At 71.6% G+C, this 53,353-nt stretch carries 60 protein-coding genes and 1 pseudogene; 21 read left to right on the top strand and 40 right to left on the bottom strand.

The features are described from left to right. Nucleotides 1–53: 53 nt before the first annotated feature. Genes fabG through C2865_RS16850 form a run of 3 tightly spaced genes read right to left on the bottom strand, consistent with a single transcriptional unit; the run spans nt 54 to nt 3,114 of the window. Entirely contained in the window at nt 54–773 is a 720-nt protein-coding gene (gene fabG / locus C2865_RS16860) for a 3-oxoacyl-ACP reductase FabG (protein ID WP_106399452.1), read from the bottom strand. Nucleotides 774–784: 11 nt separating this feature from the next. Continuing rightward, entirely contained in the window at nt 785–1,942 is a 1,158-nt protein-coding gene (locus tag C2865_RS16855) for an acyl-CoA dehydrogenase family protein (RefSeq protein ID WP_106399451.1), read from the bottom strand. 23 nt (nt 1,943–1,965) lie between these two features. Next, nucleotides 1,966–3,114, bottom strand: coding sequence for an acyl-CoA dehydrogenase family protein (locus C2865_RS16850; RefSeq protein WP_106400014.1), 1,149 nt, complete (start codon nt 3,112–3,114; stop codon nt 1,966–1,968). Between the two features lie 182 nt (nt 3,115–3,296). On the opposite strand from C2865_RS16850, the gene C2865_RS16845 reads away from it, so the two are divergent. Further along, complete coding sequence (locus C2865_RS16845) at nt 3,297–4,511, top strand: ammonium transporter (protein WP_106399450.1); 1,215 nt, start codon at nt 3,297–3,299, stop codon at nt 4,509–4,511. Next, on the top strand, nt 4,508–5,194 hold the full coding sequence (locus C2865_RS16840; protein ID WP_106399449.1) for a YoaK family protein: 687 nt from the start codon (nt 4,508–4,510) through the stop codon (nt 5,192–5,194). The genes C2865_RS16845 and C2865_RS16840 overlap by 4 nt, the downstream gene beginning before the upstream one ends. A 27-nt stretch (nt 5,195–5,221) precedes the next feature. Here C2865_RS16840 and C2865_RS16835 read toward each other — a convergent pair whose 3' ends face one another. Genes C2865_RS16835 through C2865_RS16785 form a run of 11 tightly spaced genes read right to left on the bottom strand, consistent with a single transcriptional unit; the run spans nt 5,222 to nt 14,647 of the window. Then, nucleotides 5,222–7,144: an FUSC family protein gene (locus tag C2865_RS16835; protein ID WP_106399448.1), complete on the bottom strand. Its 1,923-nt coding sequence runs from the start codon at nt 7,142–7,144 to the stop codon at nt 5,222–5,224. A gap of 17 nt (nt 7,145–7,161) precedes the next feature. Further along, nucleotides 7,162–7,518 (bottom strand): fluoride efflux transporter CrcB, encoded by a 357-nt coding sequence (crcB, locus tag C2865_RS16830; RefSeq protein ID WP_106399447.1) that lies wholly within the window; start codon nt 7,516–7,518, stop codon nt 7,162–7,164. After that, nucleotides 7,515–8,030, bottom strand: coding sequence for a fluoride efflux transporter CrcB (gene crcB, locus C2865_RS16825; RefSeq protein WP_198653385.1), 516 nt, complete (start codon nt 8,028–8,030; stop codon nt 7,515–7,517). Before crcB (C2865_RS16825) ends, crcB (C2865_RS16830) begins: the two co-directional genes overlap by 4 nt. Before the next feature lie 40 nt (nt 8,031–8,070). Beyond that, on the bottom strand, nt 8,071–9,039 hold the full coding sequence (locus tag C2865_RS16820; protein WP_198653384.1) for an urease accessory protein UreD: 969 nt from the start codon (nt 9,037–9,039) through the stop codon (nt 8,071–8,073). Further along, the gene (gene ureG, locus C2865_RS16815) at nt 9,021–9,656 is read right to left on the bottom strand and encodes an urease accessory protein UreG (protein WP_106399446.1); all 636 of its coding nucleotides are present in this window, start codon (nt 9,654–9,656) and stop codon (nt 9,021–9,023) included. Before ureG ends, C2865_RS16820 begins: the two co-directional genes overlap by 19 nt. A 10-nt stretch (nt 9,657–9,666) precedes the next feature. After that, nucleotides 9,667–10,386 carry an urease accessory protein UreF gene (locus C2865_RS16810; RefSeq protein ID WP_106399445.1) on the bottom strand — a complete coding sequence of 240 codons (720 nt, stop codon included), beginning with the start codon at nt 10,384–10,386 and terminating at the stop codon, nt 9,667–9,669. Next, a complete protein-coding gene (gene ureC / locus C2865_RS16805; RefSeq protein ID WP_106399444.1) occupies nt 10,383–12,104 on the bottom strand; it encodes an urease subunit alpha in 1,722 nt (573 codons plus the stop codon). Before ureC ends, C2865_RS16810 begins: the two co-directional genes overlap by 4 nt. Nucleotides 12,105–12,109: 5 nt before the next feature. Beyond that, nucleotides 12,110–12,532 carry an urease subunit beta gene (ureB, locus tag C2865_RS16800; protein WP_106399443.1) on the bottom strand — a complete coding sequence of 141 codons (423 nt, stop codon included), beginning with the start codon at nt 12,530–12,532 and terminating at the stop codon, nt 12,110–12,112. Further along, the gene (locus C2865_RS16795) at nt 12,525–13,322 is read right to left on the bottom strand and encodes a sirohydrochlorin chelatase (RefSeq protein ID WP_106399442.1); all 798 of its coding nucleotides are present in this window, start codon (nt 13,320–13,322) and stop codon (nt 12,525–12,527) included. The genes ureB and C2865_RS16795 overlap by 8 nt, the downstream gene beginning before the upstream one ends. Beyond that, nucleotides 13,322–13,630, bottom strand: a complete 309-nt coding sequence (locus C2865_RS16790) for an urease subunit gamma (RefSeq protein ID WP_106399441.1) — start codon at nt 13,628–13,630, stop codon at nt 13,322–13,324. Before C2865_RS16790 ends, C2865_RS16795 begins: the two co-directional genes overlap by 1 nt. A 33-nt stretch (nt 13,631–13,663) precedes the next feature. Then, complete coding sequence (locus C2865_RS16785) at nt 13,664–14,647, bottom strand: urea transporter (protein WP_232835656.1); 984 nt, start codon at nt 14,645–14,647, stop codon at nt 13,664–13,666. A gap of 253 nt (nt 14,648–14,900) precedes the next feature. Here C2865_RS16785 and C2865_RS16780 point away from each other — a divergent pair, with 253 nt between their 5' ends. After that, entirely contained in the window at nt 14,901–16,043 is a 1,143-nt protein-coding gene (locus tag C2865_RS16780; protein ID WP_106399440.1) for a phosphatidylinositol-specific phospholipase C1-like protein, read from the top strand. Nucleotides 16,044–16,190: 147 nt separating this feature from the next. Continuing rightward, entirely contained in the window at nt 16,191–16,724 is a 534-nt protein-coding gene (locus tag C2865_RS16775) for a copper chaperone PCu(A)C domain-containing protein (RefSeq protein WP_106399439.1), read from the top strand. A 25-nt stretch (nt 16,725–16,749) separates the two neighbouring features. On the opposite strand, the gene C2865_RS16770 is transcribed toward C2865_RS16775, so the two are convergent. Together C2865_RS16770 and C2865_RS16765 are read right to left on the bottom strand one after the other, a co-directional pair. Beyond that, nucleotides 16,750–17,484 carry an ABC transporter permease gene (locus C2865_RS16770; protein WP_106399438.1) on the bottom strand — a complete coding sequence of 245 codons (735 nt, stop codon included), beginning with the start codon at nt 17,482–17,484 and terminating at the stop codon, nt 16,750–16,752. After that, nucleotides 17,481–18,386, bottom strand: coding sequence for an ABC transporter ATP-binding protein (locus tag C2865_RS16765; protein ID WP_106399437.1), 906 nt, complete (start codon nt 18,384–18,386; stop codon nt 17,481–17,483). Before C2865_RS16765 ends, C2865_RS16770 begins: the two co-directional genes overlap by 4 nt. 109 nt (nt 18,387–18,495) lie before the next feature. Between C2865_RS16765 and C2865_RS16760 the strand changes: the two genes are divergently transcribed. Both C2865_RS16760 and C2865_RS16755 read left to right on the top strand, forming a co-directional pair. After that, nucleotides 18,496–19,926: a sensor histidine kinase gene (locus C2865_RS16760; protein ID WP_157963825.1), complete on the top strand. Its 1,431-nt coding sequence runs from the start codon at nt 18,496–18,498 to the stop codon at nt 19,924–19,926. Continuing rightward, a complete protein-coding gene (locus tag C2865_RS16755) occupies nt 19,926–20,585 on the top strand; it encodes a LuxR C-terminal-related transcriptional regulator (protein ID WP_106399435.1) in 660 nt (219 codons plus the stop codon). Before C2865_RS16760 ends, C2865_RS16755 begins: the two co-directional genes overlap by 1 nt. Before the next feature lie 15 nt (nt 20,586–20,600). On the opposite strand, the gene C2865_RS16750 is transcribed toward C2865_RS16755, so the two are convergent. Together C2865_RS16750 and C2865_RS16745 are read right to left on the bottom strand one after the other, a co-directional pair. Beyond that, entirely contained in the window at nt 20,601–20,987 is a 387-nt protein-coding gene (locus C2865_RS16750) for a PPOX class F420-dependent oxidoreductase (protein ID WP_269802733.1), read from the bottom strand. Between the two features lie 163 nt (nt 20,988–21,150). Further along, complete coding sequence (locus C2865_RS16745; RefSeq protein WP_232835655.1) at nt 21,151–22,497, bottom strand: MFS transporter; 1,347 nt, start codon at nt 22,495–22,497, stop codon at nt 21,151–21,153. Nucleotides 22,498–22,625: 128 nt separating this feature from the next. On the opposite strand from C2865_RS16745, the gene C2865_RS16740 reads away from it, so the two are divergent. Together C2865_RS16740 and C2865_RS16735 are read left to right on the top strand one after the other, a co-directional pair. Then, nucleotides 22,626–23,273 (top strand): TetR/AcrR family transcriptional regulator, encoded by a 648-nt coding sequence (locus tag C2865_RS16740; RefSeq protein WP_106399432.1) that lies wholly within the window; start codon nt 22,626–22,628, stop codon nt 23,271–23,273. Nucleotides 23,274–23,354: 81 nt separating this feature from the next. Further along, the gene (locus tag C2865_RS16735; protein WP_106399431.1) at nt 23,355–24,545 is read left to right on the top strand and encodes an MFS transporter; all 1,191 of its coding nucleotides are present in this window, start codon (nt 23,355–23,357) and stop codon (nt 24,543–24,545) included. Here C2865_RS16735 and C2865_RS16730 read toward each other — a convergent pair. Further along, a complete protein-coding gene (locus tag C2865_RS16730) occupies nt 24,432–25,319 on the bottom strand; it encodes a helix-turn-helix transcriptional regulator (protein WP_157963759.1) in 888 nt (295 codons plus the stop codon). The genes C2865_RS16735 and C2865_RS16730 overlap by 114 nt on opposite strands. A gap of 105 nt (nt 25,320–25,424) precedes the next feature. Further along, on the bottom strand, nt 25,425–27,320 hold the full coding sequence (locus tag C2865_RS16725) for a protein-arginine deiminase family protein (RefSeq protein ID WP_157963758.1): 1,896 nt from the start codon (nt 27,318–27,320) through the stop codon (nt 25,425–25,427). Nucleotides 27,321–28,600: 1,280 nt separating this feature from the next. On the opposite strand from C2865_RS16725, the gene C2865_RS16720 reads away from it, so the two are divergent. After that, nucleotides 28,601–30,040 carry an MFS transporter gene (locus tag C2865_RS16720; protein ID WP_106399428.1) on the top strand — a complete coding sequence of 480 codons (1,440 nt, stop codon included), beginning with the start codon at nt 28,601–28,603 and terminating at the stop codon, nt 30,038–30,040. A gap of 307 nt (nt 30,041–30,347) precedes the next feature. Continuing rightward, entirely contained in the window at nt 30,348–31,229 is an 882-nt protein-coding gene (locus tag C2865_RS16715) for a hypothetical protein (RefSeq protein ID WP_106399427.1), read from the top strand. 11 nt (nt 31,230–31,240) lie between these two features. On the opposite strand, the gene C2865_RS41440 is transcribed toward C2865_RS16715, so the two are convergent. Then, the gene (locus C2865_RS41440; protein WP_269802722.1) at nt 31,241–31,366 is read right to left on the bottom strand and encodes a hypothetical protein; all 126 of its coding nucleotides are present in this window, start codon (nt 31,364–31,366) and stop codon (nt 31,241–31,243) included. On the opposite strand from C2865_RS41440, the gene C2865_RS16710 reads away from it, so the two are divergent. Together C2865_RS16710 and C2865_RS16705 are read left to right on the top strand one after the other, a co-directional pair. Next, on the top strand, nt 31,365–31,895 hold the full coding sequence (locus C2865_RS16710; RefSeq protein ID WP_106399426.1) for a carboxymuconolactone decarboxylase family protein: 531 nt from the start codon (nt 31,365–31,367) through the stop codon (nt 31,893–31,895). The genes C2865_RS41440 and C2865_RS16710 overlap by 2 nt on opposite strands. 81 nt (nt 31,896–31,976) lie before the next feature. After that, nucleotides 31,977–33,248, top strand: a complete 1,272-nt coding sequence (locus tag C2865_RS16705; RefSeq protein WP_106399425.1) for an MFS transporter — start codon at nt 31,977–31,979, stop codon at nt 33,246–33,248. A gap of 371 nt (nt 33,249–33,619) precedes the next feature. On the opposite strand, the gene C2865_RS16700 is transcribed toward C2865_RS16705, so the two are convergent. From C2865_RS16700 to C2865_RS16690, 3 genes and pseudogenes are all read right to left on the bottom strand, one after another. Further along, nucleotides 33,620–34,432 (bottom strand): mycofactocin-coupled SDR family oxidoreductase, encoded by an 813-nt coding sequence (locus C2865_RS16700; RefSeq protein ID WP_106399424.1) that lies wholly within the window; start codon nt 34,430–34,432, stop codon nt 33,620–33,622. Between the two features lie 352 nt (nt 34,433–34,784). After that, nucleotides 34,785–34,967 carry a DUF397 domain-containing protein gene (locus C2865_RS16695; protein WP_106399423.1) on the bottom strand — a complete coding sequence of 61 codons (183 nt, stop codon included), beginning with the start codon at nt 34,965–34,967 and terminating at the stop codon, nt 34,785–34,787. Between the two features lie 149 nt (nt 34,968–35,116). Continuing rightward, nucleotides 35,117–35,431 (bottom strand): annotated as a pseudogene (locus tag C2865_RS16690) (transposase); the annotation flags it as partial. Between the two features lie 224 nt (nt 35,432–35,655). Here C2865_RS16690 and C2865_RS16685 point away from each other — a divergent pair. Both C2865_RS16685 and C2865_RS16680 read left to right on the top strand, forming a co-directional pair. Next, nucleotides 35,656–36,021: a type II toxin-antitoxin system RelE/ParE family toxin gene (locus C2865_RS16685; RefSeq protein ID WP_106399422.1), complete on the top strand. Its 366-nt coding sequence runs from the start codon at nt 35,656–35,658 to the stop codon at nt 36,019–36,021. Beyond that, nucleotides 36,021–36,353 (top strand): helix-turn-helix domain-containing protein, encoded by a 333-nt coding sequence (locus C2865_RS16680; protein WP_106399421.1) that lies wholly within the window; start codon nt 36,021–36,023, stop codon nt 36,351–36,353. Before C2865_RS16685 ends, C2865_RS16680 begins: the two co-directional genes overlap by 1 nt. A gap of 75 nt (nt 36,354–36,428) precedes the next feature. Here the strand turns inward: C2865_RS16680 and C2865_RS16675 are convergent, their stop codons facing one another. From C2865_RS16675 to fdxA, 11 genes are all read right to left on the bottom strand, one after another. After that, complete coding sequence (locus C2865_RS16675) at nt 36,429–37,571, bottom strand: acyl-CoA dehydrogenase family protein (protein ID WP_106399420.1); 1,143 nt, start codon at nt 37,569–37,571, stop codon at nt 36,429–36,431. 56 nt (nt 37,572–37,627) lie between these two features. Beyond that, nucleotides 37,628–38,116, bottom strand: a complete 489-nt coding sequence (locus tag C2865_RS16670; protein WP_106399419.1) for a DUF2617 family protein — start codon at nt 38,114–38,116, stop codon at nt 37,628–37,630. 54 nt (nt 38,117–38,170) lie between these two features. Beyond that, complete coding sequence (locus tag C2865_RS16665; RefSeq protein WP_106399418.1) at nt 38,171–39,064, bottom strand: S1C family serine protease; 894 nt, start codon at nt 39,062–39,064, stop codon at nt 38,171–38,173. Further along, nucleotides 39,061–39,516 (bottom strand): T3SS (YopN, CesT) and YbjN peptide-binding chaperone 1, encoded by a 456-nt coding sequence (locus C2865_RS16660; protein WP_157963757.1) that lies wholly within the window; start codon nt 39,514–39,516, stop codon nt 39,061–39,063. The genes C2865_RS16665 and C2865_RS16660 overlap by 4 nt, the downstream gene beginning before the upstream one ends. 76 nt (nt 39,517–39,592) lie before the next feature. After that, the gene (locus C2865_RS16655) at nt 39,593–41,137 is read right to left on the bottom strand and encodes a polyamine aminopropyltransferase (protein WP_106399416.1); all 1,545 of its coding nucleotides are present in this window, start codon (nt 41,135–41,137) and stop codon (nt 39,593–39,595) included. Then, nucleotides 41,137–41,571: a DUF350 domain-containing protein gene (locus tag C2865_RS16650; protein WP_232835654.1), complete on the bottom strand. Its 435-nt coding sequence runs from the start codon at nt 41,569–41,571 to the stop codon at nt 41,137–41,139. The genes C2865_RS16655 and C2865_RS16650 overlap by 1 nt, the downstream gene beginning before the upstream one ends. Beyond that, nucleotides 41,568–42,338, bottom strand: coding sequence for a hypothetical protein (locus C2865_RS16645; RefSeq protein WP_106399415.1), 771 nt, complete (start codon nt 42,336–42,338; stop codon nt 41,568–41,570). Before C2865_RS16645 ends, C2865_RS16650 begins: the two co-directional genes overlap by 4 nt. Then, nucleotides 42,335–42,736, bottom strand: coding sequence for a DUF4247 domain-containing protein (locus C2865_RS16640; protein WP_106399414.1), 402 nt, complete (start codon nt 42,734–42,736; stop codon nt 42,335–42,337). Before C2865_RS16640 ends, C2865_RS16645 begins: the two co-directional genes overlap by 4 nt. Then, nucleotides 42,733–43,224: a DUF2617 family protein gene (locus C2865_RS16635; RefSeq protein ID WP_106399413.1), complete on the bottom strand. Its 492-nt coding sequence runs from the start codon at nt 43,222–43,224 to the stop codon at nt 42,733–42,735. Before C2865_RS16635 ends, C2865_RS16640 begins: the two co-directional genes overlap by 4 nt. A 41-nt stretch (nt 43,225–43,265) precedes the next feature. Continuing rightward, nucleotides 43,266–44,345, bottom strand: coding sequence for a succinyldiaminopimelate transaminase (gene dapC, locus C2865_RS16630; protein WP_106399412.1), 1,080 nt, complete (start codon nt 44,343–44,345; stop codon nt 43,266–43,268). A 72-nt stretch (nt 44,346–44,417) separates the two neighbouring features. Then, a complete protein-coding gene (gene fdxA / locus C2865_RS16625; RefSeq protein WP_106399411.1) occupies nt 44,418–44,738 on the bottom strand; it encodes a ferredoxin in 321 nt (106 codons plus the stop codon). Nucleotides 44,739–44,796: 58 nt separating this feature from the next. Between fdxA and C2865_RS41975 the strand changes: the two genes are divergently transcribed. Next, the gene (locus tag C2865_RS41975; RefSeq protein ID WP_456297947.1) at nt 44,797–45,099 is read left to right on the top strand and encodes a putative acetyltransferase; all 303 of its coding nucleotides are present in this window, start codon (nt 44,797–44,799) and stop codon (nt 45,097–45,099) included. 1 nt (nt 45,100) lies between these two features. On the opposite strand, the gene C2865_RS16615 is transcribed toward C2865_RS41975, so the two are convergent. Then, on the bottom strand, nt 45,101–45,979 hold the full coding sequence (locus C2865_RS16615; protein WP_106399409.1) for an enoyl-CoA hydratase-related protein: 879 nt from the start codon (nt 45,977–45,979) through the stop codon (nt 45,101–45,103). Nucleotides 45,980–46,107: 128 nt separating this feature from the next. On the opposite strand from C2865_RS16615, the gene C2865_RS16610 reads away from it, so the two are divergent. Next, the gene (locus tag C2865_RS16610) at nt 46,108–46,917 is read left to right on the top strand and encodes a class I SAM-dependent methyltransferase (RefSeq protein WP_106399408.1); all 810 of its coding nucleotides are present in this window, start codon (nt 46,108–46,110) and stop codon (nt 46,915–46,917) included. 11 nt (nt 46,918–46,928) lie between these two features. Here the strand turns inward: C2865_RS16610 and C2865_RS16605 are convergent, their stop codons facing one another. Beyond that, a complete protein-coding gene (locus C2865_RS16605; protein WP_157963756.1) occupies nt 46,929–47,501 on the bottom strand; it encodes a hypothetical protein in 573 nt (190 codons plus the stop codon). Nucleotides 47,502–47,691: 190 nt separating this feature from the next. Between C2865_RS16605 and C2865_RS16600 the strand changes: the two genes are divergently transcribed. The 4 genes from C2865_RS16600 (at nt 47,692) to C2865_RS16585 (ending at nt 50,753) form a co-directional block, all read left to right on the top strand. Then, the gene (locus C2865_RS16600) at nt 47,692–48,846 is read left to right on the top strand and encodes a M48 family metalloprotease (RefSeq protein WP_157963755.1); all 1,155 of its coding nucleotides are present in this window, start codon (nt 47,692–47,694) and stop codon (nt 48,844–48,846) included. A gap of 269 nt (nt 48,847–49,115) precedes the next feature. Next, nucleotides 49,116–49,664, top strand: a complete 549-nt coding sequence (locus C2865_RS16595; protein ID WP_106399405.1) for a hypothetical protein — start codon at nt 49,116–49,118, stop codon at nt 49,662–49,664. After that, nucleotides 49,658–50,320, top strand: coding sequence for a hypothetical protein (locus tag C2865_RS16590; protein WP_106399404.1), 663 nt, complete (start codon nt 49,658–49,660; stop codon nt 50,318–50,320). Before C2865_RS16595 ends, C2865_RS16590 begins: the two co-directional genes overlap by 7 nt. Before the next feature lie 82 nt (nt 50,321–50,402). After that, the gene (locus C2865_RS16585) at nt 50,403–50,753 is read left to right on the top strand and encodes an STAS domain-containing protein (protein ID WP_106399403.1); all 351 of its coding nucleotides are present in this window, start codon (nt 50,403–50,405) and stop codon (nt 50,751–50,753) included. 9 nt (nt 50,754–50,762) lie between these two features. Here C2865_RS16585 and C2865_RS16580 read toward each other — a convergent pair whose 3' ends face one another. Beyond that, a complete protein-coding gene (locus C2865_RS16580; protein ID WP_106399402.1) occupies nt 50,763–50,975 on the bottom strand; it encodes a helix-turn-helix domain-containing protein in 213 nt (70 codons plus the stop codon). A 138-nt stretch (nt 50,976–51,113) separates the two neighbouring features. Between C2865_RS16580 and C2865_RS16575 the strand changes: the two genes are divergently transcribed. After that, entirely contained in the window at nt 51,114–52,070 is a 957-nt protein-coding gene (locus C2865_RS16575; protein WP_198653383.1) for a D-isomer specific 2-hydroxyacid dehydrogenase family protein, read from the top strand. Nucleotides 52,071–52,173: 103 nt separating this feature from the next. Here C2865_RS16575 and C2865_RS16570 read toward each other — a convergent pair whose 3' ends face one another. Both C2865_RS16570 and C2865_RS16565 read right to left on the bottom strand, forming a co-directional pair. Then, nucleotides 52,174–52,527 (bottom strand): STAS domain-containing protein, encoded by a 354-nt coding sequence (locus C2865_RS16570; RefSeq protein WP_106399401.1) that lies wholly within the window; start codon nt 52,525–52,527, stop codon nt 52,174–52,176. 67 nt (nt 52,528–52,594) lie between these two features. After that, a complete protein-coding gene (locus C2865_RS16565) occupies nt 52,595–53,206 on the bottom strand; it encodes a hypothetical protein (RefSeq protein WP_106399400.1) in 612 nt (203 codons plus the stop codon). Nucleotides 53,207–53,353 lie beyond the last annotated feature (147 nt).

The following is a 53,353-nucleotide window of genomic DNA, read 5'->3' as shown; positions in this document are numbered from 1 at the left end:
CGCGGAGCCGCCGCTCCCGGGAAGACGTTCCCGGGACGTCCGGACCCCGTCCGTCAGCGGGCGCCGCCGTTGATGTAGAGGGTCTGGCCGCTGACGTAGGAGGCGTCCTCGCTCGCCAGGAAGGCGATGACGGAGGCGACCTCCTCGGGGGAGCCGACGCGGCCGAGCGGCGTGCGCTCGGCCGCCATCGCCTGGTGCTCGGCAGGCGAGGCGCCGACGCGCTCGGCGGTCGCGGCGGTCATCGCGGTGGCGATGTAGCCGGGGGCGACCGCGTTGACGTTGATGCCGTAGGGGCCCAGCTCGATGGCGAGCGTCGAGGTGAGGGCCTGGATGCCGGCCTTGGCCGCGGCGTAGTTGGCCTGGCCCCGGTTGCCCAGCGCCGAACGGCTGCTCAACGAGACGATCTTGCCGTGGCGCTGGGCGACCATGTGCCGCTGGGCCGCCTGCACGCAGTTGAAGACGCTGGTCAGGTTGACCTCCAGGACGCTGTCCCAGTCGGCCTTGGGCATCTTGTACAGCAGGTTGTCGCGGGTGATCCCGGCGTTGTTGACCAGGATGTGCAGCCCGCCGAGATCGGCCGCGATCCGGTCGAAGACCTCCCGGACGGCCGCGTGGTCGGACACGTCGCACGCGTACGCGCGGCCCTCTTGCGGCTCCTTCAGGTCGACCACCGCGACCGTCGCGCCCTCGGACGCCAGCCTGCGCGCGGTGGCCGCGCCGATGCCCTGCGCCGCGCCGGTCACCACGGCGACCTTCCCGTCGAACCTTCCCATCACATGCCTCCCTACAGGCCCATGTCCTTGGCGATGATCATCTTCATGACCTCGGAGGTACCGCCGTAGATGCGGTTGACGCGGTTGTCGGCGTACAGCCGGGCGATCGGGTACTCGTTGACGAAGCCGTAGCCGCCGTGCAGCTGCAGGCAGCGGTCGATGACGCGGTGCGCGACCTCGGTGCAGAACAACTTGGCCGAGGCGGCCTCGGCCGGGGTGAGCTCGCGGGCGTCGAGGGCCTCCAGCGCCCGGTCGACGACGGCCTGCGCGGCGTCCACCTCGGCCTGGCAGGCGGCCAGCTCGAACTTCGTGTTCTGGAAGGAGGAGACCGGCTTGCCGAACACCAGGCGCTCCTGGGTGTACTTCTTGGCGAACTCCACCGCCGCCACGGCCTGCGAGTACGCGCCGTACGCGATGCTGAAACGCTCCTGAGGCAGGTTCTGGCCGAGGTAGGAGAAGCCCTTGTTCTCCTCGCCGAGCAGGTCCGCCACGGGCACCTTCACGTCCTGGAACGACAGTTCGGCGGTGTCGGAGACCTTCAGCCCGAGCTTGTCGAGCTTGCGGCCGACGGAGTAGCCCTCGGCCTTGGTGTCGACGACCAGCAGCGAGATGCCGAAGCGGCGGTCGTCCTCCTTGGGCGGCGCCGTACGGGCGCAGACGATGACGCGATCGGCGTGCACGCCGCCGGTGATGAACGTCTTGGCGCCGTTGAGCACGTAGTGGCTTCCGTCCTCCGACAGTTTCGCGGTGGTCGTCATGCCCGCGAGGTCGGAGCCGGTGCCGGGCTCGGTCATCGCGATCGCGAACATCGTCTCGCCGGTGACGAACGGCGGCAGCCACCGCTGCTTCTGCTCCTCGGTGCCCAGGCTGAGGATGTAGGGCAGGCACAACGCGACGTGCACGCTGGAGCCGCCGAACGACACCGCGGCCCGCGCAGTCTCCTCGTACTGGATCGCGGAGAACTTGAACGAGTCGATGCCGGCCCCGCCGTACTCCTCCGGCACCTCGATGCCGAAGGTCCCCAGCTCGCCGAGCTTGTAGTAGAACTCCCGGGGCATCTGCCCGTCGGCGAGCCACTGCTCGTAGTGCGGTGACACCTCGGCCTCGATGAAGGCGCGCAGGGTCTTGCGGAAGGCCTCGTGGTCGTCGTTGAAAACTGTGCGACGCATGGTCGGGGGGTCCTTTCGGATTCTCAGAAGGCGTTGATGCCGGTCAGCGCCCGGCCGATGAGCAGTTTCTGGATCTGGCTGGTGCCCTCGTACAGGGTGGTCACGCGGGCGTCCCGCAGCGCCTTGCCGACGGGGAACTCGTCAACGTACCCGTAGCCCCCGAAGACCTGGACGGCCTGGTTGGCCGCTTTGACCGACGCCTCGGTCGCGAAGAGCTTGGCCATCGACGCCTCGGTCCCGAACCTCTCGCCCCGCTCGGCGAGGTCCGCCGCCCGCCACGTCAGCAGCCGCGCGGCGTCCGTCTCGACGGCCATCTCCGCGAGCATCTCCTGGACGAGCTGGTAGGACGCGATGGGCTTCCCGAACTGGGTGCGCTGCCCCGCGTAGGCCACGGCCGCCTCCAGGCACCCCCGCGCCAGCCCCACGCAGCCCGCGGCCACGGAGATGCGCCCCTTGTCCAGCGCCGTCATCGCGATCTTGAAACCGGACCCTTCGGGCCCGAGCCGCAGCCCGTCGGGCACCCGCACCCCGTCGAGCACGAGCTCCGCCGTCGCCTGCCCCCGCAGGCCGAGCTTCCCCTTGACCTCCCGCCGCCCGAACCCCTCGCCGGAGGTCGGCACGAGGAACGCCGTGATCCCCCGGGCCCCGGGGCCTCCCGTCCGCGCGAACACGAGCGCCACGTCGGCCCACGTCCCGTTGGTGATGAACATCTTGGTGCCGCTGATCACCCAGTCGTCGCCGTCGCGCACCGCCCGCGCCGCCAGGGACGCCGCGTCGGACCCCGTCCCCGGCTCGGTCAGCCCGAAGCACCCCAGCGACTCCCCCGAGCACAACCCCGGCAGGAACCGCCGCTTCTGCTCCCGGCTCCCCCACTTCTGGACGCTCTTGGCCACCAGCCCCAGCGACACCGACACGATCCCCCGCACCGACGTGTCCCCGCGCCCGAGCTCCTCCATCAGCAGGCAGTAGGAGAGGAAGTCGCCCCCCGACCCCCCGTGCTCCTCGTCGATCCCCATCCCGAGGAACCCCACCTCACCGAGCTTCTTCACGATCCCGGCGTCCACCTGCTCGACCCGGTCCCACTCGGCCGCGTGCGGCACGACCTCCCGGTCGACCCACTCCCGCGCCAGCTCCCGGAACTGCTCCTGCTCCCCGGTGAGGGTGAAGTCCATGCCGGCTCCCTTGATGAGCACTGCTAGTTTTCAGCGCACAGTAACCTACCACCGCTAGTTTCTTCAAGAGCGCAAGGAGGGATGGCACGGATAAAGGTTTGTTCCGACGCAGGTCACGGCGGGTTTCACTGATCCACGGATCGCCTATGCCCAAGGTAGTGATCTAGATCGGGAGTGCGGACATGTCCTATGGGTTGAACACCGGCGACTCCGCATGGGTGCTCGTCAGCTTCGCGATGGTGCTGCTCATGACGCCGGGGCTCGCCCTGTTCTACGGCGGGATGGTCCGCGCGGAGAACCTCATCAGCGTGCTGTACATGAGCTTCGTCTCGATCGCCGTGGTGACCGTCATCTGGTTCGTCTACGGGTACGGGCTGGCGTTCGGCAAGGACGTAGGCGGGGTCGGCCTGATCGGGTGGGGGGACTGGCAGTTCTTCAGGACCACGCCGCGGGTCATGCGGGGGGTCATCCCGCTGTACGTCTACTCGCTCTTCCAGCTGGTCTTCGCGATCATCACGCTCGCGCTGATCAGCGGGTCGGTCGCCAACCGGGTCAGGCTCGGGCCCTGGATGGTCTTCGGGGCGGTCTGGATGACGCTGGTCTACCTGCCGATCGCCCACTGGGTGTTCTCCTCGGGCGGCTGGATCAACAAGTGGGGCGCACTGGACTTCGCCGGCGGCCTGGTCGTCGAGCTGAACTCCGGGATCGCGGGCCTGGCGCTGGCCGTGGTGCTCGGACCCTCCCTGCGCTTCCGCCGGGAGGGGCCCCCGCAGCCCAAGAACATCCCGCTGGTCATGACGGGCATGGGGTTGTTGTGGTTCGGGTGGTTCGGGTTCAACGGCGGCTCGGCGCTGACCGACGGCGCCCTGGCGGCGAACGCGGTCGTCAACACCATGATGTGCGGCTGCGTCGCGATGCTCGTCTGGATGCTGATCGAACGCCTGCGGTTCGGACAATTCTCCCGGCTGGGCGGCACGACCGGCGCGCTCGCCGGACTCGTCGCCATCACCCCGGCCTGCGGTTACGTCAACCTGTTCGGCGCGACCGTCATCGGCATCGTCGTCGCGATCGTCTGCACCTACGCCGTGGAGGTCAAGACGACCGTCGGCTACGACGACACCCTGGACGTCGTGGGCATCCACGGGGCAGGCGGCATCGTCGGCCTGGTGCTGCTCGGGTTCTTCGCCACCGGCAAGTACGGCAGCACCACCGCCGGGCTCTTCTACGGCGGCTCGATCTCCCTGCTGGGCAAGCAGATCGTCGCGATCCTCGCCGTCGCCTGCTACACGTTCGTGCTCACCTACCTCATCGGCAAGGTCGTGGACGTCCTGTTCCGCTTCCGGCCGCCGCCCAAGGAGGAGACCGCGGGGCTCGACACCGAGCTGCGCATCGGATGAGCACGCGGAACGGCGGCCGGACCGACGGGCCGCTGCCGTTCCTGTTCACCGTCCTGGCCTTCACGACCGGGATGATCGACGCGATGAGCTTCCTGGCGCTCGGCGGGGTCTTCGTCGCCGCCATGACCGGGAACGTCATCATCCTCGGCCTCAGCGTGGCCGACCTCGACACCGCGCTGTCCTCCGCGCTGTCGCTCCTGGCCTTCGCGGTGGGGGCGGGCTGCGGCGGCCAGGCCGTCCTGCCGCGGTTCGCACGCCGGCACCGCGGCCTGCTGCTGGCGGCGGGCACCGCCGTCCATGCGGCTCTCGTCTGCGGGGCCGCGGTGCTGGCCTCCCGGTACGGGTTCACCGAACCGTGGGAGCGACGGCCGGTCATCGTGATACTCGCCTTCTCCCTGGGCTGGGAGTACGCGATCGCGCGCGCGCTGAAAGTGTCCGACCTGAACCCGCTGGTGGTCACGACCACGCTCAACTCGCTGTTCGCCGAGTCCGTCGCGCCCGCCCGGCAGGCCCGGCGGCTCGTCTCGATCTGCGCGCTGCTGGCGGGCGCCGTGGTGTCGAGCCTGCTGCACCGCAAGCTCTTCCCGGTGGCGCCCCTGTGGGCGGCCGGTGCCCTCCTCACCGGGTGCGCCGTGGCCGCGTATGCCGCCACCAGGCTTTCCGGCGCAAAGGACTGGGACTGAGGACGCGGCCCCGCCGGAGACCGCCCGTCACAGCGGAAGGCTGCCGCGCAGGGAGCGGGTCTGGGCGGCGACATCGTCGAGGACGTCCTCGGAGGGGGCGGCCGCGGCTCGGACCGCCGGCTTCCGGCCCTCGTGGATCGCCATCGCCATCTCCCGCAGCTCCGCCGAGACCGCCCGGACCTCCGGTTCCGGCGGCGGCTCGGCGCCTTCCCTGACCTGGACGGACGCGGCCGTGACGGCGTCCACGAGGTGGTCGAGCTCGATCAGGACCGGCCACCAGGCGCCGCCCTGGCGGCTGGCCGGAGGAGGCTCGGACAAGGACTGCCGCAACCCGTTCTGGATGGAGTTGAGGCTGCGGTGCAGCGCCCGCCGGTCGCGGGCCCTGACGTCCCAGGAGCCGGTGAAGGCCTCGTCGAGGTAGTCGGCGGCCGCCTCGAACCCGGCGGTGATCCGGTCGCCGAGCCGGATCCGCCAGCTCTCCGGCCAGAGGGCGTAGCCGAAGACCAGCACGATCAGGCTGCCGAGGACGGTGTCGGCCAGCCGGGCCGCCACCAGCTCCCCGGAGGGCGCCGGGGAGATCATGTCGAGCAGGAAGAGCATCAGCGGCGTGACCGCCGCCGTGCGCATCGCGTAGGACTTGACCTTCAGCAGCGGGATCAGCCCGCCGAAGAACGCCGCGAGCGGGACCGCGGCCCAGCCGCGCGGGACCGCGACCAGCACCAGCAGGGTGGGGACGGCCGCGGCGATCGTGCCGAGCGCGCGCAGCAGCGACCGGACGAAGACCGATCCGAAGTCGGGTTTCAGCACGACGACCACGGTCAGCGACACCCAGAAGGAGTGCGCCTGGGGGATCCCGAGGAGGTGCGGCACCCCCGGCACCTCGGTGATCACCGAGGCGATCGCCATGCACAGGGCGAGCCGGAGCCCGTACCGCCAGGCGGCCCCGGAGGTGAGGGCGAGCCTGGCCGCCTCCCGCGCCCTGGTCGGCAGGGGCTCGGGCAGGCCGAGCCAGTCGGGGCCCTCCAGTTCCGTGCTCGGCAGCCGCCGCAGGATGTAGCCGATGCTCCGGGCGAACGCCGGATCGCCCTCGAACGGCGCGATGTCGGCGTCCTTGCGGCCGGTCCGCACCGCTTCCGCGATCCGCCGCACCGTCTCGGCCAGCCCCGGCGGCGCGGTCCGCCCGGACCGGATGAGCACGGTGGTCTCCTCCGCCAGGGGTGTGGCCGCGTTGAGCATGCCGACCAGCCACCGCGTCTCGGTGTCCCAGCTCCCCTCTCCGCGGAGCTGATGGCGCAGCAGCGCGTCCTGGGCGCCGTCCGTGGCCCGGCTGAGCGCCCGGCGGGCCTCGCCCGGGTGGGGGGAGGCGTCCAGGAGATCGGCGATCCCGGCGTACACGGCGGCGACTGCCTTGCGCTGGGGATCGGCGCCGGAGCCCGCGATGCGCCAGCTCAGCAGCGCCAGCAGGATGTAGAAGACGCCGCCCGCGAGCTGGAGCAGCGGGGGCAGCCACAACTCCCCGACCGGGTGCAGCCCGGCGCCGAGCACGTTCATGAACAGCAGGCTCAGCGCGGCCCCCGACAGGACCTTGCCGACCGAGCTGATCAGCCCGGAGAACAGCGCGACGAGCGTGATCATCGCCACCGTCCACCAGCCGTGCCCGTGGACGAGCTGGCCCATGACCAGACCGGCCGCGCCGGCCAGCTGCGAGACGAGCAGGCCCAGCACCCTGGACCGGTACGGTCCCACGTCCGGCCGCATCACCCCCTGCACCATGCCCGCCGCCGCGAGCAGCCCGGCGTCGGGCCTGCCCAGCGCCATCGCCACCGCGATCACCACGCCGAGCCCGATGGCGGCGCGGGTCGCCTCGAGCCAGGGCAGGGGGTCCTGCGACAGTGCGAGCGCCCGGCTCAGCCAGCTCCTCGTGTCGGCTCGCACGCCGCCTGTCGCCATACCGCCTCCAGCAGACGTCAGATCGCGCGGAACAGGGCGTAGAAGAGCGCGAAGACGATGACGCCGAGCAGGATGGAGACGAAGATGTTCGTGACGGCCTTGGTGTGCTCGCCGTTCTGGATGAGGTGGACGGTGTCCAGCTCGAAGGTGCTGAACGTGGTCAGCGCGCCGCAGAAGCCCGTGCCCAGCAGTGCTTCCACCGCGGTGCCCGTGCCCGCGCCGTGCAGCGCCCCCAGGAGGCCCGCGCCCAGGATGTTGACCGTCAGCGTCCCCCAGGGGAACGCCTTGCCGAACCGCTTCTTGACCCTCGCGTCGAGGACGTAGCGCAGCACGGCGCCGAACGCGCCTCCGATGAGCACCAGCAGGAACGTCATGGCGTCCGCCCCTCTCCGGACCGGTCGGCCGGATGCGGGATCATCCCGCCCAGCCGCAGCCCCGCCGCGACGGCGATCAGGCCGCCCAGCACGCTGACCACCGCGTAGGTGACGCTCAGGCCCCAGCTCCCGGCGCGGGCCAGCGCGTCTATCCCGTCGATGAGGTGGGAGAACGTGCTGAAGCCGCCGAGGTAGCCGGTGACCAGGAAGAGCCGGGCGGAGGGGTGCGGCCGCCCCTTGAGCAGGTACGTCGTCAGCAGACCCATGAGAAGGCAGGCGAGGACGTTCACCAGGAGGGTGCCCCAGGGGAAGCCGCTCTTCGCCCCGGGCATCGCCTCGGTGATCAGATAACGCAGCAGGGCGCCGATCGCGCCGCCGACGGCGATGTCCAGGAACGCGCTGGAATGCATTCCCGGATGGCGGGGAGGCCCCGTCTTGTTCCGGTCCAGGGCGGAGGCCTCGGCCTTCTCACGATGGAGCAGGCGCCCTCCCGCCTCTCTCGAATCTTCCATTGCCGGTGCTCCAGATCTCGATAAGACGGACGGCTCGGGGTCACGCCCTGCGGCGGTCGGGGGCGGGCACCCCCAGCAGCAGCCTGCGGACGGCCTCCCAGGCCCGCATGAAGGCCTCCTCCACCTCGGGCGACGTGTCGCCGAGGATCCGCGCCCAGGCTCCCCGCCCGCCCGGCAGGACGCTGGCCCCGGTCCGCAGACCGGTGCCGGCGAGCGCCTCGTGCAGGGCGTCGGCCACCTCCTGCGCGGGCCGGGCCCCGGTGACGACGTACAGGGACGACAGGGCGTCGAAGCCGTCCATCACCGCGAGACCGGTCACCCCCTCCTCCTGCGGCACCAGCCGGAGCGGGTCGGCGAACAGCAGCCCTCCGTCGGGGTCGTGCACCTCGATGTCGCTGCAGTACGCCGTGTAGGCGTGCCGCTCCCCCCGTGCCAGCCGGCCGGCCAGCATCGTCTCGCCCAGCACGACCGTGGCCTCCGGGTCGGCGGTGACCCCGATCCGCTGGTAGTACCGGGAGCCGGCGAAGGGGATCGTGGTGTCCGGCAGGTACTCCAGGTAGGCGCCGGGACCGGCCGTGAGGTTGACCAGCTGGGTGGCGTAGTCCTGCTCCATCCGGTAGACCCGGGTGGCGCCCTGGGTGGTGAGGTTGACGAACGCGCCCGCCCCGCAGGAGACGTCGACGCGGTAGCGGTCGCCCTGGAGGGTGCCGCCGCCGGTCGCGATCATGATCGTGTGCGCCATGTGCCGCAGCGCGGGGTCGTGGTACAGCGGGCGGGTGATCTGCAGCGGCGACTTCTGGTAGTGCCCGGTCAGCTCCGTCCGGCCGCCGATCTCCTCGTACGCCAGATCCAGGACGCCGACCTTGCCCGGACTGCCGACCGGCAGCGTGTCCGGCGGGGCGGAGTGCCTGCGCACCGCCGGCGGCACCCACGGCGGCTCGTACCACCCGGGGGCCAGCCGGTCGCCGGCCCCCGCGCCGCCGGGCGTCTCTAGGCCGGAGAGGTACACGCCGCCCCCGCCCGCGACTCGATGAGATCGGCCACCTCGACGATCCCGGTGCCGGCCAGGCAGTCGGTCAGCACCACCGGGCCCGCACCGCGCACCGCCCGCGCGTCGCGTTCCATCACCCCCAGGTCGGTCCGCACGTACCGCGCGATGTCGATCTTGTTGATGACGAGGAGGTCGGAGTCCGTGGTGCCGGGACCGCGCTTGCGCGGCATCTTCTCGCCCTCGGCGGTGTCCAGGACGAAGATGTACATGTCGGCCAGCGCCGGGCTGAAGGTGAGCGTCAGGTTGTCGCCTCCGCTCTCGAACAGCAGCAGGTCGATGTCGGGGAACCGGTCGACCAGGTCGGCGGCGGCGGCCAGGTTCATGGTCGGGTCGTCGCGGACGGCGGTGTGCGGGCAGGCGCCCGTCTCCACGCCCACGATCCGCTCGGGGTCGAGCACCCCGGCCAGGGTCCGCCGGACGTGCTGGGCGTCCTCCTGGGTGTAGATGTCGTTGGTGATCACGCCGAGGTGGTGCCCGCGGTCGATGAGCAGGGGCGCCAGCGCCTCGATCAGGGCGGTCTTGCCGGAGCCCACCGGGCCGCCCACCCCTACCTTGAAGACCTTCTCCAGTTCCATGTCTTTCCCTTCAGGTGATGAACAGGCGGGCCGGAGCCCGCTCGTGGGCGGCCGAGACGGTGTCGGCGACGGGGACCGCGCCGTGCAGGTCGAGCAGGTCCTCGGCGGCGAGGGCGCGGCGGGCCACCCGCGCGAGGTCCGGCCGGACCTCGCGCAGGATCGCCTGGGCGCGGCGGAAGTCCACCCGCGCCAGGCGTACCGCCGCCGCCGTCCAGCTCGCGGCGAAGGCGTACAGGTCGCCGGCCACCGCGCGTTCGACGGGGACCCCGAGCCCGGCGTGGACGGCGCCCACCACGACCGCGTGGTTGCCGGGCACCTCCTTCCGCGCCACCAGGGCGGCCAGCCGGTCGGTCTCGGGCAGCGCGAACGCCCAGGCCGCCGTGTCGAGGACCTGGCGGCCGGTCCGCACCGAGGCGGTGCGCTGCTCGCGGTTGAGCTTGACCGCGTGCAGCCGGTGGTCGACCTGCGCCAGCCGGTCCCAGTCGCCTTCGGTGACGGCGCGGTGGGCGAGCACCAGCGCCGTGGCGTCCCCCGGGCCGACCGAGTGGTACAGCAGGTCGCGCAGCAGCCCGGAGATCTCCGCCGGACCGTCCAGCAGCCCGAGCTGGACGTACCCCTCCAGCCCGTGCGAGAGCGTGTACAGGCCGCTGGGGAAGCCCGAGTCGGTGAGCTGGAACTGGGCCAGCAGCGGGTCCAGTTCCTCGACGCGTTCGGCCGCGGGTGCGCTCATGTGAGGAAGAACAGCTTGTTGAGCGGCAGCTTCTTGGCCGGTTCGATGCTGACGACGTCGCCGTTCACCGTGACCTTGTAGGTCTCCGGATCGACCGCGATGTCGGCGAGCGTGGTGTTGCGGACCATGTGGCGCTTGTCGACGGTGCGGCACTGGCGGATCGGCTCGATGATCCGCCTCAGGCCGAGCCGCTCCGGCACCCCGGCCGCGATCCCGGCCTGGGACATGAAGGTGACGCAGCTGCTGGCCAGCGCGGTTCCGCGGGCGCCGAACGTGCGCCGGTAGACGACCGGCTGCGGCGTCGGCAGCGACGCGTTCGGGTCGCCCATCGGGAACCAGCTGATCGCGCCGCCCTTGACCACCATGAAGGGCTTGGCCCCGAAGGAGTGCGGCTGCCACAGCACGATGTCGGCGAGCCTGCCGTCCTCCAGCGAGCCGATCGTGTTCGCCATCCCGTTGGCGCGGGCCGGGTTGATGGTGAGCTTGGCCAGGTAGCGCAGCACCCGGAAGTTGTCGTTGCGGGAGGAGTCCTCCGGCAGCGGCCCGCGCTTGTCCTTGTTGTGGTGGGCGACCTGGAAGGCGCGGGTGAACGACTCGCCGACCCGGCCCATCGCCTGGGAGTCCGACGCGATGATGCTGATGATGCCGAGGTCGTGCAGCACGGTCTCGGCGGCGATGGTCTCGGCGCGGACCCGGCTCTCGGCGAACGCCACGTCCTCGGGCACGCTGTAGCTGAGGTGGTGGCAGACCATCGTCATGTCCAGCAGCTCGTCCACCGAGTTGACGGTGTAGGGCAGCGTCGGGTTCGTGGACGCCGGCAGGACGTTGGGCTCGCCCGTCACCCGCAGGATGTCGGGCGCGTGGCCGCCGCCCGCCCCCTCGGAGTGGAAGGTGTGGATCGAGCGGCCGTTGATCATGTTGATCGTGTCCTCGACGAACCCGCCCTCGTTCAGGGTGTCGGTGTGGATCGCGACCTGGATGTCGTACTCGTCGGCCACCGAGAGCGCGCAGTCGATGACCGCGGGCGTGCTGCCCCAGTCCTCGTGGACCTTCAGCCCCGCGGCCCCGCCCCGGATCTGGTCCTCCAGCGCCGCGGGCAGGCTGCTGTTGCCCTTGCCGTACACCGCGACGTTGATGGGGATGTCCTCGTAGGCCTGCAGCATGCGGGCGAGGTTCCACGGGCCGGGCGTGGTGGTGCAGCCGCGGCTGCCGTCGGCGGGGCCGGTGCCGCCGCCGACCAGCGTGGTGATCCCGTTGCTCAGCGCGTGCTTGGCCTGCTCGGGTGCGAGGAAGTGCACGTGGGTGTCGATCCCGCCCGGAGTGGCGATGAGGTTCTCACCCGAGATCACCTCGGTGTCCGCGCTGACGATGAGGCGCCGGTCCACCCCGTTCTGGGTGTGCGGGTTGCCGGACTTGCCGATCCCGACGATCTTGCCGTCCTTGATGCCGATGTCGCCCTTGACGACGCCGATCATCGGGTCGATGACCACCGCGTTGGTGATCACCACGTCGAGGGCGATCAGACCGCTCGTGGCGGGATCGCTCGACATGCCGTCGCGGACGGTCTTGCCGCCGCCGTACTGGGTCTCGTCGCCGTAGTGCCCCTCGGTGTGGTCCAGCTCCACCTCGACGATGAGGTCGGTGTCCCCCAACCGGATGCGGTCGCCCACCGTCGGGCCGTACATGGACGCGTATTTCTCACGGCTTATCGAAGTCATCGTGGTCAGCCCTTCTTGGAGGATTTCGGCTTCTTGTCGCCGCCCTTGGCCTTGCCCGGCTCCTCGGGCTCGTCGAGGTAGCCGCGCTCACGCATGCGCTTCAGCGCCTTGCGGCGCGCCTCGGTGGAGCGGACGCTCCCGTTGAGCAGGCCGCCGAAGCCCACGAGCCGCTGCCCTCCGCCGTACTCGACCAGCTTCACCTGCTTGGTGTCCCCGGGCTCGAACCGCACGGCGGTGCCCGCGGGGATGTCCAGGCGTTTTCCGAACGCGCGGTCGCGATCGAAGCTCAGCGCGCGGTTCGTCTCGAAGAAATGGAAGTGGGAGCCGATCTGGATGGCCCGGTCACCGGTGTTGCGCACCGTGATCGTCACGCGTTCCTGACCGGCGTTCAGCTCGATGTCGCCCTCGCCGTACATGTACTCAGGCATGGGATGCCGCCCCTTTCTGGATCACCGTCAGCGCGGCGGGAAAGCCGTCACGGCTGTCGTGTTCGTGGTCGTTCTCGTGTCCGTGGCCATGGCCGTGCCCGTGGTCGTGGCGGGCCGTCGCGAGCCCGTCGTCGCCGTACCGGTCCCACCGCCGCTCCGCCTCGGCCACCCGGTCGCGGACCAGCGCCGTCAGCGACGCCCGGCCCAGCAGCGGCCCGGTGGACCGGATGCCGGGCCGCTCGGGGACCGGGACGAAGGAGGCGGGCACCAGCACGACGCTCCCGGCGCCCAGCCGGCGGCAGCGCTCGATCCCCTCGTCCACCTCCGGCTCGCCCCCGGTCAGCGCCACCTCCACCCAGCGCACCGGCAGGTGCTGCCACACCAGGCGGGCCACCCGGAACAGCTCGGCGTCCGCCTCGGGCCCGGCAGCGGGCGCCACCAGCAGCACCGCCTGGTCCGGCCGCCCCTCGCGCAGCGCCCGGGTCACCGCGCTCCTGATCCAGGAGACCAGGTGCCCGGTGGTGCCCAGCGGCCCGGCCAGCAGCAGCGCCCCGGCCGCCCGGTCGCGCGCCGCCCAGCCCAGCGTCTGGGCCGCGGTGGCCGCCAGGCCGGGATCCCTGCCGAACGTCATCGGCACCGCGACGGCCCGTTCGTGCTCGCGCAGCGCGACGTGCAGGTCGCGGCCCGGCCCTCCGGCCCGTGGCCCGTCCGGCCCGGCGAGCGCGGGCAGGACCGCGCCGTCGCGGCTCTCGTGCCCGCCGACCAGCAGGACGGTGCGGCCGTCCGGCATTACTTCCCGCCCACCGGGTCGTGGCAGGAGACCAGCTTGGTGCCGTCCTCGAAGACGGCCTCGACCTGCAGCAGCGGGAGCATCTCGCGGACGCCGGGCAGCACCTTGTCGGGCCCCAGCACCTCCTTGCCCAGCTTCATGCAGTCGGCGACGCTCTTGCCGTCCCGGGCGGCCTCGACGATCTCGTGGGTGATCAGCGCCACCGCTTCGGGATAGTTCAGCTTCAGGCCGCGGTCGCGGCGCCTGATGGCCATCTGCGCGACGGTGAAGATGGTCAGCCTGTCCATCTCCCTCGGGGTGAGGTTCATCGAGGTTCCTCTCGGTCGGTCGCCGCCGGACGCTCATCCGGCGCGGTGGAGCTTGCGGAACATGGGGACGGCCGCCAGGAACACCCACGTCACCAGCACGAAGGGCCAGGTGAGGGTGTGGCCGCCGACCACCTGGAGCAGGTTGCCGATGGTGGCGGTCGCCGCCGCGGCGGCCACTGCGCCGATCAGGGCGTAAACGCCGCTCACCGGGCTCACCGCCACGAAGATGCCGAACAGCGCGAGCCCGGTCAGGACGGAGTTGTAGCCGTACAGGCCGGCTCCGAGATCGGCCGCCTGCACGCCCAGCACCCAGCCGGTGAGCAGGCCGACCACGCTGGAGACCAGCGCCACCAGCCCCGTCATCCAGCCGGCGACGAACAGCCCGATCAGGAAGATCAGGCCGACGTACCAGACGTCCTGGAAGAACACCTGGCCGACGCCGTTGAACGTGCCCTGCCACAGGTACTTCCAGGTCATCTCGGTGCCCGGGGCGGTGGCCGACGGCGGCGCAGCACCCGCGTGGTGGGACCAGACCCTGGCGTAGGCGGGTGCGGCGATCACCACCGCGGTGGTGACCACGCAGAAGGGCGCGGTGAAGGTGGGCAGCTTGTAAGGAGTGAGCCACACGTTCATCGCCGACGTCAGCACGCTCCCGGCGATCGCGCTGAGGATGACGACGAGGACCGTCATCCAGCTCGCGCCCAGGTACAGCACCAGGCCGACGCCGATCAGCGTGCCGCAGAAGCCCTCCAGGCCCAGCGAGATCCGGTCCTTCCAGGAGACGCCGAGCAGGTACGCGGTGAGCGTGGCGACGACCGTGCCCAGCAGGCCGAAGACGCCGAACTGCCAGCCGCCGACGAACAACGCGAGGAGGAAGATCAGGCCGGTCCAGGGATTCGACTGGAAGTCGACCTGCGCGACGCCCTTCGGGATCGTGAGCAGGTCGTCGACGCCACGCCGCCCCGAGGGGTGCGGCCCCTCTCCGGGCTGATCCGGTGATGCGGATGCCGATACCAAGACGCCAACTCCCCCGACCGCGGCAGGCGTGCGGACCCCGCGGCCTTTCGGCGCAGGATCGATACGCAGGTACACGACACTGGTTTCCGGGATTTGGATCAACAAAAACCAGCAAGCGCCATGCTCCGGTCAAACATCCAGTTACCCGAACTTCCATGCGCGATCGGGCCGGGCCCGGACACCGGGCGCCGACGCGTTCCTCGCGCCCGACGGCCCTTGACGGCGGAGGAGAAGGTGAGATTCATTCGCATCCATGATCCGTCGCCCCCCGCGCCTCGCCGCCGCCGCCGGCCTCACCGCCCTCACCGTGTCCGCCGCGCTGGCACTGGCGTCCTGGACCGCCCCGCCCTCCGAGGCCGCCGCGCCGCAGCTGCGGCTCAACCAGATCCAGACGATCGGAAGCCACAACAGCTACCACCTCGAACCCCCGCAGAAGGAGTACGGGCCCATCTCGACGGTCGCCGGAAGCGCGGCGCAGGGACTGCAGTACAGCCACGCTCCGCTGGACCAGCAGTTCGCGGGGCAGCACGTCCGGCACATCGAACTCGACCTCTACGCCGACCCCGAGGGCGGCGCGTACGCCAGACCCGCCATCCGGCCGCTGACGGGGCAGAAGCCTCGCTACGACTCCCGGATGGAGGAACCCGGCACCAAGGTGCTGCACATCGCGGGCGTCGACTATCGGAGCACCTGCCTGTCGCTCGTGGAGTGCTTGCAAGTGGTGAAGCAGTGGTCGGACGGCCGCCCGTCGCACGTCCCGATCGCGATCCTGCTGGAGTTCAAGGACACCCTGGACATCCCGGTGCAGGGGCTTCCGCCGATCCGGCTGGTGACGTGGACGCGGGAACGCATGCTGACCGCCGAGCAGGAGATCCTCTCGGTCTTCCCCCGTGAGCGGATCATGGCGCCCGACGATGTCCGCAGCCCCGGCAAGACCCTGGAGGAGTCGGTCCTACAGGACGGCTGGCCACTGCTGGACGAGGCCCGCGGCAAGGTGATGTTCCTGCAGGACTCCAACGCGACGCAGCGCGACCGCTATCTCGAGGGCAGCCCCTCCCTGGAGGGAAGGCTCCTCTTCACCGCGTCCGCGCCCGGCCGGGCCGACGCCGCGTTCGTCCAGCGCAACGACGCGGCCTCCGCGTCCATCCCCGACCTGGTCGCCCGGGGTTACATGGTGCGCACCCGCGCCGATTCCGACACCGAGGAGGCCCGCTCCGGCTCCACCGCCCTGCGCGACCGGGCCCTGGCGAGCGGCGCCCAGTGGGTCAGCACCGACTACCCCGTCCCGGGCCTGGCCGCACGTTTCGCCACCGGCTACTACGCCGCGCTGCCCGGCTTCGCGGACGTCCGCTGCAACCCGGTCACCGCACCGGACGCCTGCGCCGTCGCCGACTGATCCGCTCCGGGGGGACGGGCCGTCGAAGACCGGCAAGGGCCATGGTCCGGTCAAACATCGCGCTATCCGGCATGACTCGGGCGTCGTTTTACCCGCGCATGGCGGGCGGGGCGTTTTCCGCGACGTCCTTCCAGGCATGAGGAAGCCATGAGGTTCACCCGCGCGGCGGCCGCCGCGTTCCTGGCGACCGCTCTCCTGAGCGGATGCGGCGACGCCGAGAACGACAAGGACCAGCCGTCCGACGTGTCACCCGAGGCCGGCGTCTCCGGCGAGGTCGGGCAGGTCGACATCCGCGACCTCTTCGTCCTCGGCGGCGACCAGCAGGACATCCCCGCCGGGGGCTCGGCCCCCGTCTACCTCACCCTCATCAACCGCCCCGCCGGCGGCGAGCCCGACCCCACCGCCGGCACCGCCGCCGCCGAGGACGACACCCTGGAATCCGTCTCCTCCACCGCCGCCGGATCCGCCGAGATCATCGGCGGCCCCGTCCGGCTCCCGCCCGGCCAGGACGTCCGCATCGGCCCCGACGCCCGCATCGTCCTGCGCGACCTGGCCGAGGACCTCGACAGCGACGCCTCCGTCCCCCTCACCCTGAAGTTCCAGAAGGCGGGCTCGGTCACCCTGAGCGCCCCGGTCGTCGAACGCCAGGGCAGCTACACCACCTACTCCCCGGCCCCCTGAACGGGAACCGGGGGAGACGGCGTGGCTACTCCCAGCGGAAGAGCTTCACGGCCAGGGCGGAGAACAGCGCCAGGCCCGCCGTCATGACGGCCAGGTGGGAGAGCTCGGGCCAGTCTCCGGCCCAGGTGTCGCGCATGGCGTTGATGAAGGGGCCGACGACCGAGTAGTCGCTGGCGGTGCGCAGCGCGTCGGGCATGACCTCGCGGGGGACCCACATGCCGGCGAGGAACATGAGCGGGAACATCACCGCGGTGCCGATGGTGGGGGCGGTCTTGGCGTTGGGGGCGATCGAGGCGATCACCAGGCCGAGGGCCAGCATGGCGGCGGAACCCAGCAGGAAGACCAGTACGAAGCCGAAGAACTGGGCGGGGATCGCGGAGCCGAGGACCAGCCACGCAGTAAAAATCACCGCGGCCGCGCCGAACGCCGCGTAGCACAGGCTGATCAGGAGCTGCGCGCCCAGCAGGCGGGACGGGTGCACCGGGGTCGTCGACATCCTGCGCAGCACGCCCTGCTCGCGGTAGGTGGCCATCACGTTGGGGAGCATCGTGAAGGAGACCGTCAGCAGCGCGAGCAGGATCATCTGGGCGGGCAGCTGGGCGTCCACGAAGCGCTCCCCGCCGAAGTTCGGGTCGGACTTGCGCAGATCGGGGATCTGGCCGAGGCCCACGACGAGGAGCACCGGCAGCAGGAGGGCGAACAGGATGGCGGCCCAGTCGCGCAGGAGCAGCCTGGTCTCGACCAGCAGGATCTTCTTCACGCCGACTTCCTTCCGGTGAGCGCGACGAACGCGTCGTCGAGCGTGGTCTCCTCGACGTGCAGGTCGCCGGGGACGATCTTCAGCCCGGTCAGGGCGAGTGTGACGGCGACGGCGAGGTCGCCGGTGCCGGTCACCACCACCTGGCCGCCGTCGCGGGTGACGCCCGTGACCTCCGGCAGGGCCAGCAGCACGGCGTCGTCGACCGGGGCGGAGGGGCGGAAGCGCATCCGCTTCCCGCCGCCCACCCGCTCGATGAGCCCGGCGGGGGTGTCGGTGGCGACGATGCGGCCGGTGTCGATGAGCGCCATCCGGTCGCAGAGGCGCTGGGCCTCCTCCATGAAGTGGGTGACGAGCACGACCGTCACGCCGGAGTCGCGGACCTGCTCGACCAGCTCCCAGGTGTCGCGGCGAGCCTGCGGGTCCAGGCCCGTGGTGAGCTCGTCGAGCACCGTGATGCGCGGCTTCCCGACCAGCGCGAGCGCCACGGACAACCGCTGCCGCTGGCCGCCGGAGATCTTGCCGACCATGCTGTCCCGCTTGGCGCCCAGCCCCACCCGCTCGAGGAGCTCCCGCCAGTCGGCCGGCTCGGGGTAGAAGGAGGCGTACAGGTCGAGTGCCTCCCCCACCTTCATCTTCTCGGGCAGCGTGGCGCTCTGCAGCTGCACGCCCAGCACGCGGCGCAGCGCGTCCCGCTCCCGGACGGGGTCGATGCCCGCCACGCGGATCACGCCGCGGTCGGGGATCCGCAGCCCGGACACGCACTCCACGGTGGTGGTCTTGCCCGAGCCGTTCGGGCCGAGGATGCCGAAGATCTCCCCGGCCCTCACCTCGAACGACACGTCGTCCACCGCCACCTGGTCCTTGTAGCGCTTGTGGAGGTTCTCGACCTCGATGACGTTCATGTCCTCAACGCTAGGAACGCGGCCCTTTCCCGAGAACCGGGCTGGCTGCCGGACAAGGGTGTACCTAGGTGCCATGTTCGGATCAGCGCTCTTCCCCGACACTTATGGCATGTTGCGGAAGTACGGTCAGGTCCTGGCGCTGCTCGCGCTCGGCGTCGCCGAGCTCGTCACGCTCGCGTCCGCGTTCCTGTGCCTGCTGTGCGTCTTCGGCCTGGGCATGGTGTTCCTGTTCCCGCCGCAGGTGCGCATGGCCAGATGGGTGACGGGAACGGCGAGGCGCCTGGCGGGCGGCTCCACCGGTGTGGTGATCGACCCTCCGTACCTGCCGGAGCCGCCTCCCCCGCAGCCGCAGGCCGACGGGCTGTACCGCTCGCACCGCACCCTCTACAAGACGCCCCGGATGCCTGCCTGGAACGACCGCTGGAAGTGGATGGTCACCGACCCGGCGACCTGGCGCGACCTGCTCTGGCTGCTGCTGGACCCCCTGGTCAAGACGGCGCTGCTGCCGCTGCTGGTGCTGCTCCCCGGGCGGGGGCTGCGCGTGTACGCGTTCTGGTGCGAGCTGCTCCTCGCCGCCACCCCGGCCAGCCGCATGGCCGGACGGCTGGCGCACCTCAACCGCGCGCGCAACCTCGCGGTCGACACGCAGGCCGTCGAGATGCGCAGGATCGAACGCGACCTGCACGACGGCACCCAGGCCAGGCTGGTGGCCCTCGGCATGACGATCGGCGCCGCCGAACGGCTCATGGACACCGACCCCGGGGCGGCCAGGGCGCTGATGACCAAGGCCAAGGAGGCGTCGGCGGAGACGCTGACCGAGCTGCGCCGGCTGATCCGCGGCGTCCACCCGCCGGTGCTGGCCGAGCGCGGGCTCGGCGACGCCGTGCGGGCGCTGGCCATGGACAGCCCGCTGCGGGTGTCGGTCGAGGTGGACCTGCCGCACCGGCCCGAGGCCCCGGTGGAGGCGGCCGCCTACTTCGCGGTCAGCGAGCTGCTGGCCAACGCCGCCCGGCACGGCGGCGCCGAGACGGTGCAGATCGACATCAGCAGCAGCGGGCCGAATCTGCGCGTCCTGGTCACCGACGACGGGTGGGGCGGCGCCGACCCGTCGAGGGGCAGCGGCCTGAACGGGATCGAGCGCAGGCTGGCGGCCTTCGACGGGGTGATGGCGATCGACAGCCCGCCGGGCGGGCCGACCACGGTGGCCATGGAGCTGCCCCGGGTGCTGCCCGAGTACTGGGCCGGGGACGTGGTCAAGCTGCCGCGCTGGAAGACGGCCACGGTGATCTTCCTGTGGTCGACGTCGTGGCTCCCGCTGTTCCCCCAGGGCATCGTGGCCGGCGTCGCCAAGGCGCTCGGCTCCGAGCAGAGGAGCTGGTTCCTCGCGCTGTACCTGCCCGAGCCGTGGCAGTGGCCGTGCATCGCCTTCATGACCCTGCTCGGCACCGCCATGTACGTGGTGGCCGCCACCCTCCCCGCCCTCCACAACCGCGAGGCCTATATGTGCCAGAACGTCCCTCGGCACGTACTGTTCCCCTGATGAACCGAGTACTCGTCGCCGAAGACCTCTACCTGCTGCGAGACGGTCTGGTCCACCTGCTGCAAGCCCACGGCTTCGAGGTCGTGGCAGCCGTGGAGAGCGGTCCCGAGCTGCTGCGCGGCCTGCTGGAGCTGCGCCCCGACGTCTCGGTCGTGGACGTCCGGCTGCCCCCGACGTTCACCGACGAGGGCCTCCAGGCGTCCCTCGAAGCACGGCGGAAGATCCCCGGGCTGCCGGTCCTCGTCCTGTCCCAGCACGTCGAGCAGCTCTACGCCCGCGAACTGCTGGCCGACGGCTCGGGCGGCATCGGCTACCTGCTGAAGGACCGGGTGTTCAACGCCGAGCAGTTCATCGACGCGGTGCGCCGTGTCGCCGCGGGCGGCACCGCGATGGACCCCGAGGTCATCGCCAAACTCCTCGCCGGCAACGCCCGGAACGAGCCGCTGGCCGCGCTCACACCGCGCGAACGCGAGGTGCTGGAGCAGATGGCCGAGGGCCGCTCCAACGCCGCCATCTCCCAGCACCTCTACCTGAGCGAGAGCACCGTGGCCAAGCACACGGCCGGCATCTTCGCCAAGCTCGGCCTGGCCCCCTCGGACGACGACAACCGCCGCGTACTGGCCGTCCTCGCCTACCTCCACAGCCGCCAGGCCACGTGACGGAAGGAGCCTCCCTCAGGTGGAGGCCTGGTCGCTGTCCTTGAAGGCGCCCCACCCGTGCCAGCGGTCGACCTCGACGAAGGCGGTGACCCGGGCGCGGACCCGGTCGGGGTAGGGCTCGCCGGTGTAGTGGCGGGCGATCCGGTCGATGTCGGCCAGCTCCCGGTCCTCGCGCAGTTCCACCACACGGCCGATCAGGCTGACGTGCGAGTACCAGTCGTCCTCGGACAGCACCGTGAACGACACCCGGGGATCGCGCCGCAGGTGCTTCAGCCGCACCCGCTCCCCGTCCAGGTTCACCACCACCCGCCCGTCCTCCCACAGGTACCAGGTGGGCGTGGTGACGGGCGTCCCGTCCGAGCGGAGCGTGGCCATCACGCACGGATTCGGTCGGCCCAGCATGGCGACGGCATCAGCCGGCAACGGCGGTTTGGACATGTTCCCCCCCCAAGACGTCGATGCCCCTCCGCCCCCCGGCGAAACACCCCGACCTGATCGACCACGGTGCCCCCTCACCCGGCCCCGGTCCCCGGGCGGGGAGCGGGGGCTCGGGCCGTGGCCGCGGTCAGGCGGCGAGGACGGGATCCGGCTCCTTCTCCGCGGAGGGGGCGGGGCGGCGCAGGGTGGCCAGGGCCAGCGGCACCGCCAGGGCGATGATCACGGCGGCGGCCACCAGGGTGAACCGGTAGGCGTCGAGGAAGGCGGCCGGGGTCTCCGCGGTCTGGCGGGCGGTGAGGATCGCGCCCAGGACCGTCACGCCGAGCAGGCCGAACACCTCGCGGGAGACGTTGAGCATGCCGCTGGCGACGCCCGTGTCGGACGCGGGGATCGCGCCGATGATCACGTCGTTGAGCGGGATCAGCATGCCCGCGCCGAGCCCGTAGAGCAGGAACGCGGGCAGCAGGTCGAAGTAGCCGCCGCCGGCGCCGATCGTGGACATCCAGCCGACGGCCGCCGCCATCAGCGCCATGCCGGACGCGGTGACCGGGCCGGGGCCGAACCGCCGCGCCAGCCGGTCGGAGACCCCCGCCATGACGGCCATGACCAGGGCCAGCGGCACGAACGCCGCACCCGCCCCGGTCGGGCTGAAGCCGAGCACGCCCTGCAGGTAGAGGGCGAGGAAGAAGTAGATCCCGAAGACGCCGAACGCCCACAGGCCGGTGATCGCCAGCCCGCCGGTGAACATCCTCCGGCGGAACAGGCGCAGGTCGATCATCGGGTCGGCGGAGCGGAGCTCGACCGCGGCGAACACCGCCGCGAAGAGCGCGGCCGCGGCGAAGGAGCCGAGGATCGGGGCGGAGGTCCAGCCGTTCCGCTCGCCCTCGATGAGCGCGTAGGTCAGGGCCAGCAGCGCCGCCGACGACGTGCCCAGCCCGTACACGTCCAGGGGGCGGCGGGAGCGGCTGCCCGCGGGCAGGTGGCGCACGCCCAGGACCGCCGTCACGACGCCGACCGGCACGTTGACCAGGAAGATCCACCCCCAGTGGGCGTGCTCGCTGAGCACCCCGCCGATCAGCGGGCCGAGCGCCAGGGCCAGCGCCCCGATGCCGCCCCACAGGCCGATGGCCCTGGCCCGCTCGGCGGGCTCGGGGAACAGCGCCGCGATCGCGGCCAGCGCGGCGGGCGCCAGCAGCGCGGCCCCGACGCCCTGCAGCGCCCGCGCCCCGATGAGGACCTCCTGGCTGCCGGCCAGACCGGCGAGCGCGGACGCCGCGGTGAAGACGCCGAGCCCGCCGAGGAAGGCGGCCCGGACGCCGAAGAGGTCGGCGAGGCGGCCGCCGGCCAGCAGGAGTCCCGCGAAGACCAGGATGTAGGAGCTGACGATCCACTCGAGGCCGGAGATCGTGAGCCCCAGATCGCGCTGGATCGATGGCAGCGCGACATTGACGACGTTGTTGTCGAGATAAGTCATGAAGGTTCCGAGGGCGACTGCCCCCAGGGCGACCCGGCGATCCACTACCGCTCCCTGTCCTATACGAAGTACTTGTACGACGTACATGTACGGCGTACATCTGAACTCGTACGACGTATAGTTGTCAAGTGGCACTCACCAAGCAGGCGGTCGTCGACAGCGCCCTCCGGATCGGCGACGAGGAGGGGCTCGCGGCGGTCACCATCCGCCGGCTGGCCCACGAGCTGGGCGTCACGCCCATGGCGCTCTACTGGCACTTCAAGAACAAGGATCAGCTGTTCATCGGCATGATCGACGCGCTGATGGCCGACGTGTGCGTCGACAGGGACACCGAACCGTGGCTCGAAGGCCTCCGCCGCCAGGTGGTGGCGCTGCTCGGCAGCCTGCGCGCCCACCCGTACGCGAACGAACTGCTGCAGACGCCCGACAAGCTCGGCGCCGCCGGCTTCGCGCACGCCATGGAGACCGCCCTGACCTTTCTGACCAGGGGCGGCTTCTCCCTGATCGAGGCCAACCAGGTGGCTTCATACCTCCTGAAGGGCGTCTGCGCGCTGGTCTCCGACCAGCCCTGCCCGCGGACGTGGAAGCACGGCGACGCCGACGAGTGGCGGCGGCAGATCAAGATGCAGCTGCACCGCTACCCCGCCGGCGAGTTCCCGAAGCTGAACGCCTTCGCCGACTCCGTCGAGACCGACCTCGACCTCGACGAGTACTACGCCTTCGGCGTCGACCTCCTCCTCGCCGGCGTCGAGACGATGTCCTCCCGCGGCGCCTGACGCCGCCCGGACCGGTCATACGATCAACCGCGCGCGTCACACGATCAACCGCGGCGGTCCGGGGGCGGCGAAGCTGGGTCCATGCACACGCAAGAATCTCTCCCTCCTCCCGACTCCGCACCCGTCACGAAGACACCGGCCGCCGAGCGCGGCGCCCGTGCTCCGCTCGCCGCGCTCGCGACCGGGATCGGGGCCCTGGTGGCCAGCGAGTTCCTGCCCGCGAGCGTGCTGCCCGCCATGGCCGCCGACATCGGCGTCAGCGAGGGCGTCGCCGGGCTGGCGGTCGCGGCGACCGCGATCGCCGGCGCGGTCACCGCGCCCAGCATCGCCGTCCTCCTGCCGCGGACCGACCGGCGCACCGTGCTGGTCGGGCTGCTGCTCGCGTCGGTCGTCGCGAACCTCGCGGTGGCGGCCGCGCCCAACTTCGCCGTCCTGCTCCTGGGCCGACTCGTGCTCGGCATCGCGATCGCGGGCTACTGGTCGTTCGCGTTCGGCGCGGGGACCCACGCCGTGCCCGGCCGCGACAACACGGTCTCGACCTCCATCGCGCTCGGCGTCACCCTCGCGACCATCGCGGGCGTGCCCCTGGCGTCCCTGGTCGGCGACGAGGTCGGCTGGCGCGCCGTGTTCGCCGGCGCGGCCGTCCTCAGCGCCCTGAGCGCGCTGGCCGTCGCCAGGACGCTGCCGCCCGTGCCCGCGCACCCGTCCGCCGGTTTCACCATGCTGCGGCGCGCGGTCGCCAACCGGCGGCTGATGACCGGCGTGCTGGGCGTGGTCCTCGTCGCGTTCGGCAACTTCGCCGCCTACCCCTACATCCGGGTCGTCATCGAGGAGGTGGACCGCGGGAGCACCACCTGGCTGCTGCTGGCCTGGGGCGTGGGCGGCCTGGTCGGCAACCTGGCGGCCGGGCGGTTCGCCGGCCGGCTGCGGGCGGTGGTCGCGACGGCCCCGCTGCTGCTCGGCGCGAGCCTCCTGCTCACCGTGACCTCGACGGCGCTGCCGCTGCTGGCCGCGGCGGTCGTGTTGTGGGGCGTGGCCTTCAACATGGTCCCGGTCGCCACCCAGCTGTGGGTGACCCGCGTCGAGCCGGAGCGCGCCGAGTCGGCCCTGTCGCTGCAGGTCACCGCCTTCCAGGTGGCGATCACCCTCGGCTCCGCCTCAGGAGGCGCGCTCCTCGACACGTACGGCGTCACGTCCGCGCTCCTGCTCGGCGCCGCGTCCGCCGTCGCGGCCGGTGTGCTCTTCGCCCTGCTCCGGGTCCCCCGTGGATGAGGCGCCGCGCCAGGCCTGCGGCGCGATCCCGTGGTGTGTGGAGAAAGCCCGGCTGAAAGCCGCAGACGACCCGTAACCGACAGCGAATGCCACGTACTCCACCGGATGGGAGGCGTCGCCGAGCAACCGGCGCGCCTCCCGCATCCGCGCCTCCCGGAGCACCTCGACGGGGCTCCGCCCGAGCGCGCGCCGGAACCTCTCGCCGAGTGCGGAACGCGACAGGTGCACCAGACCCGCCATCCGCTCGACCGTCCACGGCTCCCCCGGCCGCTCTGTCACGGCGGCCACGACGGCGGCGACGGCCGGATCCGGCGAGGCGTCGCCGCCGTCCCGCCGCTCCTCGTCGAGCCAGGACTGGGTCATCGCCGCGCCGATGAGGTTGCCGTAACTCGCGGCGAAGAGCGGCAGCCCGCGTCCGTCTCCGAGCTGGCACTGCCCCACGAGCGCCGAGACGCCGGCGTGACGGGTGCCGAAGTCCCGCACGACCAGCGGGCTCGGCAGCCGGTACGCCGGGACGGCCAGCCGCAGGTCCGCGACGACCAGGCCGGACGGCCCGGACGCGGTGAACCGGTGGGCGGTACGGGCCTCGACGAGGACCGCGTCGCCACCGGCGAGCGGCTCGGACCCGGCCGCCGTCTCGAGCACGACCGCACCGTCCGCCACCAGCGCCCACCGCGGCCCGGAAGGCCCGGCGAGCGTCATCCCGCCCGCCAGCCGGACATGGCGCAGACTCGACATCTCCCACGCGGCCCCCGGCACGGCCGCCCTCTCCATGACACCTGTCACATGAGGGGCAGCACGGCCGGGAGAAGCAAATATTCCCGGTTTCACACCGTAATTCGCCGCCGGTGGGCGCCGCTTCCTCTCTGACGGCTCCGCTCAGCCCTTCGCGGGACGCCACCAGGGCTCGGTGCCGCTCAGATCGCGCTGGACGTTGGTGACGCAGTGGACGTCCCCGCCCGAGGTGCCGACGTTGTGCGCGTAGTCCCAGTCCTCGATCCAGTGGACGCGGACGCCGACCCGGTCCAGTGCCCGTTCGGTGGCCCGCTGGAACACGTCCTGCCCGCCCTGCCGCGGCCCGTGCTGGGCGGGGGCCAGGTACCCGCCGGTCCCCGTGCTGATGCCGTTGGCGACATCGGGCAGGTAGGTGATGGTCAGGTCCTTGCGCGGGTAGTCGTCGGGCAGGTCGAGCCGGGTGAACAGCGCCGGAAGGCGGATGATGTCCTGCTCGGTGATCCCCGCCCCGTCGCGGAGCTGCCGCAGGGCCCGCTCGACGCCGGCCGCGGCGATGCGGGTGCCGTTCACCAGTTCCGGCTTGGCGAGGGCCTGGTCGACGGTGAGGCCGGGGAAGGGCGTGTCCGCCGGCGCGACGCCCCGGACCAGCCGCTGCCCGCCTCCGCCGCCGTCGGCGACCTGCTTCAGGAGCTCCATTCCCAGACCGGGATCGGCGACGACCATGGCCCACCCCTTGCCGCCCCGCCTGGGCACGAAGTGGAGGAACTCGTCGAGGTGCCCCACGCCGAGCCAGCCGGTGTCGACGGCGAGCGGGGCCTGGTGGCCCTGGGCCTCCAGCATCCGGACGAACGTCGCGTCCGGGGTGAACCTTCCCTCGCCGCCGTAGAGGATCCGTCCGGTGGGGTACTCGCCGTACGGCGGGATCGTCCCGAAATTGCCGCTCGAGCTCGCCGATCCGTAGTACAGGTTGTCGTCAGGGCGGTCGACGGCCTTCGCGTCGAACTGCTGGAGTCCCGCGACGCCCGGACCGCGCATCATCGTGAACACGGGCCGGGAGGCGTCCCGCAGCGGGCGGTCACGGGCCGGGAAGTCCGGCGTCACGGCCGGGGAACGGAGGTTGACCACGATGTGGTGCTCCCGACCGCCCGGTCCCGGCATGGACGCGTAACCGGCCTTGAACATGTCGCCCATCCACTGGTCGCCGCCCGCAGGCGACTCGATGAACGGCTTGCGCAGCCCTTCGGCGTCGAGGCCGCGCCGCAGGTCGCGCCGGTACTCCTTCGCTCCCGCAGTGGGCTCGGCAGGCGCGTTCCCTCCTTCGAGCGTCACGGGAGCCTCGGGGCTCGCCACCACGGCCCGGTCCAGGCGCAGGAGGTCGTGCTGGAAGAGCACGGGGGCCACGCGCAGCCGCACGGTATCGCTCCGGGTCCGGCCGCCGTCGGTGACGGTGAGGGTGAGGTCGGCGAACCCGGACCAGACGGCCGGATCGCGGACGAAGTCGCGCGCCTCGACCGCCAGCCTGACTCCGCGCCGCAGTTCGTCCGCGCGGATCGCACCGTCCGCGCCGAGTGCCTTGAGGCGCCCGCCGCGGGTGATGAAGATCCGCATCCTGTTCCGGGAAGGGGCATCGGGCAGCAGCGTCGCCCGCGCGGCGGACGAAACCCCCTTGACCGCCGGTATCTCCAGCGGCGCCAGATCCGCGGCGTCCTCCGCCCCGTTCACCACCGCGTCCGCGGCGTCGTTGCAGGCGGCCAGCGCCGCGTCGGTGAGCCGCGCGCCGCCCCGTCCCTTCGCGGGGCAGCGCGACGCGTCGTCGTCGACGTTCGGCAACATGATCGCGCCGCGGGTGTCCGTCCAGTTCCCGCGCCGGTCGTCGTCGGCGGGCGACAGCCGTCCGTCGCGGTCGGTGTCGGCACGCAACAACGCCCCGGCCTGCGACGCGCCCACCGGTGAGGCGCCGGCCGTCAGGCCGCACGCGGTGAGCTGGGCCAGCACGACCGCGGACACCCCGATCCCTACGATCCGCTTGTGATCTTTCATGGGGACAAGCCTCGGGTCCACGGCCGTAGCCGGGCATCTGCCGTTCGGCAGATCTTCTCGCCGGTCACACCGGCCGTGCGGCGCGGCCCCTGGGCAAGGCCCCCGGCTCAGGCCTCCTGCGGGACCGGGAAGTTCTCCAGCGCGGCGGCCGGCCAGACCCCGTCGTGCGGCTCCCAGACGGAGCGCAGTCCGGTGGACCGGTCCCGGACTTTCCCTGCCGGGGGAATCGACACCCGCGCGGCGGCATTTCCCGAGTGGTCTTCGTTACAGCCGCGGCGACCCCGGAGCGCGCCTTTCCTGTGCGGCCCGTCACAGGGAATACAAAACAGGCCAGGTCACGGCATATCGCTCACAGGGAAATCCGACGGGCCTGCGGCCTCCGGCCCCCGTACCCGTCCTAAGGAGCGGCATCGTCAGCCCACCGGACCACACATAATGGGAGAAAGCCAATTCTGTCCGCCCCCGACCCGCGAGAGAAGGGCATGATGTCCGACTCCCTCTTTTCCCCTGCCGTTTTCCTTGCCGTGCTGACCATCACGATGCTCGTTCTGATCGTGGCCTTCTACTTCGACGACCCGCAGAGCCGTCCCAGCGACGACAGGCGCTGGCGCCGCCGCTACTGACACCCCGCGCCCGCCCGCCGACGGCCCTCGAACGGCCTGCTCACAGCGCAGGCCGCCGAACCGGCCGACCCCACCCCGGCGGGCCGCCGAACGGGCGAAGATCAGAATCCGCCGCACTTCCGGCCTCCCGCGATCGCGGTTCCGCCTTTCCGCGGCCATGATCTCGTCGACCGTATTTTCAGGGCCTTCGCCCTGTCACCGGCCCCGAGCGGATGACCGCCCATCCGCGCCCCCCGCATAGGCGAATTACCGCCCTGAAGATCCGGTATCCGGAAAGGCCCACCATGGCCCGGGATACCTGACCGCGGAACGCGGCACGCGCGAATCGAGACACGAGTTCTCTTCGCCGGGGCGAGCCGACGATCGCACATCACCGCCGAATCACCCGCAGGGCATTCGAGCGTCTCCCGAGCCATGAGGTTCCGCAGCCCAGGCGGTTTCAGCCGACCGACGATCCGCCGCCGCTCCAGCCGCGCCGCGCCCTTCCCGTGGCGGGCCCCGGCCGCCTTACGGTGCGCGCCCCGCTCCGAAGTGCCGGGACCCGTCCGCTCCCGAATCCCTCGGTGCCGTCGCGGGATCGGGTCTTGCGGTTCGAGCGATACCCCCCTAGGGTATTCCCCCTGTCGGATCTATACCCCCCGGGGGTAAGGAGTGATCATGTCTACCTCATCGGCCTCGCCGGCCGCCCGCCGTTGGTGGGCGCTGGCGCTGATCGCCCTGGCCCAGTTCATGGTGATCATGGACACCTCGATCATCGGGGTGGCCCTGCCCCGGATCCAGGAGGACCTCGGGTTCTCCCAGGAGAACCTGTCGTGGGTGTTCAACGCCTACGTCGTCGCGTTCGGCGGCCTGCTGCTGCTCGGCGGCCGCCTGTCCGACCTGTTCGGCGCCCGCCGCCTGTTCTCGGCCGGCTGGGTCGTCCTCCTCGCCGGCTCGGTGCTGGCCGGAGCCGCCGGCAACGTGGCGGTCGAGCTCGCGGGCCGCGCCGTCCAGGGCGTCGGCTCCGCCCTCATCGCACCCGCCGCGCTGACCCTGCTGATGATGCTGTTCGGGTCCGAGCCCAAGGAGCTCACCAAGGCGCTCGCCCTGTACGGCGCCGCCGCGCCCGCGGGAGGCACCGCCGGCGTCTTCCTCGGCGGGGTCATCACCGAGTACGTCACCTGGTCGTGGGTCTTCTACATCAACATTCCCATCGCGATCCTGGCGCTGGTCGCCGCGCCCGCGCTGATGCCCTCCGGCGGCGCCGGAGCCCGCGGCTCCATCGACGTGGTCGGCGCGCTGACCGTCACCCTGGGCCTCGGCGCCCTGGTCTACGCGGTCGTGCGGGCCCCCGAGACCGGCTGGGCCTCGGCCGGGACCTGGGGCGTGCTGGCCGTGGGCGTGGTACTGCTCGGGGTGTTCCTGGCGGTGCAGGCCGGGCGCCGCGAGCCGCTGATGCCATTGTCGGTCTTCCGCGCCCCCGACCTCGGCGCCGCCAACCTGGCGCAGCTGCTGCTCGGCGCGGCCTGGATCCCGATGTGGTTCTTCCTCAACCTCTACCTGCAGCAGGTGCTCGGCTACAGCGCCTTCCCGTCCGGCGCGGCGCTGCTGCCGATGACCGCCCTGATCATGCTCGGGATGATCGTCATCGCCCCGCGCGTCATCGGCCGCTTCGGCCCCAAGGCGGCGACCGTCGCCGGTCTCGCCGTCCTGGCCGCCGGCATGGGCTGGTTGTCGCTGATCCGCCCCGACGGGAACTTCTGGGTGGACGTCCTGCCCGCATCGCTGGTGGCGGCCCTGGGCATGTCGCTGGCCTTCATCCCCTCCCTGGGCACCGCGATCTCCTCCGCCCGGCCCGAGGAGGGCGGCCTGGCCTCCGGCATCGTCAACACCGGCTACCAGGTCGGCTCGGCCCTCGGCCTCGCCGCGATGACCGCCGTCGCCTCCTCCCGAGGCGCCGACGAGCCGGGCGACCCGTCCGCCCTCACCGACGGGTTCTCCTCCGCCTTCGTCGGCGCGGGCCTGATCGCCCTCGCCGGAGCAGCGCTGGCCGCCGCGACCCTGCGCTCCGCCCGGCCCGCCTCCCCGGCCGAGCAGAGCCCCGCCGCCGGCCGCTGACCATCGAGCCCCGCACCGACCGTCGAGACCAGAGAAAGAGGCGGCCTCAGGATGCCCTGGGGAGCGATGCGCACCACCCGCCGTCAACCGGTTCGGTGGCGCGGTGACGACACGGACGCTCAAGGGCCTGCCCGCCGTCCGGCGGGCAGGCCCTTGAGCCGTGCGGAGACCGTCGCCACCGGCGATCCCACGGAATACCGCCATCTGGGCGCCGTTGACGGAAATACCCCCCGGGGGTATGTTGTTGCGACAGGTGAGCCGGACACGGACGGCACCAGAAGACGCATCGCACAGGTGGAGAGAGATCATGAAGAACCACTCCGGACACCGGATGACCGGCCACGCGGCCCACGGCGAAACCCGCCCCGGGGGGCTCTCGGTCTCCGAGAACGGGTACACCCTCGAACTCGACTCGGCGATCCTGCCCGCCGGGGCGCGGACGGTCGCCTTCCGGGTGACCGGTCCCGACGGACGGCCGGTGACCGGGTTCACGCCCGAGCACGAGAAGGAGCTGCACTTCATCGCCGTTCGCCGCGACACGACCGGGTTCCAGCACGTGCACCCGGTGATGGACGAGAAGGGCACCTGGAGCGCAGAAGTGACCCTCGAGCCGGGGGCCTGGAGGTTCTTCGCCGACATCCACCCGGACGGCCACGACGGGTCCATGACGCTGGGAGTCGACGCCTCGGTCGCCGGACGGTACGACCCGCGGCCGCTTCCCGAGGAGACCCGCACCGCTCACGTCGGCGAGTACACCGTCACCCTCGACGGCGCACTCGTGCCCGGTGAAGCGGGCGACCTGACGCTCACCGTCAGCCGCGGCGGTCGGCCCGTCACCGACCTGCAGCCCTACCTGGGCGCGTACGGGCACCTGGTGGCGCTGCGGGTGGGCGACCTCGGCTACCTGCACGTCCACCCGGAGGGCGCGCCCGGTGACGGCACCGCCGAGCCGGGGCCCGCGATCACCTTCATGGCCGCCGCGCCGTCGGGCGGCCTCTACCGCCTCTACCTGGACTTCCAGCACGACGGCGTCGTCCGGACGGCCGAGTTCACGGTGCGGGCCACCGCGGCCGCCCCCCGCCCGGAGACCGCGCCCCAGGCCGCCCCCGGGCACGGAGCCCACCACGGGGGCCACCACGAGGCCCACCACGAAGGTCACCACGAGGGCCACGCGCACGCACACCACTGACCGCAGTGACGTCACCGGCCGACCGCCGCGACACGCGTCGCGGCCGAAGGCCGCTCGACCTGCCGGGCGGCCCGCCCCTCGACCCGCCGGGCGGCCCGCCGCCTCCGGTACACCCGCCACGCGAAAGGGACCGTCATGCCACGCCTGACCCGACTCACGCCCGACACGGCGGTCGGCGCCTCGCGCGACCTCCTCGCCGACCTGGCCTCCCGCCACGGCCGGATCGGCGACATGGTCTCCACCATGGCGCACTCGCCCGCCGTCCTGGGCGGCTACCTCCAGCTCAGCCGGGCCATGAAACGGGCCGAACTCGACCGCAGGACCAGCGAACGGATCTCGATCGCCGTCCAGACCCTGCAGGGATGCGGGCTGTGTCTCGACGCGCACGTCAGCGCCGCCCGCGCGATGGGAGTCGCCGAGGAGGAGATCGAGCGGGCCCGCGCGGGCACCTCGGCCGACCCCGCGATCGCGGCGATCATCGCCCTCGCCCTCCAGGTCTACCGCGAACCTGCGTCGATCACCGACGAGCAGGTCACCGCGCTGCGCGAACACGGTTACAGCGACCGCGCGATAGCCGACGTCGTCGGCGTCGTCGCGCTCAACGTCCTCACCGGCGCCTTCAACCTGCTCGCCGGCCTCACACCGGAGAGCGGCACCGGTGCATAGGAACGCCCCCACCCCGACTCGCGGGGCACGGCCTGCAGCCCGAGGCCGTGCCCCGCCGCATGGACACGGAAGGAACCCGCCATGCGACTGTTCACCATCCGCGCCTACCGCCACCTGTTCGGCGCCCAGGTCATCGCCCTGTTCGGCACCGGGCTGACCACCGTGGCCCTCGGACTGCTCGCCTACGACCTCGCAGGCCCGCGCGCCGGCACCGTCCTCGGCACCGCCCTGACCGTCAAGATGGTCATGTACGTGGTCATAGCGCCCCTCGCCGCCGCGTACGCCGACCGGCTCCCCAGAAGAACCCTCCTGATCCTCCTCGACGTGGTGCGCGCCGCAGTCGTGCTGGCACTGCCGTTCGTCACCGAGGTCTGGCACATCTACGTCCTGATCGGCCTGCTCCAGGCCGCGTCCGCGGCGTTCACCCCGACGTTCCAGGCCGTCATCCCCGACATCGTCACCGACGAGTCCGACTACACGCGCGCCCTGTCCGCCTCCCAGGTCGCCTACACCATGGAGAGCCTGCTCAGCCCCGTGCTGACGGCCATCGCCCTGGCGTTCATCAGCTTCAACTGGCTGTTCCTGGGCACCTCCGCCGGATTCCTCCTCTCGGCCCTGCTCATCCTGTCGACGCGCGTCCCCGACGCCCGTCCCAGCGCCCGCACCGGGGTGTGGGACAAGGCCGCGGCAGGGATCAGGACGTTCCTCAGGACACCGCGGCTGCGCGGCATCATGGCGCTCAACCTCGTGGTCGCGGCGGCGGGATCGATCGTCGTCGTCAACACCGTCAACCACGTCCGCGACGAGCTCGGCGGCTCGCAGTCGGACGTCGCGTGGATGCTCGCCGCGTCCGGCGGCGGTACCCTCCTGGCCGCCCTCGTGCTGCCCCGCGTGCTCGACCGGATCGCCGCCCGCACCGTCATGGTGACCGGCTCCGCGGTTCTCGTCGGCGGCACGGCCGCCGCGGTGGCCCTCCTCGCGACCGGCCTGGCCACCTGGGCCGGGACGGCGATCGTCTGGGCCGCGATCGGCATCGGAATGGCACTGATCGTCACCCCGACCGGCAAGGTCCTGCGCGCCTCCGTCGCACCGGATGCGATCCCCGAGACCTTCGCCGCCCAGTTCTCCCTGTCCCACCTGGCCTGGCTGATCACCTACCCCATCGCGGGCCGGCTCGGCACGACCGCAGGCTTCGCCCTCACCTGGTCCGTCCTCGCGGTCCTCGCCGGAACGGGCGCCGTCGGAGCCCTCCTCCTGTGGCCGCGCCACGACGGACGAGCCGTGACCGTACCCGCGGCCCTCGAGCGGCCCACACCGTGGACGGACAGATCCACCCTGTCCAAGGCCGCATAACGGACTCGGACGGTTCGGCACACGCTCCCGGCCGGGCGCACCGCGAACACCGACCCGTGACCAGGTCGCGCACGCCGTGGGATATGCGACACCGAGCGCATTCCTCGAATGCGTCTGACACGAGCATGCGTTGACGCCAGTCGAGGAGAAGCCGAAATTCGGCTGGTCAGCCTGCGGAAGGTCCCGTGTCCGGGCCGCGAGACCCGGCCGACATCACGGAACATCGACGCCGGACCGGGAGTCGCGGACTCCTCGCCGCCTACGGAGAGCGGTGGTTCCCGAGCCGTGCGGACGGCCTCCGCACGGCTCGGGTGACGCCTGCCCCGCTCCGGGCCGGTGACGGGTGGGCGAGGTCGGGGGCGCGAGCGGAGTCAGACCTTGGTCGCGCCGTGGTCGACGGTGATCTGCGCGCCGGTGATGGTGCGGGATTCGTCGGAGGCGAGGAAGAGGACGGTGTTGGCGATGTCCTCGGGCTCGGAGAAGACCGGATCGGTCAGGATCTGGCCCATGGAGCCCCCGTAGGAGGGGTTGTCCGTGAAGATCTTCTGGGCGTCCGGGCCCATCTCGCCCATCGGGGTGTGGACGCCCCACGGGTGGATGGTGTTGACGCGGATGCGGTAGGGCGCGAGCTCGATGGCGGCGGACTTGGCGAAGCCCACGACGCCGTGCTTGGCCGCGCTGTAGTGGGACTGGCCGGGCAGGGACTTGATGCCCGCGACGGAGCTGATCGCGATGACGGAGCCGCCGTTGCCCGCGTCGATCATGGCCGGTGCGGCGGCACGCAGGGTGTTGAAGACACCGGTGAGATTGATGTCGATCATGTCCTGCCAGCGCTGCGGGCTCATCTCCCAGAAGCGCCCCCAGCTGACGATGCCGGCGTTGGCGACGACGATGTCGAGACGGCCCAGCTCCTCGACTCCGCGCCGCACGAGTTCCTCCAGCGCCTCGAGGTCGCGCACGTCGGCGATGCCGTGGACGACGCGGCGGCCGAGCTTCTCGACCAGCGCGACGGTCTCGGCCAGCTCCTCGGGCGTGGCCGCCGCGTAGTCGGTCTCGGCGGGGGACGCGCACAGGTCGGTGAGGATCAGGTCGGCGCCCTCTTCGGCGAGCCTGACCGCCTCCGCGCGGCCCTGGCCGCGCGCGGCACCGGTGATGAAAGCGACTTTGCCCTGGACCCTGTTCATGACGTTCCTTTCGAGGCGCGGACCCGGGCACGGGTGACATGGGGCGGGCTCACCCGGCGCCGGGCCGTAGGAGGGCTCGGCTTCAGGGCCACGCGCACGCCCCGAACCGGCACAGGCATCCTAAGCACTCAAAGTATGAATTATTAAGACGCGAACGAGCCGTCGGACATCTCCCCGCAGACCTTCTACCGCCGCTGCTCCGCCAAGAACGACGCGTTGACGGCGCCGCCACTGTTGCTGACGGGCGGCGGAGCCGTGGTGTCCGCTGACGGCCTCTGAACAAGCCTGCTCACAGTGCGGGCCGCCGGATCGACCAGAACCACCCCGGCGAACGTGCCGGAGGGAAGGAGGCTCAGAGCTCTCCGCGCTTCACCCGCGCGACGAGTCCGGCGAACGCCTCCCGCCGGACTTCCAGCTTCCCGAGGTCACGGTTCTTGGAGTCCCGCAGGCCGATGCCCTCTCGCAAGGAGGCCACCTCCACACAGGCCTCATCACTGCCGCCGCCCGTGTAAGAACTCTTCCGCCACTTGATCACTCGTACATCCTCATGATCCGGACGATCAGGTCCCTCGAAGCGTCTCGTGACTCAGCCAACGCCCCGATTTCCTCGAACCGTACCGCCAGACTCTCCGCTTCGTCACCGGCCTCGATCAAACGCCCACCGTTCTGCGCACCCACGTAGGCGATCGCGTCCACCCGGTCGCGGTGGGCGTCGGAGACCACGAGCTGGACCCCGGCCAGGCCACGCAGGAATGCCAGCCAGCCAGCGCCGTCCTCTCCGGAGGTGACCTCGCACCCGAGGATCTCGCGGCGTCCGTCGGCGTTCACCGCCGTGGCGACCAGAACGTGGACGTTCACGATCCCACCACCCTCCCGAACCTTCTGGGTGAGCGCGTCGACCCACACGAACGTGTAGGGACCTGCGTCCAGCGGCCACTCAGGGGAGTACGAGCCCGACCGCAGCTTCGGGGTCGCCAGCTCCACCGTTCCCGTCCTCGTCGCCGACCACGGACAGTGGCGGCTGTCCGAAGAGGCCCTCATCTATCCACCCGCACGCGGGGATGGTCCCCAAATGTCACCAGGCTCGTTGCCCTGCGAGAGCGGTTTCCCTAGAGGAATTTCAGCGGAAGAAGCAGACATTCAGCCATGATTTCCCCTGACCGAGGACCCTGGACTCTACAAAGCGACCCGAGTTACCATCAGAGATATATACCCTCGAAGGTATGCACGAGATCGACCTGGAGCCGGAGGTGGAAGCCTGGCTGCTGTCCCTGCCCTACGGGCACTACCAACGAGTCATGCGGAACGTGGACGACCATCTCGTCACCGGTGGCGTGGCGGACGGCGACCATGTCAAGAAACTCAAGGACGCCGACGGCGTTCACGAGCTGCGGGTCGTCCTCGACCACACCACTTGGCGGATCACCTTCTGGAAGCCCGGCAAGCGGTTGATCATTCTGCTCACCGTCTTCCGCAAAACCCGCGAGGGCGTCCAGAGGGCCGACGTTGACCGGGCCATACGGGCCAAGAAAACGTGTCAGGCATACCATGACCTAACGATCATCCATCACTTCGAGAGGAGCTCATGATGGCCGGGCACAGCCGGTGGAGGACCCTCCAGGCCAAGCGTCTCGCGGAATCGGATGACGTGGCCGAGCATCCTGAATATGAGCGGGCCGGCCGGGATCTCAGGATCGGCGACCAGTTGCGAGCCATTCGCAGAGCCCAGAACCTCACGCAGAAGGAAGTGGCCGAACGCGCGGGAATCAGCCAGCCGGCCCTGTCCCGGATCGAACTCGGCGGCGGCATCCCCGACATCGAGACGCTCCGCAGGCTGGGGAAGGCGATGGGCGTGCGCTTCCACATCATCGTCGGCGACGAGAAGGCCCAGCACGATGAGGACCTGCTCGTGAACTTCTGAACACCGCGCCCGAACCGACGCCCGCCCATCTGAAAAGGCCGGGACGCGGTCACGTCCCGGCCTTGAGTCGATCGGTCAGCGGAAGAGGCTCCTGCCGATGATCTCCTTCATGATCTCCGTGGTGCCGCCGAAGATGGTCTGGATGCGGACGTCCTGGTAGGCCTTGGCGATGGGGTACTCGGTCATGTAGCCGTAGCCGCCGAAGAGCTGGACGCAGTTGTCGACGATGGTCTTGCACATCTCGGTGTTGCGCCACTTGAGCATGGCGGCGTCTTCGGGGGTCAGGGTGTGGGTGGTGTCGGCCAGGATGCACTGGTCGGTGAAGGCGCGGGCGAACGTCAGTTCCGTCTTCATCTCGGCGAGCTTGAAGCGGGTGTTCTGGAAGGCGCCGATGGGCTTGCCGAAGGCCGTCCTCGTCTTGCAGTACTCGAGGGTCTGCTCGAAGGCGATCTCGGCGCCCGCGAGGGCGGTCGCACCGATGGACAGGCGTTCGCGGGCGAGGTTCTGCATCAGGTAGATGAGGCCCATGCCCTCCTCGCCGAGGAGGTTCGCGGCGGGGACGCGGACGTTGTCGAAGAAGAGCTCCGCGGTGTCCTGGGCGTGCATGCCGACCTTCTCCAGGTTGCGGCCGCGTTCGAAGCCGGGCATGCCGCGTTCGACGACGAGGAGGGAGACGCCGCGGGAGCCGGCCGACGGGTCGGTCTTGGCGACGACGATCACCAGGTCGGACAGGATGCCGTTGGAGATGAAGGTCTTGGAGCCGTTGAGGACGTAGTGGTCGCCGTCCTTGACCGCGGTGGTCTTGATGCCCTGCAGGTCGGAGCCCGCGGCGGGCTCGGTCATGGCGATCGCGGTGATGATCTCGCCGGAGCAGTAGCCGGGGAACCAGCGGGCCTTCTGCTCGTCGTTGGCGAGCTGGCGCAGGTAGCCGCCGTTGATGTCGTTGTGGACGGCGAAACCGGGGCCGTGCACGCCAGCGCGGGCCAGCTCCTCGTTGAAGATCACGTAGTAGCGGTAGTCGTCGTTGCCGCCGCCGCCGAACTCCTCCGGGACGTCGATGCCGAGCAGGCCGGCGCGGCCCGCGGCCAGCCACACGTCGCGGGAGACGATGCCGTCCTTCTCCCACTGCTCGTGGAAAGGCGTGATCTCCTTCTCGATGAAGGATTTCACCATGTCGCGGAACGCCTCGTGTTCCTCGTTGAAGATCTCGCGCGCCACGGGCCCACACTCCCAGGTAAGTACTCACTGACAGCGCCAGGTTAGCACCCGGTTTGTCAGACGATGAGCATCCGGGTCCGGGTACTGACGATCTGCCGTGTACGGGGGAAGGTCTGCCAGGCCCGCCACTCCAGACCCCGTCTGATCTGCCGGACCAGCACCCCGCTGAGCTCGTCCCGGTCCCGGGCGAAGACCCCCGCGACGGTGTCGTCCCGGCCGTCCAGGTAGCCGCGCAGGAACTTCACCGCCCGGTCGAAGTCGACGTAGTCGCGCTTGTAGACGTCGGCGGAGAAGCCGTAGGACCAGCCGCCCACCTCGCGGTGCAGCTTGTACGGCAGCGGCCCGTCGCGGCCGGGGAGCTGGGCGACGGTCTCGACCAGCTCCCCCGCCACGACCTGGTGGCCGGCGTCCAGGAGCCGCGCCTGCACCCCGACCCCGGCCACGGTCCAGGACCGGGCGGCCAGCGCCTCCTGCGGCGGGACGTCCAGCGTGAACGCCAGGCCGTCGGCGCGCACGTCGGCCGCGGGGCGTACCAGCTCCAGCATGGGAACCTTCCAAAATCTCGGATTCCCCCGGATTGTAGGCCTCCGGGGGAGGAATCAGTCCGCCAGCGCGGAGGGCACCACCTGGACGTTGCAGATCCGCCCGTCCCGGTGCACCGCCAGCGTCAGCGCCCGGCCGACGCGGTCCCCGCCGAGCTGGTCGTACAGGGCCGCCCGCCCGTCGATCTCCACCCCGTCGACGGCCAGCAGCGCGTCGCCGACCCGCAGGTCGTGCCCGACGTCGCGGCCGATCCGGGTGATGACCTGGCGCTTGACCGTCCGCCCCTCGATCTCCACGTGCCGTTCGGCGATCGCGACGCCCAGCGAGGCGCGCGCGACCCGCCCGCGCGCGATCAGCTCGGCGGCGATCGCGCGGACCGTCCCGGCCGGGACGGCGAAGCCGATGCCCGCCCCGTCCGCCCGGATCGCGGTGTTCACCCCGAGCACCCGGCCCCGGACGTCCACCAGCGGCCCGCCCGAGTTGCCGGGGTTGATCGCGCAGTCGGTCTGCAGCACCCGCTCCAGCGAGCGCGCGGCGCCCCGGGTCGGCAGCGAACGGGCCAGCCCGCTGATGATCCCCAGCGAGACGGACTCGGGGTACAGGCCGAGCGGGGAGCCCAGCGCCAGGCACAGCTCGCCCAGCCGGGCCGGCTCCAGCCGCAGGTCCAGGTGCTCGGGGGTCTCCCCCTCCAGCCGCAGGACGGCCAGGTCGGTGAGCCGGTCGGCGCCGACGACCTTCGCGGGCCGCGACGGCAGCCCCGGCAGCTCGGCGATGATCTCGTCGCCGTCCTCGACCACGTGCTGGTTGGTCACCACGTGCCCGTCCCCGTCCAGGACGAAGCCCGACCCGTACCCGGTGTTCTGCCCGCACCGGACGGTCAGCGCCACCACGCCCGGCAGGACCCGGCCCGCCAGCGCGGCGAGCTCGTCGCTGAAGTCCTCGAGGCTCACACCATCACCGCATCGTCGTCTTCGTCGTCCTCGTCGAACGCCTTCTCCCCGCTGAAGTGCTCCTGCAGCTCGTCGTCGAACCGGTCGGCCAGCGCCCCGATCGCGTCCGCGGCGTAGGAGAGGTTCTCGACGGTGACGGTGTCGGCGAGCAGCTCGGTGCTCATGATGACGTCGCCGTCCTTGAGGTAGATCCGCGCCTGGAGGATGCGGGAGTTGATGTCGTTCAGCGCCTTCAGCAGGCTCCGCCCGCCCGCGGCGTTGTGCAGCACGACCGACCACACGCACACCAGCGCCGGGTTCTCGCCCCTGTCGATCACGTCGATGTGGAAGAGCGCGCTGCCCCTCCGCACCGGGATCGAGCCGTCCTCGTCGATGTGCAGCGGGCCGTCGCCGCCCAGCATCTCCTGCACGATCTTCTCGACGTACGCGCGGATCATCGCGACGGGTGTCATGTCGTGCTCACCTCTCCAATGGACCACCGGGGAAAAGATCATTGTTCCCAAAACGGCAGCTTCGGGGAGACGAAACTCAGAACTCTCCCCACTCGGCGTCCTCGTAGCCGACGATCACCGGGTCGACCAGGGTGTTGGCCTCGACGTCCGTGCGCCGCAGGTCCCGGGCGAAGACCGTCGACGCGCCGAGCACCCGCTCGTCCAGGAAGCGGGTCTTCGGGGCGCCGGACGGCATCGCCGGAACGGGGTCCGCCGCGGAGGCCAGCACGAACCCCCAGTCGCCGAAGCTCGGCACGTCCACGTGGTACGGCGCCGTCCGCAGGCCCGCCTCGCGGATGCTCTTCTCGATGCACCAGAACGAGCGGGGCGCGAAGAACGGCGACCCGGCCTGGACGACCATGCGCCCGCCGGGGGCGATGAGCCGCCGGGCCAGCCCGTAGAACTCCACGGAGTAGAGCTTGGCCGTGGCGACCGCGTCCGGATCGGGGAAGTCGACGATCACCGCGTCGTAGGAGGGCTGCCCCTCCCGTGCCCAGACGAACGCGTCGCGGTTGACGACCCGTACGCGCGGGTCCTCGAAGGCGCGGCCGTTGAGCTCGGCCAGCGGCGGGTACGTCCGGGCGATCGTGACCATCGCCGGGTCGAGTTCGACCAGCGTGACCTCGCGGACGTCGGGATAGCGCAGCACCTCGCGCAGGGCCAGCCCGTCTCCGCCGCCGAGGATCAGCACCCGCCCGCGCTCCCCGGCCAGCGCCGGGTGCACCAGCGACTCGTGGTACCGGTACTCGTCCACCGAGGAGAACTGGAGGTCCCCGTTCAGGTAGAGCCGCATGTCCTGGCGTCCCGACAGCGTCACCTTCTGCGTCAGCACGATCTCCTGGTAGCTCGTGCGGGCGGAGAACGCGATCGGGTCCTTGTAGAGAGCCTGCCGTGCCGTCGCCTCGAACCCGTCGGCCAGCGCGTACACGCCCGCCAGGACGGCGAGCACGCCCGCCATCACGCTCCACAGGACGGCTCTCGTCATCCGCCCCACGTCGGCGCGGAACACCCACAGCACGACCGCGATGCCGGCGACCGCGTTCACCGTCCCGACGACCAGCGCCCCCTTGATCTGCCCGAACACCGGCAGCAGCAGGAACGGGAACGCCAGCCCGCCCAGGAGCGCCCCGACGTAGTCGGCGGCGAACAGGTCCGCGACGGCGCTCCCCGCCTCCTGCCTGCGGATGCGCTGGAGCAGCGTCATCAGCAGCGGGATCTCCGCCCCGATCAGCGCCCCCAGCACGAACGCCGCGAACACCAGCGCCGGGACGTACAGGTCGAGCCACGCGAACGCCGCGTACAGCAGCAGCACCGACAGGCCGCCGAGCAGCGCCAGCACCGCCTCGATCACCGCGAACGCCACCAGCGCCCGCGACTGCAGCGGTTTGGCGGCCAGCGACCCCACGCCCATCGCGCACACCATCACCGACAGGACGACCGACGCCTGCGTGACGGAGTTGCCGACGAGGTAGCTGCCGAGCGCGACCAGTGCCAGCTCGTAGACGAGCCCGCAGGCGGCGCAGATGAAGACGGCGGCGAGCACCATCACCCGGGCGGCGCGTGCGGGCAGCACGCGCCGCATCAGGAGACGGCCGCCGACACGATCGCCGCGGTCGCCAGGTCGGTCGCGGCCACGACCCAGCAGGAGGCGTGCGGGGTCGAGCCGCCCGACAGCAGGGTCTCCCCCAGCTTCCCGGGCGTGATCCAGTCGAGGATGAAGAAGGCGACGACGCTCAGCGCCAGCCCGATCAGGGCGAACACCGCGGTCTCCAGCAGCCCCTCGGCGAGGTCGTCGGAGCTGGTGGCGATCGCCGTCGTCACGATCGCGCCGATGCCCAGCAGCTTGGCGGCCAGGACGACCGCGCCGCCCCGCCCGTCGCCGGTCCAGATGACGTGGCCGAGCCGTCCCGGCGTCAGCACGTCCACCACGAGGAAGCCCAGGGCCAGCAGCCCGACGCCGAGCACGCCGTAGGCCAGGGTCGCCAGGCTCTCGTTGAGAAGCTCGTCGTACATCATGAGGTCTTCCTCCACTCCTTGACGGCGTTCAGGACGATCAGGAGGAGACCGAGGGCGACCAGCAGGCCCGCGAAGCCGATCAGGACCCACCAGCCCGCGCCGCGCAGCGACTCCAGTTCGTCGTTGTCCGAGGCGGTGGGGTCGGGCGTCCGCTCCTGGACGGGCACCGGCCTGAGGTCCTCCTGCGCGGCCAGCAGCGGCAGCGAGCCGATGCCGTCGGCCAGCTCGGCGGTGACGCGGTCGCCGAGGTCGGTGGGCTCCACCACGTCGTGGGCGTACAGGTCGGTGATGCGGAAGTCCTTCCGCGGGAAGCTGTCCTCGATGGAGTAGCTGACCCCGGTCCATTCCTTGGACTGGTAGGTGAACCTCGCCTCCAGCACGACCCATCTCGGGCAGCGCACCGGGTCCTGGCGGGCGTCCACGCCGACGCCGAGGTTGGAGCCGATCTCCACCGGTGCTCCGGTGTCGGCGTCGACCTCCCAGCCGTAGCAGACCCGCTGCCTCTGCGAGGCCTCCTGCAGCCGCTCCACCAGTCTGGCCGTGTCGGCCGGGCTCAGCGCGACCGCCGTCACGTCGTCGGACAGGTCGGGGTCGAAGGCGCCTTCGCTCCACATCGCGCAGCCCGTCGGCAGGACGAAGAAGAGGATGATGAGGATGATGCAGCCCATCCAGCCCTGCTTGCCGAGCTTCTCGGGAGCGGCCTGCTCGGCCGGCTCCTCGCCCGGGTTCTCCCGCTGAGGCTGCGCGCCCTGCTTCTCCGCGCTCATTTGCCGCCTCCCGGGCCGCCGCCGCGGAACAGGGACACCCGTCCTGCGGGCCCTCCCCAGCGTCCGTTCACGTACTTGTGCCAGCGCTCGTAGCCGCGTTCAGGGGTGTCGACGTAGATCAGGCTGCCCGCCACCGCGGGGAGGACGGCGACCACCGCTCCCGGGTAGCGCAGGAACACCCCGGCCGGGTCGTAGGCGCGCTCGACGGGCTCGGAGCGGTCGATGATCTGGCCGGCGGTCTCGATCGGCGTGTCCTTCGACTGGTAGCCGCCCTCGATCGCCGGGAACCTCCCGGCGATCCAGTCCTGGGGCGACTTGGTGCCGCTGGTCAGCATCACCAGCAGGATGGTCGCGCCGATGATGACGAGCACGCCTCCGCCGAGCAGCGCCTTCTTCACGGCCTCACCATCCGGGTGGTCGTCTCCACGAGTTCTCCCGTCGGGGGGTAGGTGTGCCAGGTCCGCCAGCCCAGCCCGTCGGGCCGGGCGTCGAGGACGATCCCGGTCAGCGCTCCGGGCGCTCCGGGGAAGACGCCGCTGAGCGCTTCCGGGCGGTCCAGCGCCCGTTCGACGCGCGCGAGTTCGGCGGGGAAGTCGGCGGCGCGCCGGGTGCGGGACTCGAAGGTGTACGTCCACCCGTCCAGCGGGCGCGTCACCTCGTCCGGCAGGCCCCCTGCGCGGCCGGGCAGGCAGGCGACCGTCTCGATGACGGGCCCTGCGAGCACCTGGTGGGACGCGCCGAGCAGCCGCAGCTCCACGGTCAGCCCCGCGGTGTGAAACCGCCGGACGGCCAGCGCTTCGAGACGCGGCTCGTCCAACGCGAAGACGAGCGCGTCGGCGCTCGTGTCACGGTAGGGCACTTCCAGCGCGCTGAGCACTCGGACCATCCGTCGTTCCGGGGGGAGAACAAGCGGATGGTACCGGTCTTTCAGGCGAGGCGGGAGACCGCTTCGGCGACGCGTTCGTCCGTCGCGGTGATGGCGACGCGGACGTGGCGGGAGCCCGCGGGGCCGTAGAACTCACCGGGCGCGACGAGGATCCCGCGCTCGGCGAGGTAGGAGACCGTCTCCCAGCAGGGCTCGTCACGGGTGGACCACAGGTACAGGGACGCCTCGGAGTGGTCGACGCGGAAGCCGTGGCCCTCCAGGGCCGTCTTCAGCGCGGCGCGGCGGGCCCGGTAGCGCTCGATCTGCTCGGCGGCGTGGGCGTCGTCGTCGTAGGTGGCGGCCATCGCGGCCTGCACCGGGGCGGGCATGATCATGCCCGCGTGCTTGCGCAGCTCCAGGAGCCGCTTGACGAGCACCGGGTCGCCGGTGACGAAGCCCGCGCGGTATCCGGCGAGGTTGGAGCGCTTGGACAGGGAGTGCACGGCCAGCAGGCCCTCGTGGGAGCCGCCGCAGATGTCGGGGTGCAGCACCGAGACGGGCTCGTCGCCCTCCCAGTACAGCTCGATGTAGCACTCGTCGCTGACCAGCGTCACGCCGCGTTCCCGCGCCCAGGAGACGACCTTGCGCAGGTGGTCGGGCGGCAGGACCTTGCCGGTCGGGTTGGCGGGCGAGTTGATCCACAGCAGCCCAGGCCGTGCCGGGCCGAGCTGGAGCAGCCCGTCGGAGGCCAGCCCGGTGGCCCCGGCGATGCGGGCGCCCACGTCGTAGGTGGGGTAGGCCAGTTCGGGGAAGACGACGGTGTCGCCGGGCTTCACGCCCAGCAGCAGCGGCAGCCAGGCGACGAGTTCCTTGGTGCCGATGGCGGGCAGGATCGCGTCCGGGTCGGCCTGGACGCCCAGCCGGCGGCGCAGCCAGCGCGCGACGGACTCGCGCAGCGCGGGCGTCCCCCACGTCTGCGGGTAGCCGGGCGCGTCGGAGGCCTCGGCCAGCGCCCTGCGCGCCACCTCGGGGGTGGGGTCGACGGGAGTGCCGACGGACAGGTCCACGAGTCCCCCGGGGTGGGCGGAGGCCGTCTTCTTGTACGGCTCCAGGCGGTCCCACGGGAAGTCGGGCAGTTCCATCGGTCTTTCCCTCCTGGCATGCCTCTCGGCCGTGACCCGAACGCGGTCACGGCCGAGAGGGGGATACGACTGTTACTCGCCCTGCGGGGGGAGAGCAGCGGTGATCGGGTGGTCCCGCTCGATCTTGCCGACCTTGGAGGCGCCGCCGGGCGAACCCAGCTCCTCGAAGAACTCGACGTTGACCTTGTAGAACTCCTTCCACTGGTCGGGAAGGTCGTCCTCGTAGTAGATCGCCTCTACCGGGCACACGGGCTCGCACGCACCACAGTCGACGCACTCGTCCGGGTGGATGTAGAGCTGACGCTGCCCCTCGTAGATGCAGTCGACAGGGCACTCCTCGATGCACGCCTTGTCGAGAACGTCCACGCAAGGCTGCGCGATGACGTAGGTCACGCCGTACTCCTCTCAGAACTTCCCGGCCCCGCCGTCAGCCACGGCTCACCGTAAGCTTGTGAGCAATAGTATTGCGGTCGCCGGGTCTTCATTTCGACGTGGGGGTGCCCACTTGTCATCCCGATTCGCCGCGCGTCTCGCGGTCACGGTCTCACCAGCGGATACGGGTCAGCGGGTCTCGCTACGCCGTCGGCTGCAGACGGGAGAGTACTCCGATGTGGTGGGAGTTCTCGAATCCTGGGCCGACGGCGTCCTGAAGGTGCGGCGCCGCGACGGCGAACTCGTCGACGTCCCCGAGGGGATCATCGCCGCGGGCAAGGTCGTCCCGCCCGCGCCGCCGCGCCGCCGTCCGCGCTCCTGAGTCAGTCCTCCCGGTGCCGGGGGAAGTCCGGGACGGCGTCCGGCATGTCGCGGGAGACCTTCATCGGGAAGGCCGGCGGACGCTTGCCCAGGAAGGACTCGATGCCCTCGGCGACGTCGGGCGCGGCGCCCAGCGCCGTCATCAGCCGGGAGTCGTTGGCGTGCGCCTGCCAGGGAGTCTCGGCCGACAGCCCCGCGTACATGAGGCGGCGGATCGAGGCGACGGCCACGGACGAGGTGTTCTCGACGACCTCGCGGGCCAGGGCGTACGCGGCGGGCAGCAGTTCCTCGTGCGGGACGACCCGGGAGACCAGCCGGCCCGCGAGCGCCTCGGACGCGGAGAAGACACGTCCGGTCATCGTCCACTCCATCGCCTGGGAGATCCCGACGACGCGCGGCAGGTACCAGGAGGAGGCGGCCTCGGCGACGATGCCGCGGCGGGCGAAGACGAAGCCGAACCTGGCCTTCTCCGAGGCGATCCGCACGTCCATCGGCAGCGTCATGGTCACCCCGACGCCGACGGCCGCGCCGTTGATCGCGCCGATGACGGGCTTGAGGCAGCGGGCGGTGCGCAGCACGACGGTGCCGCCGCCGTCGCGGGGCGTGCCGTCCTGCAGGAGGTCGTCGCCGCCGAACATCTCCGGGGCCCGCTCGTAGTCGAAGGTCCCCGCCCCGGCCGAGAGGTCGGCTCCGGCGCAGAACGCCCGGCCCGCGCCGGTGACGACCACGACCCGCACGTCGTCGTCGGCGTCGACGCGGTCGAACGCGTCCAGCGTCTCCACGCGCATGCGGTTGGTGTAGGCGTTGAGCTGCTCGGGCCGGTTCAGGGTGATCGTGGCGACGCCGTCCTCGACCCGGTAGCCGATCTCCTGGTACTCCATGATCCACCTCTTCCGCCTGGACGTCGGGCCGAGTTTAGAAGACCGCCGCTCCCGGCCTCCGGGCGGCCGCCGACCCGTCGGACCGTTACCTCCGCACACGTGTACTTTCGTCAGATATCTTCACTTCTATGAACTGGTCCGTGGCGACGTACGACTCCGCCTTCGGATACGTCTCCGCACACGGCGCGCCACTGATCGACCTGCTGGACCCCCAGCCCGGCGAGAAGGTCATCGACCTGGGCTGCGGAGCGGGCCTGCTCACCGCCGAACTCCACGCGCGCGGCGCGCAGCCGCTGGGCATCGACGGCAGCCTCCACCTCATCGCCCAGGCCTCCTCCCAGTTCCCCGAGCTGTCCTTCACCGCCGGAGACGCGCACGACTTCACCGTCTCCGACGCCTACGACGCGGTGATCTCCATGTCGGCGCTGCACTGGATGGTGCGCGACCCCGACGCGGTGATCGCCCGCGTGTACTCGGCGCTGCGGCCCGGCGGCAGGTTCGTCGCCGAGATGGGCGGCGCCGGCAACTGCGCCGAGCTGATCGCCGCGATGCAGACGGCCTGGCGCGAGTTCGGGCTCACCGAGCCGGAGCTGCCGTGGTTCTTCCCCACCCCCGCCGGATACGCCACCCGGCTGGAGGAGGCGGGCTTCACCGTCCGGCTGCTGGAGTACTTCGACCGCCCCACCCGGATGACCGAGGGCCCCGACGGCGCCGCCGACTGGGTGCGGGTGTACGCCGCCGAGCCGCTGCGGGACGTGCCGCCGCCGCTCGTCCAGCCGCTGCTGGAGCGGGTGAACGAGCTGGCCGCCCCGGCGCTGCGCCGCGAGTCCGGCTGGGTCGCCGACTACGTGCGGCTGCGCTTCGCCGCCGTCCGCAAGGCCGACGGCGCCCCGCCGCCGCCCGGCTTCGAGCCCTTCCCGCCGGGCCCCGCGTTCTGACGGGACCGGGCTCAGCGGGTGCCGATGGCCGCGGGCAGTTCGAGCGCCAGGATCTGGTCGAGCTGCAGGACCGTCTCCAGGCGGGCGCCGGGCGCGACGCCCTCGTCGTCCATCAGGCCGTCCAGGACGTCCAGCGCCCGCGGAACGTCCAGGTCGTCGCAGAGGGCCTCCAGGGTCTGCGCGGCGTAGGGGGCGTGGATCGGCTCGGAGGGCAGGGTCGCCCACTCGGCGAGCCTGCCGCGCCAGCGCGCCAGGTCGGCCGAGGCCGCGCTGACCGCTTCCGGCCCCAGACGCGCCTCCTCCCGGTACCGGTGGCGCAGGAGGGCGAGCCGCAGCGCCGCGGGCTCGACGTCGGCGGGTGGCGGGGCCGTCCATTCCGCCACGCCGACGGACGCTCCGGAAGTGAGCTTCCCCACACCCAAAGCCCCCGGAAGTGGATCTCCGGCCTCCAGCCGGGGGATGCTCAGCCACCCGTGATCGGCCGCGTGAGCTGCGGTGGTGAGGGCGCGGCGGCGCAGCCGGAGCGCCACCCGGCGCAGCATGTCCGCGGTGAGGCAGACACGCAGGTCATCCGGCTGATACACGTAGAGTCTCAGGGGCCCGGGCCGGACTCCGACGACCTGTCCGGTCCGGGTCTCCAATAGGCGCAGCATGCCCCCCAGCTTAGGCACGCGCCTCGGACGCCGCGGGCCGCGCTCCGGTTCGCGTGAGCCGCGCCACGAACAATGATCACCCGGTCATTTCGTCGTAACGCGTTGGTAGCCTCCGGTCTTTGTGAAGACAGCACCCGGCTTCGGTGCGGCGCCGGCCGCCGTGCCGATCACCGCCGAGAGCCAGCCGGACCTGTGGCTGCTGGTGGCCGACACCGCCGCCCGCCTCGGCGTGCCCGCCCCCGCCGAGGTCGACCTGTACCCGGTGCCGGAGGTCGTCGCCCTGCCCGGCAGGCTGCTGCTCGGGCTCCCCTACGTCCTGGACCTGCCCGCCGACGAACTCGCGGCGGTCGTCGCGCACGAACTGGTGCACCTGCACTCGGCCTCGCGGCTGGTGCCCGCCGGAGGGGCCGGCGTCGAGGGCCTGGCCGACGCGCTCGTCGCGCAGGTCGTCTCGCCCGAGTCCGTCGCGGCCGCCCTGGTGCACGCCTCCTACCTGTCGTTGACCTTCGAGAGGTTCGTCCTGCAGTACGTCGGCCCGCTGGCCGCCGCCGGCTGGTACCCGGTGGACTTCTGGGCCGCCTGGCGCTGGCGGCTCGGCCAGGAGCGCGAACGGTTCGAGCTGCCCGAGCTCGCCGGGCGGGTCACCGCCCTGCTCGGCACCTCCCGCGTCCCCGCCGGGGTCGCCGGGGTGCGCCCGGTGCCGCTGCGCCCGCTGCCCGTCGAGGTGGAGGCGGGGTTCGCCAAGCTGCTGGCCGAACGGCTCGGCAGCGCCGCCCCCGGGCCGGTCACGCCCGGGCCGGTCACGCCCGCGCCGCTGGCGCCCGCGCCCTGCCCGACGTCGGTGCGCTTCGGCGGGCGGGCCCGGACCGAGCCCGAGCCCGCGGGCCTGCGCGCGGTGACGTTCGACGCCGCCGACGCCTCGGTGTGGGAGGAGGCCGCCACGCAGTGCGCGATCCGGGTGCGCGAGGTCGCCGCCGACATCCTCGGCCACCCGGCGGTGCTCGCCCGCGACGTGCTCGGCCTCGTCCTGGCCGGGCGGGCCGCGGAGATCCTGCGGCGGTGCGGCGGCCAGTCGCCCGAGCTGTTCCCGGTCAGCCGGATCCTGGTGCCGCTGATCAGCGACGCCCTGCGCCGCAGCGGCCACCGGCCCGAGCACGTGCTGCGCCAGCACGTGCTGATCGGCCCGGACTTCGAACGCGTCGACCTGGACGAGCTGATCGACCCGCTGGAACGCGGAGCCGAACCGGACCAGCGCCTGCTGGACCTGCTCGGCTGACCCTGCTCGGCCGACCCGGCTCGGCCGATCCGCACGGCGGCCTCTCCGGCGGGGCGGCGCCCCGCCGGAGCGCGCGGCCGCCGGAGCACGTGACCGGCTGGAGCGCGTGGTCGGCCGGAGTGCGCGGTCGGCCGGGCCGACCGGCGGTCTCGGCGGACTCGGCGGACTCGGCGGTCTCGGCGGTGGACGGAATCCTTCCGGGCTGGTTTCGGCCAAGGCTCGGTCGATCCGCTCCGTGGCCGCGCGCGGCGTCCCTAGGCTCCCGGGCCATGCCTTCCGCCCCGGCGCGCGCCCTGGCCTGCGTCCTGATCCTGCCGCTGGCCGCGTGCACCGCCCGCGCCGCGGAAGGGGGGTTCGCGCCCCCGGGGGCGGCCGCCTCCACCGCTTCCGCGGCCGCTCCGCCACCGCCGCCGGTCCCGTCGCGGCCCGAGGACGTCCTGGGCTCCTACCGGGAGTTCCACCGGGTGCTGGAGGCGGCGCTGGGCGGCAACGACGCCTCGCGCCTGCCCGAGGTCGCGGCCGAGCCGCTGGCGTCCCGGCTCGTCGCGATGGTCGAGGAGCAGCGCGGCCGGTCGGTGGTGCGGCGCACCCATCTGGCGCTCAACCCGCGGCTCGCGTGGATCAGGCACCGGACGGCGCTGGTGCTGGACTGCGTGCACTCCCCCGGGTTCACGACCTTCGACGCCGTGACGGGACGGCGGCTCGGGCCCCGTCCGGTGACCGAGCAGGCGCTGGTGGAGACCCGGCTGAAGCTGGAGGACGCCTTGGCGGGGCGTTCCTGGAAGGTGTGGCGGGTCGGCGAGGTGCGGCCGTGCTGACGTCCCTGGCCCTGGCGCTGGCCTTCGCCCCGCCGGAGCCCCGCGTGGTGGAGCCGCGGTGCGAGGTCGCCGCGGTCGTCTCCTGCCTGCAGTCGCTCTCGGAGGGGCGTCCGGGGCGGTACGCGCCGAAACCCGAGCCCTACGTGGTGATCCCCTGCCCGCCGGAGTCGCAGTTCTGCGTCACGACGCTGATCGCCGTGCCGAAGGCCGGCACGGCGGAGGTGGCGCGGATGGCCCTGGCGCGGCTGGAGATGCCGCTCCCGGTGCCGCGCACCCGGCCGTCGCCCACCACCTATGTGGGCCTGCGGACGTTCCTGTGGCTGGAGTCCGACCTGTGGCACGTCTACCGGGCCCGGGCCAGGGCGGCGGGGCAGCGCGTCGTGCTGACCGGGCGCCCGCTGCGGGTCCGCTGGGACCTGGGGGACGGGCGGGAGGTCTGCGTGGGCCCCAGCGGCCCGGAAGGCCCCTGCTCCCACGTCTGGACGCGGTCCGCGCGCGAGCCCTACCCCGTCACCGCGACCGTCGAGTACGAGGTCTCCTGGACCTGTGAGGGCGCCTGCGACGCCCCGTCGGGGACGCTGCCGGTCCTGGAGGCCTCCGGGCGCACCGCGGTGCTCGTCCGGGAGATCCAGACCAGTGCGCATGCTCCGAGGTAAGGGTCGGTAAATTTCCCTCGCCCCTCTTGGCAACCGCCCGTAGGCGAGTGACTCTGAATAGTCACGGGGAAAGGGGGCTTCCATGGAGTATGCAGCCGAAGTGTCGGATTATGGGCACTACGTCTTGATCGACGTGCACGGAGAGCTGGACGTGGCGTCCGAGCCCAGGTTCCGTGAGGCCCTGCTGTCCTCCATCGGCTTCGGTGACCGCGCCCTCGTCGTCAACCTGCGCGACGTGCGCTTCTGCGCGGCGGCGGGCCTCAACAGCATCGTCACCACGCAGAAGATGACCCGGGGGCTCGGCCCCGGGGTGGCGGTGGCCGGCGCCATCCCCCGGGTGCGCAAGGCCTTCGAGATCACCCGACTGGACCGGGTGATCCCCCTGTACGACACCGTTCCCGAAGCCGTACGTGCCCTGCTGGACGCTGGGTGAACGCGCGGGTCAGGACACCTTGGCGCGCCGGGCTCCGCCTCGGCCGCGCAGGGTGACGCCGTGGTCGACCAGGAGCCGGTGCACCGCGCCGTACGAGCGTCCCGTCTCGGCCGCGAGCTGCCTGATGCTCCGGCCCGACTGGTAGGCCTCCGCCAGCTCCTTGGCCAGCTCCTCCCGCCGGGCACCGGTCAGACGTTCACCCTTCTTCACCGCTTCGGTCATCTGACGCCTCCTCGTTTGGTGAATCGCTCGTATAGATCACAGTAACTCGCGAAGATCGCACTTTCTATGGCTATGGGCGAGTCATCCGTCACTGAACGAAATCATGGCTCTGACGGGGAGAGTGGGAGACTGCGGGGTATGGAAGTCAAAATCGCTATCGCCCCGGAAGCGGCGATCGAGGGGGTCGGACGTCCCACGGACGTCTCCGTGGGCCCCCTGCGGGAACGGATGGCGCGGGCCGTCGAGCGCGGCGGCGGGAAGGTCGTGCCGCTGGCGGACGCCGACGGGCTCGTGTGGCTGCTGCCCGGCGGCCCGGGGCCGCTGACGGAGGTCCTGGACGCCCACCCGCGCCTGCGCTGGGTGCAGCTGCCGTGGGCGGGCGTGGAGCACTTCACCGAGGCGTTCTCCTACCCGCAGGCCTTCACGTGCGCCAAGGGCTCCTACGCCAAGCAGGTCAGCGAGCACGCCCTCATGCTGGCCCTGGCGTGCCTGCGCGACCTCGTCCGGCACGCGCGGGTCCCGCACTGGAACCCCATCGACCCGCGCTCCCTGGGCGGGCTGAACGTGACGATCCTGGGCGGCGGGGGCATCGCGACGGAACTCGTCCGGCTCCTCGGGCCGTTCGGGTGCCGTGTGCGGGTGCTGCGGCGCAGCGCCACCCCGCTGGAAGGGGCCGACGAGACGCTGCCGGTCTCCCGGCTGCACGACGTCCTGCCGTCCACGGACGTGCTCGTCGTGGCGCTGGCGCTGACGCCGGAGACCCGGCACATCGTGGGGGCGCCCGAGCTCGCGCTCCTGCCGCCGGGGGCCGTCCTGGTGAACGTGGCGCGCGGCCCGCACGTCGACACCGAGGCGCTGCTCAAGGCCCTGGACGCCGGGCGGCTCGCCGCGGCCGGACTGGACGTGACGGACCCCGAACCGCTACCCGACGGGCACCCTTTGTGGAGCCATGACCAGGTTTTGATTACTTCGCACTGCGCGGACTCGTCGGAGTACGTGGCGACGATGTTGTGCGAGCGGGTGGCGGAGAACGTACGGCTGTTCGCCGAAGGGCGGCCGCTGGTCGGCCTCGTCGACCCGGCCGCCGGATACTGATCGTTCCGGCCCCCCGGCGGGCGCGTCCTCCGGCGCGTGACGCACCCGCGGGACCGGGTCTCCGTCCGGCTCTCGGCGCGCCCGCGGAGCCGGTCGCCGGGGTTCAGCCCGCCGCGACGGCCTCGTCGACCGTGCCGTGCAGGCGGAGCGGCTGGTCCAGCCGGGTGGTGTGCAGCACCTGGGTGATGTGGGGGTTCGCCCCGGCCAACGCGAACGAGCCCTCGTGGTAGCGCAGCCGCTGCCAGATCCCGACCAGGACCGCCAGGCCCGTGCTGTCCAGGAACGACACCCCCGACAGGTCCACCACGAGCCTGCGCATCCCGCCTTCGAGCAGTTCGAGCAGGAACTCACGCAGCGCCGGCGCGGTGAACACGTCCACCTCGCCGCTGGGGCGCACCACGGTGACCTCCCCCTCGACCCGGTGCTCCAGCCGCAACCGTTCGCCGGCTCCCACCATCGTCCACCTCCACGTTCTCAGAAGTACCGCTCATGTTCAGTCCTCTGTCCTGTGCGGGCCCACCGTCTCATGTGCCCGGCTGGTACGGGAGCGGGGGTGGCTGCGGAGCGCCGCCCGGCGGCGGCACCGCGGGCGGGGGCCCTCCGGCCACCGGCATGTCCGTCGGAGGCCGCCCGGAACCGGAGAAGTCGGGCTGCCCGGGGACCGCCGACTGCCCGGGGCCGCCCACCGTGAACGGCAACTGCGGGTAGGGCACGGGCGGCGGCTTCCGCATCACCCGCCAGCGCGACGGCGGCACCGAGGCGGCCAGCAGCGTCACCCCCAGCGCGACGAGCACGCCCGTGCTGCTCAGGGTGAGGAAACCGATCCCCGCGTCACCCGGTATCAGGTCGTGGACATGTCGGCTGAACGCGTACGGCTCGAACAGCAGGGCCGTCCCGAGCCCGCCGAGCACCACTCCCGGCACCAGCGAGGCCAGCGGAGAGATCCGCGACCCGCACAACACCCCGAGGAGCACCCCGCCCGCCACCATCAGCAGGGCTCCCAGCAGCGGCGCCTCCCTGCCCAGTCGGTACACCTGCCCCATCTCGGTGATCCCGTAGCACCACAGCAGCAGTGCCACCGGCGTCGCCACCACTCCCACCACGAGCCCCAGCACATGCCTGGCCGCGTTGTTCATGTCCTCTCCTCCCGATCGCAGAGAGTCTCCATCACTCTTCCCCGCCTTACAACGGTTCAGCGATCCTTACGTCAGCTTCTCGGCCCTGAAGGGCCGAGCTTGCAGCTCTTCACCACACCTGGCCGGTGTGGTTCAGGCCGCGTCGTC

Source organism: Actinocorallia populi, assembly GCF_002995495.1.
Taxonomy (GTDB): Bacteria; Actinomycetota; Actinomycetes; order Streptosporangiales; family Streptosporangiaceae; genus Actinocorallia; species Actinocorallia populi.
The sequence above is the reverse complement of the archived record's forward strand: the minus strand, read 5'-3'. Positions and strand labels throughout refer to the sequence as shown.

Excerpts from the sequence above, each read along its gene's own strand:
- C2865_RS16635 (WP_106399413.1), bottom strand. The coding sequence starts at position 43,224 with ATGGTCCGAGTGCTCAGCGCGCTGGAAGTGCCCTACCGTGACACGAGC.
- C2865_RS16715 (WP_106399427.1), top strand. The coding sequence starts at position 30,348 with ATGAAGAACCACTCCGGACACCGGATGACCGGCCACGCGGCCCACGGC.
- C2865_RS16780 (WP_106399440.1), top strand. The coding sequence starts at position 14,901 with ATGATCCGTCGCCCCCCGCGCCTCGCCGCCGCCGCCGGCCTCACCGCC.
- C2865_RS16835 (WP_106399448.1), bottom strand. The coding sequence starts at position 7,144 with ATGGCGACAGGCGGCGTGCGAGCCGACACGAGGAGCTGGCTGAGCCGG.
- C2865_RS16615 (WP_106399409.1), bottom strand. The coding sequence starts at position 45,979 with ATGGAGTACCAGGAGATCGGCTACCGGGTCGAGGACGGCGTCGCCACG.
- C2865_RS16660 (WP_157963757.1), bottom strand. The coding sequence starts at position 39,516 with ATGACACCCGTCGCGATGATCCGCGCGTACGTCGAGAAGATCGTGCAG.
- C2865_RS16845 (WP_106399450.1), top strand. The coding sequence starts at position 3,297 with ATGTCCTATGGGTTGAACACCGGCGACTCCGCATGGGTGCTCGTCAGC.
- C2865_RS16595 (WP_106399405.1), top strand. The coding sequence starts at position 49,116 with ATGCCTTCCGCCCCGGCGCGCGCCCTGGCCTGCGTCCTGATCCTGCCG.
- C2865_RS16775 (WP_106399439.1), top strand. The coding sequence starts at position 16,191 with ATGAGGTTCACCCGCGCGGCGGCCGCCGCGTTCCTGGCGACCGCTCTC.
- C2865_RS16760 (WP_157963825.1), top strand. The coding sequence starts at position 18,496 with ATGTTGCGGAAGTACGGTCAGGTCCTGGCGCTGCTCGCGCTCGGCGTC.
- C2865_RS16655 (WP_106399416.1), bottom strand. The coding sequence starts at position 41,137 with ATGCGGCGCGTGCTGCCCGCACGCGCCGCCCGGGTGATGGTGCTCGCC.
- C2865_RS16765 (WP_106399437.1), bottom strand. The coding sequence starts at position 18,386 with ATGAACGTCATCGAGGTCGAGAACCTCCACAAGCGCTACAAGGACCAG.
- C2865_RS16725 (WP_157963758.1), bottom strand. The coding sequence starts at position 27,320 with ATGAAAGATCACAAGCGGATCGTAGGGATCGGGGTGTCCGCGGTCGTG.
- C2865_RS16680 (WP_106399421.1), top strand. The coding sequence starts at position 36,021 with ATGGCCGGGCACAGCCGGTGGAGGACCCTCCAGGCCAAGCGTCTCGCG.
- dapC (WP_106399412.1), bottom strand. The coding sequence starts at position 44,345 with ATGGAACTGCCCGACTTCCCGTGGGACCGCCTGGAGCCGTACAAGAAG.
- C2865_RS16755 (WP_106399435.1), top strand. The coding sequence starts at position 19,926 with ATGAACCGAGTACTCGTCGCCGAAGACCTCTACCTGCTGCGAGACGGT.
- C2865_RS16750 (WP_269802733.1), bottom strand. The coding sequence starts at position 20,987 with ATGCTGGGCCGACCGAATCCGTGCGTGATGGCCACGCTCCGCTCGGAC.
- ureB (WP_106399443.1), bottom strand. The coding sequence starts at position 12,532 with ATGCCTGAGTACATGTACGGCGAGGGCGACATCGAGCTGAACGCCGGT.
- C2865_RS16790 (WP_106399441.1), bottom strand. The coding sequence starts at position 13,630 with ATGAACCTCACCCCGAGGGAGATGGACAGGCTGACCATCTTCACCGTC.
- C2865_RS16645 (WP_106399415.1), bottom strand. The coding sequence starts at position 42,338 with ATGAGCGCGGAGAAGCAGGGCGCGCAGCCTCAGCGGGAGAACCCGGGC.
- fabG (WP_106399452.1), bottom strand. The coding sequence starts at position 773 with ATGGGAAGGTTCGACGGGAAGGTCGCCGTGGTGACCGGCGCGGCGCAG.
- C2865_RS16685 (WP_106399422.1), top strand. The coding sequence starts at position 35,656 with ATGCACGAGATCGACCTGGAGCCGGAGGTGGAAGCCTGGCTGCTGTCC.
- C2865_RS16795 (WP_106399442.1), bottom strand. The coding sequence starts at position 13,322 with ATGCCGGACGGCCGCACCGTCCTGCTGGTCGGCGGGCACGAGAGCCGC.
- C2865_RS16570 (WP_106399401.1), bottom strand. The coding sequence starts at position 52,527 with ATGGTGGGAGCCGGCGAACGGTTGCGGCTGGAGCACCGGGTCGAGGGG.
- C2865_RS16610 (WP_106399408.1), top strand. The coding sequence starts at position 46,108 with ATGAACTGGTCCGTGGCGACGTACGACTCCGCCTTCGGATACGTCTCC.
- C2865_RS16650 (WP_232835654.1), bottom strand. The coding sequence starts at position 41,571 with ATGATGTACGACGAGCTTCTCAACGAGAGCCTGGCGACCCTGGCCTAC.
- C2865_RS16565 (WP_106399400.1), bottom strand. The coding sequence starts at position 53,206 with ATGAACAACGCGGCCAGGCATGTGCTGGGGCTCGTGGTGGGAGTGGTG.
- C2865_RS16720 (WP_106399428.1), top strand. The coding sequence starts at position 28,601 with ATGTCTACCTCATCGGCCTCGCCGGCCGCCCGCCGTTGGTGGGCGCTG.
- C2865_RS16730 (WP_157963759.1), bottom strand. The coding sequence starts at position 25,319 with ATGGAGAGGGCGGCCGTGCCGGGGGCCGCGTGGGAGATGTCGAGTCTG.
- C2865_RS16745 (WP_232835655.1), bottom strand. The coding sequence starts at position 22,497 with ATGACTTATCTCGACAACAACGTCGTCAATGTCGCGCTGCCATCGATC.
- C2865_RS16810 (WP_106399445.1), bottom strand. The coding sequence starts at position 10,386 with ATGAGCGCACCCGCGGCCGAACGCGTCGAGGAACTGGACCCGCTGCTG.
- ureG (WP_106399446.1), bottom strand. The coding sequence starts at position 9,656 with ATGGAACTGGAGAAGGTCTTCAAGGTAGGGGTGGGCGGCCCGGTGGGC.
- C2865_RS16705 (WP_106399425.1), top strand. The coding sequence starts at position 31,977 with ATGCGACTGTTCACCATCCGCGCCTACCGCCACCTGTTCGGCGCCCAG.
- C2865_RS16735 (WP_106399431.1), top strand. The coding sequence starts at position 23,355 with ATGCACACGCAAGAATCTCTCCCTCCTCCCGACTCCGCACCCGTCACG.
- C2865_RS16670 (WP_106399419.1), bottom strand. The coding sequence starts at position 38,116 with ATGCTGGAGCTGGTACGCCCCGCGGCCGACGTGCGCGCCGACGGCCTG.
- C2865_RS16850 (WP_106400014.1), bottom strand. The coding sequence starts at position 3,114 with ATGGACTTCACCCTCACCGGGGAGCAGGAGCAGTTCCGGGAGCTGGCG.
- C2865_RS41440 (WP_269802722.1), bottom strand. The coding sequence starts at position 31,366 with ATGACGGTCCCTTTCGCGTGGCGGGTGTACCGGAGGCGGCGGGCCGCC.
- C2865_RS16580 (WP_106399402.1), bottom strand. The coding sequence starts at position 50,975 with ATGACCGAAGCGGTGAAGAAGGGTGAACGTCTGACCGGTGCCCGGCGG.
- crcB (WP_198653385.1), bottom strand. The coding sequence starts at position 8,030 with ATGGAAGATTCGAGAGAGGCGGGAGGGCGCCTGCTCCATCGTGAGAAG.
- C2865_RS16855 (WP_106399451.1), bottom strand. The coding sequence starts at position 1,942 with ATGCGTCGCACAGTTTTCAACGACGACCACGAGGCCTTCCGCAAGACC.
- C2865_RS16840 (WP_106399449.1), top strand. The coding sequence starts at position 4,508 with ATGAGCACGCGGAACGGCGGCCGGACCGACGGGCCGCTGCCGTTCCTG.
- C2865_RS16700 (WP_106399424.1), bottom strand. The coding sequence starts at position 34,432 with ATGAACAGGGTCCAGGGCAAAGTCGCTTTCATCACCGGTGCCGCGCGC.
- ureC (WP_106399444.1), bottom strand. The coding sequence starts at position 12,104 with ATGACTTCGATAAGCCGTGAGAAATACGCGTCCATGTACGGCCCGACG.
- C2865_RS16710 (WP_106399426.1), top strand. The coding sequence starts at position 31,365 with ATGCCACGCCTGACCCGACTCACGCCCGACACGGCGGTCGGCGCCTCG.
- C2865_RS16575 (WP_198653383.1), top strand. The coding sequence starts at position 51,114 with ATGGAAGTCAAAATCGCTATCGCCCCGGAAGCGGCGATCGAGGGGGTC.
- crcB (WP_106399447.1), bottom strand. The coding sequence starts at position 7,518 with ATGACGTTCCTGCTGGTGCTCATCGGAGGCGCGTTCGGCGCCGTGCTG.
- C2865_RS16585 (WP_106399403.1), top strand. The coding sequence starts at position 50,403 with ATGGAGTATGCAGCCGAAGTGTCGGATTATGGGCACTACGTCTTGATC.